The 57,671-nt window shown below is 31.5% G+C and carries 49 protein-coding genes and 1 other RNA gene (2 of these 50 cut by a window edge); 35 read left to right on the top strand and 15 right to left on the bottom strand.

Annotated features, from left to right (window positions below):
• The 5 genes in view from dnaG to ybeY are tightly spaced (at most 29 nt apart) and all read right to left on the bottom strand, a layout consistent with a single transcriptional unit that may run on beyond the window.
• A protein-coding gene (gene dnaG / locus OF376_RS02290) for a DNA primase (RefSeq protein ID WP_263821907.1) crosses the window boundary here: on the bottom strand, nucleotides 1–761 show its 5' portion. It extends 1,060 nt beyond the left edge of the window; the window shows 761 of its 1,821 coding nt (coding positions 1–761); the start codon lies at nucleotides 759–761; the stop codon falls past the left edge of the window.
• Nucleotides 754–2,166 (bottom strand): glycine--tRNA ligase, encoded by a 1,413-nt coding sequence (locus OF376_RS02285; RefSeq protein ID WP_263821906.1) that lies wholly within the window; start codon nucleotides 2,164–2,166, stop codon nucleotides 754–756. The genes dnaG and OF376_RS02285 overlap by 8 nt, the downstream gene beginning before the upstream one ends.
• An 11-nt stretch (nucleotides 2,167–2,177) precedes the next feature.
• Complete coding sequence (gene recO, locus OF376_RS02280) at nucleotides 2,178–2,879, bottom strand: DNA repair protein RecO (protein ID WP_263821905.1); 702 nt, start codon at nucleotides 2,877–2,879, stop codon at nucleotides 2,178–2,180.
• Nucleotides 2,880–2,908: 29 nt separating this feature from the next.
• The gene (gene era, locus OF376_RS02275) at nucleotides 2,909–3,823 is read right to left on the bottom strand and encodes a GTPase Era (protein ID WP_263821904.1); all 915 of its coding nucleotides are present in this window, start codon (nucleotides 3,821–3,823) and stop codon (nucleotides 2,909–2,911) included.
• A complete protein-coding gene (ybeY, locus tag OF376_RS02270) occupies nucleotides 3,816–4,259 on the bottom strand; it encodes an rRNA maturation RNase YbeY (RefSeq protein WP_263821903.1) in 444 nt (147 codons plus the stop codon). The genes era and ybeY overlap by 8 nt, the downstream gene beginning before the upstream one ends.
• A 151-nt stretch (nucleotides 4,260–4,410) precedes the next feature.
• Between ybeY and OF376_RS02265 the strand changes: the two genes are divergently transcribed.
• Nucleotides 4,411–7,377: a hypothetical protein gene (locus tag OF376_RS02265; RefSeq protein ID WP_263821902.1), complete on the top strand. Its 2,967-nt coding sequence runs from the start codon at nucleotides 4,411–4,413 to the stop codon at nucleotides 7,375–7,377.
• Nucleotides 7,378–7,392: 15 nt separating this feature from the next.
• The gene (locus OF376_RS02260) at nucleotides 7,393–7,914 is read left to right on the top strand and encodes an adenine phosphoribosyltransferase (protein WP_334307584.1); all 522 of its coding nucleotides are present in this window, start codon (nucleotides 7,393–7,395) and stop codon (nucleotides 7,912–7,914) included.
• Nucleotides 7,915–7,969: 55 nt separating this feature from the next.
• Here the strand turns inward: OF376_RS02260 and hemW are convergent, their stop codons facing one another.
• Both hemW and OF376_RS02250 read right to left on the bottom strand, forming a co-directional pair.
• Nucleotides 7,970–9,046, bottom strand: a complete 1,077-nt coding sequence (hemW, locus tag OF376_RS02255) for a radical SAM family heme chaperone HemW (protein WP_263821900.1) — start codon at nucleotides 9,044–9,046, stop codon at nucleotides 7,970–7,972.
• Nucleotides 9,047–9,052: 6 nt separating this feature from the next.
• A complete protein-coding gene (locus OF376_RS02250) occupies nucleotides 9,053–9,268 on the bottom strand; it encodes a hypothetical protein (RefSeq protein ID WP_263821899.1) in 216 nt (71 codons plus the stop codon).
• Between the two features lie 80 nt (nucleotides 9,269–9,348).
• Here OF376_RS02250 and OF376_RS02245 point away from each other — a divergent pair, with 80 nt between their 5' ends.
• The 7 genes from OF376_RS02245 (at nucleotide 9,349) to OF376_RS02215 (ending at nucleotide 16,852) form a co-directional block, all read left to right on the top strand.
• Complete coding sequence (locus OF376_RS02245) at nucleotides 9,349–9,930, top strand: hypothetical protein (RefSeq protein WP_263821898.1); 582 nt, start codon at nucleotides 9,349–9,351, stop codon at nucleotides 9,928–9,930.
• Between the two features lie 99 nt (nucleotides 9,931–10,029).
• On the top strand, nucleotides 10,030–10,203 hold the full coding sequence (gene rpsU / locus OF376_RS02240; RefSeq protein ID WP_263817975.1) for a 30S ribosomal protein S21: 174 nt from the start codon (nucleotides 10,030–10,032) through the stop codon (nucleotides 10,201–10,203).
• A 60-nt stretch (nucleotides 10,204–10,263) separates the two neighbouring features.
• Nucleotides 10,264–11,928: an arginine--tRNA ligase gene (gene argS, locus OF376_RS02235; RefSeq protein ID WP_263821897.1), complete on the top strand. Its 1,665-nt coding sequence runs from the start codon at nucleotides 10,264–10,266 to the stop codon at nucleotides 11,926–11,928.
• Between the two features lie 3 nt (nucleotides 11,929–11,931).
• Nucleotides 11,932–13,200, top strand: a complete 1,269-nt coding sequence (locus tag OF376_RS02230; protein WP_263821896.1) for a phosphoglycerate kinase — start codon at nucleotides 11,932–11,934, stop codon at nucleotides 13,198–13,200.
• A 14-nt stretch (nucleotides 13,201–13,214) separates the two neighbouring features.
• Nucleotides 13,215–14,309 carry a M42 family metallopeptidase gene (locus OF376_RS02225; protein WP_263821895.1) on the top strand — a complete coding sequence of 365 codons (1,095 nt, stop codon included), beginning with the start codon at nucleotides 13,215–13,217 and terminating at the stop codon, nucleotides 14,307–14,309.
• A gap of 178 nt (nucleotides 14,310–14,487) precedes the next feature.
• Entirely contained in the window at nucleotides 14,488–15,348 is an 861-nt protein-coding gene (locus OF376_RS02220; protein WP_263821894.1) for an ABC transporter ATP-binding protein, read from the top strand.
• Nucleotides 15,349–15,358: 10 nt separating this feature from the next.
• Nucleotides 15,359–16,852, top strand: a complete 1,494-nt coding sequence (locus OF376_RS02215) for an ABC transporter permease (RefSeq protein WP_263821893.1) — start codon at nucleotides 15,359–15,361, stop codon at nucleotides 16,850–16,852.
• Between the two features lie 32 nt (nucleotides 16,853–16,884).
• On the opposite strand, the gene tsaB is transcribed toward OF376_RS02215, so the two are convergent.
• From tsaB to OF376_RS02195, 4 genes are read right to left on the bottom strand one after another with little or no spacing between them, the layout of a single operon-like run.
• Nucleotides 16,885–17,451, bottom strand: coding sequence for a tRNA (adenosine(37)-N6)-threonylcarbamoyltransferase complex dimerization subunit type 1 TsaB (tsaB, locus tag OF376_RS02210; RefSeq protein ID WP_263821892.1), 567 nt, complete (start codon nucleotides 17,449–17,451; stop codon nucleotides 16,885–16,887).
• Nucleotides 17,438–18,364, bottom strand: coding sequence for an RluA family pseudouridine synthase (locus tag OF376_RS02205; protein WP_263821891.1), 927 nt, complete (start codon nucleotides 18,362–18,364; stop codon nucleotides 17,438–17,440). Before OF376_RS02205 ends, tsaB begins: the two co-directional genes overlap by 14 nt.
• Nucleotides 18,345–19,193, bottom strand: a complete 849-nt coding sequence (locus tag OF376_RS02200) for a lipoprotein signal peptidase (RefSeq protein WP_263821890.1) — start codon at nucleotides 19,191–19,193, stop codon at nucleotides 18,345–18,347. Before OF376_RS02200 ends, OF376_RS02205 begins: the two co-directional genes overlap by 20 nt.
• A 1-nt stretch (nucleotide 19,194) precedes the next feature.
• Nucleotides 19,195–19,740 carry an inorganic diphosphatase gene (locus tag OF376_RS02195; RefSeq protein ID WP_263821889.1) on the bottom strand — a complete coding sequence of 182 codons (546 nt, stop codon included), beginning with the start codon at nucleotides 19,738–19,740 and terminating at the stop codon, nucleotides 19,195–19,197.
• Between the two features lie 99 nt (nucleotides 19,741–19,839).
• Between OF376_RS02195 and OF376_RS02190 the strand changes: the two genes are divergently transcribed.
• Genes OF376_RS02190 through glpK form a run of 6 tightly spaced genes read left to right on the top strand, consistent with a single transcriptional unit; the run spans nucleotide 19,840 to nucleotide 28,822 of the window.
• The gene (locus OF376_RS02190; RefSeq protein WP_263821888.1) at nucleotides 19,840–20,196 is read left to right on the top strand and encodes a hypothetical protein; all 357 of its coding nucleotides are present in this window, start codon (nucleotides 19,840–19,842) and stop codon (nucleotides 20,194–20,196) included.
• A 3-nt stretch (nucleotides 20,197–20,199) separates the two neighbouring features.
• The gene (locus OF376_RS02185) at nucleotides 20,200–25,353 is read left to right on the top strand and encodes an ABC transporter permease (protein WP_263821887.1); all 5,154 of its coding nucleotides are present in this window, start codon (nucleotides 20,200–20,202) and stop codon (nucleotides 25,351–25,353) included.
• Between the two features lie 2 nt (nucleotides 25,354–25,355).
• On the top strand, nucleotides 25,356–26,225 hold the full coding sequence (locus OF376_RS02180; protein ID WP_263821886.1) for a tRNA 2-thiocytidine biosynthesis TtcA family protein: 870 nt from the start codon (nucleotides 25,356–25,358) through the stop codon (nucleotides 26,223–26,225).
• Nucleotides 26,226–26,242: 17 nt separating this feature from the next.
• Nucleotides 26,243–26,728: a nucleoside 2-deoxyribosyltransferase gene (locus tag OF376_RS02175; protein WP_263821885.1), complete on the top strand. Its 486-nt coding sequence runs from the start codon at nucleotides 26,243–26,245 to the stop codon at nucleotides 26,726–26,728.
• Nucleotides 26,721–27,305, top strand: a complete 585-nt coding sequence (locus OF376_RS02170; protein WP_263821884.1) for a hypothetical protein — start codon at nucleotides 26,721–26,723, stop codon at nucleotides 27,303–27,305. Before OF376_RS02175 ends, OF376_RS02170 begins: the two co-directional genes overlap by 8 nt.
• A gap of 5 nt (nucleotides 27,306–27,310) precedes the next feature.
• Nucleotides 27,311–28,822, top strand: coding sequence for a glycerol kinase GlpK (glpK, locus tag OF376_RS02165; protein WP_263821883.1), 1,512 nt, complete (start codon nucleotides 27,311–27,313; stop codon nucleotides 28,820–28,822).
• A gap of 75 nt (nucleotides 28,823–28,897) precedes the next feature.
• Here glpK and ssrA read toward each other — a convergent pair.
• From ssrA to OF376_RS02150, 3 genes are all read right to left on the bottom strand, one after another.
• Nucleotides 28,898–29,309, bottom strand: a transfer-messenger RNA (tmRNA) gene (gene ssrA, locus OF376_RS02160).
• A 284-nt stretch (nucleotides 29,310–29,593) separates the two neighbouring features.
• Nucleotides 29,594–30,262: a ribulose-phosphate 3-epimerase gene (locus tag OF376_RS02155; RefSeq protein WP_263821882.1), complete on the bottom strand. Its 669-nt coding sequence runs from the start codon at nucleotides 30,260–30,262 to the stop codon at nucleotides 29,594–29,596.
• Nucleotides 30,263–30,267: 5 nt separating this feature from the next.
• A complete protein-coding gene (locus OF376_RS02150) occupies nucleotides 30,268–33,555 on the bottom strand; it encodes a DUF3713 domain-containing protein (RefSeq protein ID WP_263821881.1) in 3,288 nt (1,095 codons plus the stop codon).
• A 127-nt stretch (nucleotides 33,556–33,682) separates the two neighbouring features.
• Here OF376_RS02150 and sufC point away from each other — a divergent pair, with 127 nt between their 5' ends.
• From sufC to tuf, 18 genes are all read left to right on the top strand, one after another.
• A complete protein-coding gene (gene sufC / locus OF376_RS02145; protein ID WP_263821880.1) occupies nucleotides 33,683–34,498 on the top strand; it encodes a Fe-S cluster assembly ATPase SufC in 816 nt (271 codons plus the stop codon).
• A complete protein-coding gene (locus tag OF376_RS02140) occupies nucleotides 34,485–35,096 on the top strand; it encodes a SufD family Fe-S cluster assembly protein (RefSeq protein ID WP_263821879.1) in 612 nt (203 codons plus the stop codon). The genes sufC and OF376_RS02140 overlap by 14 nt, the downstream gene beginning before the upstream one ends.
• Nucleotides 35,096–36,307 (top strand): cysteine desulfurase, encoded by a 1,212-nt coding sequence (locus OF376_RS02135; RefSeq protein WP_263821878.1) that lies wholly within the window; start codon nucleotides 35,096–35,098, stop codon nucleotides 36,305–36,307. Before OF376_RS02140 ends, OF376_RS02135 begins: the two co-directional genes overlap by 1 nt.
• Entirely contained in the window at nucleotides 36,294–36,740 is a 447-nt protein-coding gene (locus OF376_RS02130; protein ID WP_263821877.1) for an iron-sulfur cluster assembly scaffold protein, read from the top strand. The genes OF376_RS02135 and OF376_RS02130 overlap by 14 nt, the downstream gene beginning before the upstream one ends.
• Nucleotides 36,730–38,127: a Fe-S cluster assembly protein SufB gene (gene sufB, locus OF376_RS02125; RefSeq protein WP_263821876.1), complete on the top strand. Its 1,398-nt coding sequence runs from the start codon at nucleotides 36,730–36,732 to the stop codon at nucleotides 38,125–38,127. Before OF376_RS02130 ends, sufB begins: the two co-directional genes overlap by 11 nt.
• A gap of 1 nt (nucleotide 38,128) precedes the next feature.
• Nucleotides 38,129–39,547: a proline--tRNA ligase gene (gene proS / locus OF376_RS02120; protein ID WP_263821875.1), complete on the top strand. Its 1,419-nt coding sequence runs from the start codon at nucleotides 38,129–38,131 to the stop codon at nucleotides 39,545–39,547.
• Between the two features lie 57 nt (nucleotides 39,548–39,604).
• On the top strand, nucleotides 39,605–40,540 hold the full coding sequence (locus tag OF376_RS02115) for a hypothetical protein (RefSeq protein ID WP_263821874.1): 936 nt from the start codon (nucleotides 39,605–39,607) through the stop codon (nucleotides 40,538–40,540).
• A gap of 57 nt (nucleotides 40,541–40,597) precedes the next feature.
• The gene (locus tag OF376_RS02110; RefSeq protein ID WP_263821873.1) at nucleotides 40,598–41,923 is read left to right on the top strand and encodes a thymidine phosphorylase; all 1,326 of its coding nucleotides are present in this window, start codon (nucleotides 40,598–40,600) and stop codon (nucleotides 41,921–41,923) included.
• Nucleotides 41,911–44,613, top strand: coding sequence for an alanine--tRNA ligase (gene alaS, locus OF376_RS02105; RefSeq protein WP_263821872.1), 2,703 nt, complete (start codon nucleotides 41,911–41,913; stop codon nucleotides 44,611–44,613). Before OF376_RS02110 ends, alaS begins: the two co-directional genes overlap by 13 nt.
• Entirely contained in the window at nucleotides 44,606–45,034 is a 429-nt protein-coding gene (ruvX, locus tag OF376_RS02100) for a Holliday junction resolvase RuvX (RefSeq protein WP_263821871.1), read from the top strand. The genes alaS and ruvX overlap by 8 nt, the downstream gene beginning before the upstream one ends.
• Nucleotides 45,035–45,089: 55 nt before the next feature.
• Complete coding sequence (locus OF376_RS02095) at nucleotides 45,090–46,922, top strand: hypothetical protein (RefSeq protein WP_263821870.1); 1,833 nt, start codon at nucleotides 45,090–45,092, stop codon at nucleotides 46,920–46,922.
• A 109-nt stretch (nucleotides 46,923–47,031) separates the two neighbouring features.
• The gene (locus OF376_RS02090; RefSeq protein ID WP_263821869.1) at nucleotides 47,032–49,986 is read left to right on the top strand and encodes an AAA family ATPase; all 2,955 of its coding nucleotides are present in this window, start codon (nucleotides 47,032–47,034) and stop codon (nucleotides 49,984–49,986) included.
• Between the two features lie 2 nt (nucleotides 49,987–49,988).
• Nucleotides 49,989–51,050 (top strand): signal recognition particle-docking protein FtsY, encoded by a 1,062-nt coding sequence (gene ftsY, locus OF376_RS02085; RefSeq protein ID WP_263821868.1) that lies wholly within the window; start codon nucleotides 49,989–49,991, stop codon nucleotides 51,048–51,050.
• Nucleotides 51,037–51,345: a YlxM family DNA-binding protein gene (gene ylxM / locus OF376_RS02080; RefSeq protein ID WP_263821867.1), complete on the top strand. Its 309-nt coding sequence runs from the start codon at nucleotides 51,037–51,039 to the stop codon at nucleotides 51,343–51,345. Before ftsY ends, ylxM begins: the two co-directional genes overlap by 14 nt.
• 119 nt (nucleotides 51,346–51,464) lie before the next feature.
• A complete protein-coding gene (rpsL, locus tag OF376_RS02075; protein ID WP_263817942.1) occupies nucleotides 51,465–51,887 on the top strand; it encodes a 30S ribosomal protein S12 in 423 nt (140 codons plus the stop codon).
• A 24-nt stretch (nucleotides 51,888–51,911) separates the two neighbouring features.
• Nucleotides 51,912–52,379: a 30S ribosomal protein S7 gene (gene rpsG / locus OF376_RS02070; RefSeq protein WP_263821866.1), complete on the top strand. Its 468-nt coding sequence runs from the start codon at nucleotides 51,912–51,914 to the stop codon at nucleotides 52,377–52,379.
• Nucleotides 52,380–52,405: 26 nt separating this feature from the next.
• Nucleotides 52,406–54,475: an elongation factor G gene (gene fusA / locus OF376_RS02065; protein ID WP_263821865.1), complete on the top strand. Its 2,070-nt coding sequence runs from the start codon at nucleotides 52,406–52,408 to the stop codon at nucleotides 54,473–54,475.
• Between the two features lie 104 nt (nucleotides 54,476–54,579).
• The gene (tuf, locus tag OF376_RS02060; RefSeq protein WP_263821864.1) at nucleotides 54,580–55,761 is read left to right on the top strand and encodes an elongation factor Tu; all 1,182 of its coding nucleotides are present in this window, start codon (nucleotides 54,580–54,582) and stop codon (nucleotides 55,759–55,761) included.
• Between the two features lie 98 nt (nucleotides 55,762–55,859).
• Here the strand turns inward: tuf and OF376_RS02055 are convergent, their stop codons facing one another.
• Complete coding sequence (locus tag OF376_RS02055) at nucleotides 55,860–56,108, bottom strand: DUF2188 domain-containing protein (protein WP_263821863.1); 249 nt, start codon at nucleotides 56,106–56,108, stop codon at nucleotides 55,860–55,862.
• A 262-nt stretch (nucleotides 56,109–56,370) separates the two neighbouring features.
• On the opposite strand from OF376_RS02055, the gene OF376_RS02050 reads away from it, so the two are divergent.
• The gene (locus OF376_RS02050; protein ID WP_263821862.1) at nucleotides 56,371–56,514 is read left to right on the top strand and encodes a hypothetical protein; all 144 of its coding nucleotides are present in this window, start codon (nucleotides 56,371–56,373) and stop codon (nucleotides 56,512–56,514) included.
• Between the two features lie 71 nt (nucleotides 56,515–56,585).
• On the top strand, nucleotides 56,586–57,671 hold the 5' portion of the coding sequence (locus OF376_RS02045) for a hypothetical protein (RefSeq protein ID WP_263821861.1). It continues 120 nt past the right edge of the window; the window shows 1,086 of its 1,206 coding nt (coding positions 1–1,086); its start codon is at nucleotides 56,586–56,588; its stop codon lies off the right edge, out of view.

The raw sequence follows: 57,671 nt of genomic DNA, 5'->3' as shown, positions 1-57,671 counted from the left end.
AAATTGTATAGTGTTTGTTTTTTGAAAAAAACTTTTGATTCGCGTGTGTTCATGTATTTACTTGTTTGCTTGTTATCTAAAGCGCGCCCACTAAAACCAATGACGTTGTTTTTAACATCGGTAATAGGGAAAATGATGCGATCAAAAAAGTAATCACGATACTCGGCTTGTTCATCCAAATTTAAGATAGAGGCGTTCTCTAAATTCTTTCAACTAAAAAAAGGATTTTCATTAACTAAATTTGGTTGAACTTTTTTTAGAACCTGAGTCAAAAGATTATGCTTAGGAGCATAACCTAGACGAAAAAGCTCAATCATTGAAGGTTCAATTTTACGGTCGATTAATATTTGTTTGACATTTTGGCATTTAGCATCATTTAATCACATTTGGAAATAAGTCAAAACTTGTGTATTTAAATAATTCGTATCGGTGATTAATTGTTCGTACGGCGATTGTTTTCTTAAGTTTTTTAACAAACTGGGATCTAAGTTGTGATCGTGGACAATTTTCACAGCTGCTTCTTGGTAAGAAATATTATTTTTTTCAGCTACAAATTTGATTCCATCGCCTGCTTGATTGCATGCGAAGCATTTAAATATTTGTTTTTGGTCATTTATAGATAACGATGGTTTAGTATCATTATGAAATGGACAAATAGCAATATAATTACTACCCTTTTTAACGATATTAATATATTGCTTAATGATGTCTGATATTTTTACCTGCGCTCTAATGCTGTTAAATAAATTAATATTACTCACGGTTAAAATTAATGTGTCCTTGTTTTGATAAAAAGGCAGGTAATTCCTCTAATGTAATTCGTTTTTGTTGCATTGAATTACGTTCACGAATAGTGAATGATGTAATTTCTTGATTTTCATTAAAACTGTCAAAGTCAATTGTTAAACAGTAAACAGTTCCGATAGCATCTTGTCGACGGTATCGCTTACCAATTGACCCAGCTGCATCAAAAGTCATAACAATATCCTGATTTAGTAATTTTTGATAAAAGTCAAATGCTTGTTCTTTAAATTTATTTGATAAAGGTAAGATAGCAACTTTATATGGAGCTAATTCATATGGCAAGTTAAAGACGATACGCTCTTCATCATCAGCTAACGGTTCAATTAATAAATGATTTGTGGCAATAGCGTAAAATAAACGTTCTACCCCAACAGATGGTTCAACAACGTGCGGAAGAAATTTTTCTTTAGTAGTTTCATCTAAATAAGTTAAATCTTTTTTAGATAATTGCATATGTTGATTTAAATCATAATCACCACGATATGCTAAACCATATAATTCTTGGAAACCAAATAAAAACTCATATTCAAAGTCAATTGTTTTAGCAGAGTAGTGAGCTAATTCTTCAGCTGAATGTTCGTGTTTACGGATTTTATTAGCATCTAGATTGCACTCGGTAGTTAATCAATTATAAATTTTATTTTCGTATTGTTCAAATACATCATAAGCTGTATTTGCGTATAAGAAATACTCAATTTCCATTTGTTCAAATTCACGAGTTCTAAAAATGAAGTTACCTGGAGTAATTTCGTTTCTAAAAGATTTCCCAATTTGAGCTACTCCAAATGGTAAGTGTAAACGCATTGCCCGTTGGATGTTTTTGAAATTAACAAAGATTCCTTGAGCGGTTTCGGGACGTAAATAAACGATGTTTTTATTATCATCAATTACACCCATATTTGTTTTAAACATTAAATTGAAATAACGAACGTCCGTTCAAGTTTGTTGTTTACAATTTTCACATTTAACCGCAAATTTAACTAAGGCTTTTTGAATATCTTCATTACTTGTTTTTTCATTAATTAAATCACTACCAGCAATTTGATTAATCATTTTATCTGCACGATAACGTGTTTGGCAGTTTTTACAATCAATCAAGGGATCACTAAAATTATCTAAATGTCCACTAGCTTGTCAAACTAATGGGTTGTTAATGATGGCTGAATCTAAACCATAAACATCTGGTGTTCGGTTGACAAAGTGTTTTCATCATAGATTTTTTAAATTGTTTTTTAACATTACACCCAAGGGACCATAATCCCAAGCGTTTGCTAATCCATTATAAATTTCAGAGTTAGCAAAAACAAAACCAGTTTGTTTTAAATGATTAACAATATCTTCTGCTTTTTTAAAACGTTGCATATTAAGCTCCTTTATTTTTGAGTGAAGTTTTTTAAATAATCGATATAGGGAATGTAAATCCCCAGCTTGTTGGCTAATATATGATTAATGTACTTCATTAAATTAATCGCGTCTTTTTGTGGAATTACTATTTTTTTATTAAATACATCCATGCTATTTAGTATATAAAAATATTTAATTAATGCATGAGATAAAATGAAATGCGGTTCATTCTGGAAGCAGTTTGCACAAATTAATCCTAAATGAGCCTGATCAAAGGTTAAAATTTTTTTATCATTTTGACAATGAATGCAATTGTCAAAGTGAAATAATAAGCCCTCGCGTTTTGCAAATTGTATCATGGTATATAAAGCTAAAACGTATGGGTCAACATCTTGAATAACTCATGCGAGTATTTCTTGATAGAAAAGAAAAGTTTGGACATCTGTTTCTTGCAAACTACTAATTAAATAATTGAGAACCAGTAGGGTAAAATGATCTTCGTAGGTATAATCCACTCGATGAACAGCAACTACTTTTTTTAGCTTACCGAGTTTATTAGGGATTGTCGAGTGAAAAAATTCAAATTCTAAATAATTACCGAAGAATAAACTACGAGCATTTTTTGACGTAATACGTTTAACTCCTGGGGCATACATTACAAATAGGTTGCCGTGTTCGTTTAAGAACGTAAGAATTTGATCAAAGTAATTAAAGTCTGTTTTTTTGATCAAATAACCACGTGTGACAACTAACCCCATCTTTAAGATTTTTTATTTTTATATCCCAGAGAGTTTAGTGTTGCAAAAGAGTTTCGTCAGTTTTTTTCTACTTTTACAAATAAATGTAATTGAATACACGCATCATAAATACTACTGATTTTCTTGACACTGCTGACACGAATATTTTTAATCATTGATCCACCTTTACCAATAATAATTGGTTTGTGTGATTCTTTCTCAACAATTAAACTGGCAGTAATTTTTCATATTTGTTGATCAGGTTGGTATTCTTCGTTTTCAATTTGCACACCAACACCGTGAGGAACTTCTTTATCTAATAAAATTAAACATTGTTCACGAATGATTTCGCTAATAAGAAATAAATCATCTTGTTTATATTGTTGACCAAATCATTCATTAATAGGGGAAGGCGTGATATGCGATTTAATTAGTTGAATTAATTTGTCGATATTAATTTTGTGTAAAGCACTAATTTGGATGGTATCAATAAAACTAATCATTTGTTTTAGGTTATTGATACGTTCATCAATGATATTTTGTTCATTAGCTGTTTCTGCTTTATTAACCACTAAGATAATTTTTTTGTTACGTAGACTTTGTAATAATTCAACAATTTCATGATCTTCTGCACTTAATGGTCGTGACATATCAGTTAAAAATAAAATGAATTCAGCTTTTTCGTAAGCCTGTTTAATTTCTTGGTTTAAAAACTCATCTAATTTATAATGGGGATTTAAATATCCGGGCGTGTCGGTAAAGATAAATTTACTATCCTCATCTTCATAGACCACACTAATGGCATTTCTTGTTGTCTGGGGTTTAGCAGTGACGATACTACTTCATGAATTTGTTAATTCGTTCATTAATGATGATTTACCCACATTGGGCTTACCAATAATGACAATATTGGCATACTTTATTTCTGTTTTACTCATGGCGTGTTATTCCTAATTTATTTAATATTTCTTCTTGTAAACCAAACATAACTTTTTCATCCTCAACATTTAAGTGATCATAACCTAATAAGTGCAAGATACCGTGGGTGATTAAAAAACATAATTCACGTTCGAATGAGTGTTGATAAGTAATAGCTTGGCGTTGAGTTTGAGGGATACAAACATAGACCTCTCCCAAAATGGGGCTAAAATGACTAGGATCACTTTCCAGCGAAACAACATCGGTTATGCTATCTTTTTCACGGTAATTAAAATTAATTTCGCGAATCTCATCATCGTCCACAAAAAAAAGTTCGAAAATACGATCCTTTGGTAATTTTAAGTGTACTTCGATAGTTTCGATTAGCTCTTTAATTAATGGTTCATATTTTGTTTGGTTAAATTCGTTGCTTTGATTATATAGACTATAAATCATGCGGCCCCTTTTTTCAATTTTTCGTTTTTCTTTTATATAATTATAATAAACATAATCCGGTATATACCGAAAAAAGACAAATAAACTATAATGTTTATAATATAATTATGATTTATAGTGCCATAAAAACATGTTTAGAGGAATGATTATTTTGAAAGCCAAACAATTAATAAAAAATAATTCACGAATGAATAAAAAAGCATTGCTATGAAGTGGAATTGGATTAGTTGCTGTCGGAAGTATAGCAGGCGTTGCAGCTGGTAGTGTTTATGTGCAAGAACATTTAAAGTCAAGTAATGGATTAGATGAAAAATTCGTTACCCAAACTCAATGGTTCGCACCAGCTACAACTAATCATGCTTCAAATCAACAAAAACACATTGCACAATTATCTAAATTAGATTTACATTTATTAAATGTGCAAAGTCAAACAGATGGCAATGTTATTAATTATTTTTATGATTATAGTTTAAATGGTACATACGCGGATTTAGACTACCGAAATATCAAAAAACAAGATGACAAGGTAGCTGCGAAATTAGCTTTATTGCGAACATTTAGCACATCAAATCGGTTGGAATTACAAAATATTTCGGGTTTATTAGGATCAACCATTCATAAAACAACCAAACTAAATGATCAACAGTTCGATGAGCAAGATTTTTTAGTTTTAAACCAAAACGAAGATCAATTAAGATTGCAAAACAACCGTGCAACAAATTCTTTGGAATTAAAAATTAAGGTTCCAACAAAAGATAACCAGGATTTTAGTTTAGAAACTTTTGATGCTCAATTCAAAAATGTAGCGGGTGATGCGAAAACGATTGAAAGTCGTGATGAATTAATTCAAAATTTATCAAAAGATCCAAAGAAATTAAGTAAACCAGAAAATATTTGATTATTGTGAGCTAATCGTGATGGTTTAATAATGAAATTAAACTCACTAGCTTTATTAGCTTATGCTCATGAACAAAAAAATATTGTTGATCAACAAACATGAGATATCATCGATGCGCAATATCAAGCTGTAGCAAGTAATGATGCCGAACGTCAATATATGAGTTTTGTTGTGGGTTCAAAAAAATCAATTAGTGATTTCTTGATTGATGATCAAACTTTAACATACAAAAAAGCGGTGCAAGAAGATAAATTATTAACTTTACTGCAAACTTTTTATAGTTCGCAATATTATGCGCCAAGCTACAATCAATTCGATTTTAATCAACCGCAAGGTCCAGCTAGTTTAAAAGACCAAGAAATGTTTTATTCATGAAATTTAAAACAACTTTCTTTAATTAGTCCTTATGTAATTAGTATTGATTATGCGTCATTCTTTCATTATTTTAAAGCTGATAAACAAAATCAATACCATACAAGTGAGTTTGTAATTAGCCAAAAAGCTAACCAACGAGGCAATAGCTACTTTAACAATTTAGTTAATTTTAAAAAATATTTCCAAGATGCTTATACATATAGTGATTTATTAAGTGCCAACAACTCTTTAATTACCCAAAAAGAATACGCGCAAGCGTTTGTTAAATACGTAGACCGAGCAAGTCATTTACAAACAGTACAAAGTCATAAATTAATGACTCAATTAACAAACCGCCAAAGTATTTTAATTGGTTTAAGTGTAATTATTCTTTTAATTGGTATTATTGTAAGTGTTTTATATAAACTAGCAGGTGTATTAAACGCTTTACTAATGTTCTTTAGTTATGTTTTAGCTTTAGTTTTCTTAGTTAAATTTAATACAGGCTTTAGTGCTGAAACTTATGCTGCGCTTTTTGTTTTTAATGTTTTAAACTTATTTGGATTAATGCAACTAAACAAGGGAATGCAATATTTCTTACAACAAGGGTATTCATATAAAAACGCTTTTATTAAGAGCTTAAATGAACAGTGGATTAAATACTTTTATTTATACATGTTGATTTTATTTAGTGGAATGGTCTTTATGTTTTTTAATGACCATACGAACCAAGCTTTTGGTACGAACATCATGATTCTTTTATTTGCGTACTTTTTAATGACCTTCATTATCTTCCTTGGCACATCGTATTTATTAGCTCTAGCTTGCGCTGAAAAACCAAACTGCCATTTATACAGAGAATATCTAGCGCACGCATATTTAATTAACCAACAACAATTCGGGAAATTTGCACCTCAAACAAATCCTCGTTTACAAGCATTCATTGCCCACATGCATCATAAGGGATACTTAATTGGTACATTAATTTTTATTGGTTTAATTATTATTGTGGGTATGTTAGTTTTAGGGTTAACTAGTCGTGCGCATGATTTCTTTACAAATAGTTTAGTTTATGGATATATTGATCAGCCAGTTCAAGAAAATGAGATTAATAGTAATTTATATCCATCAGTTATTGAAACACAATTAATTAATACAACAACCCAAATTACTTTTGACACTCACCACACAAGCTATATCAACGATTTAGATCAGATTTCAGCACACCACCACTTAGTGTTGCGTTTACAAAACACAGCTTTCTGATTACAAAATGCACGCATGAGCATTTATAGTTATTTAATTATTTTTGTCATCGCTTTATGTTGAGGAATGATTTGATTACGAATTACTTCAGCACTGGTGATTTTCATAACGGTGTTTGTCTTTATGGCAGCAGCCATTGGTTTAGTGTATGTTGTACAAATTCCAATTAATGAGTATAGTCTAATTGGTTTTAACACTTTCTTCATCTTGTTGTTATTATTCATCTTCGTGTATCTTGGCCAAATTCGTATGCGAATTAATAACAAACAAATTTATCCAAAACGTACATTAAAAAGCCTTTTAACACAAGCAAGTGTTGAGAATTGAGTGGCTTATAATATAATTTATTACGTGATGCTTGCATCACTATTAATACTAATGTTCTTTCTTCCTGTTGATTTAATTATGATGAACTTAATCGTGTTTGTTACTTTAGCTTTAATGTATCCTATTTTAGCGAACGTAATGCTTAAACTGAATATGGCAACAATTTTATTAGCCCAAAAAATTCGGTTAAAAACATTAAATAGCCACCATAACCACCAATTCGGTTATGATAAATATGATGAACAAGAAATATTGAATATTAACAAATTCTAGGAGTTTAAAATGAGTATGCCCAAAATTGAATATGTAAAATCTTTAATTAAAGATGTCCCTGACTTTCCTAAAGAAGGAATTATTTTTAAAGATATTACACCAATCTTTATGCATCCACAAGCTATGCAGGATGTAATTGACGCGTTTGCCGAATACGTTGATAAACTAAATGTCGATGTCATTGTCGGAGCAGAATCACGAGGATTCTTATTTGGTTTACCTTTAGCTATGCAAATGAAAAAACCGTTTGTACTAGTTCGTAAACCTAATAAATTACCACGTGAACACTATACACAAGAATATGAATTAGAATACGGCAGTTCATGTTTAGAAATGCACAAAGACGCGATTCAACCAAACCAACGTGTATTAATTGTTGATGATTTATTAGCTACTGGTGGAACCGTTCATGCTATTGAAGAGTTAGTAAAAAAAGCACAAGGTCAAGTTGTGGGTTCAGTTTATTTAATTGAACTGACATTCTTAGATGGTCACAAAAAACTATCTGCACCAACTTTCTCATTAATTAAATATTAATATTAATATTAATGATGGCAATATAAAAACAGGGTTTAACCCTGTTTTTTTGTTTTTATATAATGGGTAAAATGGTTAGGTTTAATAAGTCTAAACTTTTAGCATATAACCGGTTATCTTTAATATCATAGTGATCGAGTTGATCGCGAAAATACATGAAAGCGTTATAGTATTTTGGATTATTCAAATCTAAACCTTCAGCTAAACGCAACCCCATTATAAGGATCTGTTGGTAATAATCATGGTCACTAAGGCGCTTACTTTCCAGAGTTGGTTGATTAATTCGCCCATTAAATTGATAATAATATTGGTTTTCAAAACCATGAGCACCATAACCTAAGGCCATTCAGTCTTTGGTTTGTCAATAAGCCAGATTGTGTTGGCATTTATATTTTTCATCAATGACTCAATTACTAACTTCATAACGATGAAATTGGGCTGTTTGAAATTTTTGCTCAATGTATTCAAGTTGGTCAGCTTCTTTATCAGGATCAATTGTACACCCTAAACGTTTTAACAAACTATTAGATTTAATTTCTAAGGCATAAAAAGATACGTGGGGAATGTTATGTTGTTTTAAAAAGATAAAAACATCATCAATGTCTTGAAAAGTCATGTTTTCTAAATTGTAAATAAAATCACAAGAAATATTGCTGATTTGATTAGCTTGTAATAAACGAATGGCCGCACTGACATCTTCAATGGTATGGATACGATTGACTTGTTTTAATATGGCATTATTTGTTGATTGTACACCAAGACTGATACGATTAACTTTGTATTTTTTAAAAATATCAATTTGTTCCTGATTAATTAAATCAGGATTACATTCAATGCTAAATTCACACTCGTCGTGAGCATAAGGAGCCAAAGCTTTTAAAAGTGTTGTTAGCTCGTTATTAGTTAGACAATTAGGAGTCCCTCCACCCAGAAAAATTGTTTTGAATTGCTTGGGCTGGCAATGGTCTTGTAATTGTTTTTGCATATCGATTAAATAATCATCAACTATAAATTGTGTTAGGGGTGTTTTTAAAATACGTTTAAAATCACAATATGTACAGATGTGATTGCAAAAAGGGACATGCACATACAGATGTTCGGTTGTTTTTGCAAAAATCGGAATTGGTTGCATAGAATTTTAGAAAAGTGCTCCAGTTTGTAAATGAACAACAAGAGCCACTAGGAGGGTAATGCATAAGCAACAACCCACAATTAAACTTAAAACAATAATCATTTTTTGTCATCAACGTAAGCTTTGACGTTTACGTTTGATTTTGTTCTCATGATTTTGCAAATCAAGCAAAATATCATCGGTAGCGATTTCGTCGCTGACAAATTTATCATTATGTTTCATATCTATCTTTCCTATATGTTTGTTTTTAACTCATTATATTATTATATAATAATTACTATTAAGAAATATAAGAGGTTTATATGTCAAAAAATACTGATGTGAAATCAATGGGTAATAAAAAAGTATTATCTAAATGATTTTATAAAGAAAATTACAAGATTGATCGAGCAATGAACATACTCGTAGTTGCTTTTGCTTTTGCGTGTTTTGCATGCGCTTTAATCGGCGCGTGAAACCCAGAAGCCTCAAAATGAATTATTGGTTTCGGAGCATTCATTATGTTTGCTGCAACCATTACTGTTCTTGTTTTAAGAACAATTAAAAGAATGAATATTCATAAATGAACCAGAAAAGAAATTATTTGACAATCAGTCATGTATAGTTTCTGAGCATTTGCTTTATTTGGTTTATTGTTTGGTTTAATCGTTGCAGCTGTACGTTATGATCATGTTGTTTTTATTAAAGAATTATTAGGAAAACAAAAAGCAGGTTTCATTCCATTAACTGGTCTTTCAGGCCAACCTGGATTCGAAGCTTATTTAGCAGGTTTATGAATTATGGTCATCGGGATTGGTGCTGCTATGTTTGTAAGCGTTTTCTATAATATGGCTCACCCTGTATTAAAAGAAAGTGAACAAGTTAATATCACTAAAAATAAATAATTAAATATTTATTAAATAGACTAATTAAATAATAAAGTTTAGTTAAATTATTATATAATTATAATATTGTTACAATTTTAATAGAAATGTAGGTGAATTATGTCAAGAGGAGTTAACGTTGTTGAAGGCGATTTAGAAAAAGCTCTTAAGAAATTTAAACGTATTTCGAACGAAACTAAAAAAGATTCTAAACGTCATGAATACCATTTAAGACCAGGCCTACGTAAAAAAGAAAAAATTAAAGAGGCAAACAAATACCGTTCTAAGTATTAGAATCCATTCAACTCTTGCCGCAGGTATGAGTTGATTTTTTTTATATTTATAGGAGTTTATATGATTATTGGAAAAATTAAAAAGATAATTGATTTTGCTTTAAGCAAACTTGGTGTACACGACCATACTTACATTATTGATAAAACAAGTAAAATTAACCATGGTGATTTTTATACAAATGTTGCTTTAACTTTAAGCAAACAACTTAAGCGCAAACCGATGGATATTGCGACAGAAATTGTTGATTTGTTAAATGCAGAAGATAACATGTTAAAAACAAATTTTTTAGACGTTCAAATTAGTGTTCCAGGATTTATTAATTTTTTTATTAAATCAGATGATCATGACGACCTATTAAATTTAATTAACAAGCAAAAAAACGAATTCCCTATTTTTGCTAAAGAAAACAAAAAATATCTAGTGGAATATGTTTCAGCTAATCCCACAGGTTTATTACACATCGGGCATGCAGCTAATGCTGTCTATGGTGATTTAATTTGTGCGTTGTTAAAGAAATGTGGTTATGATGTTGTTAGTGAATACTATGTGAATGATGCTGGTAACCAAATCGATAAACTAGCAAGTAGTGTGCTTGTACGTTACTTGCAAAGTTATGATCAAACCATCGAATTAATCGATGATGCATATCATGGTCAAGAAATTTTTAGTGCTGCTCAAGCGTTGCGTGAACAATTTGCAGACAAATTTACGAATTTAACTTTAGATGATACCTTTACGATTGTAGATCACAATCAAGCTGAAATTATTAAACAATTCTGTGTGGACTATTTCTTATCTGAAATTAAAAAAGATTTATTATCAATGCACACCGAAATTCAACATTACACATCAGAAAAAGCAATTCGTCAAACAAATTTAATTACTGAAACCTTAGGTAAACTAAAAAACCATACTTATGAACAAGACCAAGCTTTATGATTAAGAACAACTGATTTTGGTGATGATAAAGACCGTGTGTTAATTAAATCTAATGGGGCTATGACTTATTTCTTACCAGACATCGCGTACCATTATTATAAATTGCAAACCCACAAACCCGATGTGATGATTAATTTATTTGGAACTGACCATTTAGGTTATATTACACGTTTAAAAGCTGGTGTTAGTTGTTTTGGTTTTGACCCAGATAATTTGATTATTCTAACTTCTCAAATTATGAAGTTAACAAAAAATAATGAAGAATTTAAGTTATCGAAACGTTCTGGACAATCATTAACCATTCGTGACTTAATTGAAGTAATTGGTGCTAATGCTTTACGTTGATTCTTAGGATCATCATCTATTAATACACACGTTGTAATTGATGTTGATGTTGCCTTAGCTAAAGATAATAACAACCCATTATTTTATGTTCAATATGCACATGCACGATGCTTTTCTTTATTAAATAAAAACCGTGATATCCCGTGCGTCATTCAGACCGATCTTTTAAGTAACGAAAAAGAACGTGCACTTTTAGATCAACTACACTACTTCAAAAAAACCATTAGTGTTGCTACACAAACATTCAGCATGCATAAAATTGCTAATTACTTGTATGAACTAGCAAATTTATTACATAATTATTATGCAAATATTAAAATTATTGACCGCGATAATCTAACTTTAACCGGTACGCGTCTAGGTTTAATTCACGCAGTCAAACAAGTGTTAAAAAACGGCTTAGCTTTATTAAAAATTCCAGCCGACAATGAGATGTACTAGTTTATGGCTAATTATCATAAAAAGAAAATCATTAGTGATATAGATGTTAATCACAAAACAGTGTTGTTACATCTAGATCTTGATGTACCCTTAAAAAATGGGAAGATTATAAATGACCGTAAAATCAAAGCGGCAATGGCGACTATTTTTTATTTACTGCGGCGTAATTGCAAGGTCATCATTTTATCGCATTTAGGGAATGTGAAGAGTTTAAATGATAAGATCAGTAATAAATATAGTTTAAAAATAGTTCACGAAGCTTTAGAAAAAAGATTACACAAACACGCAAACAGAGTTATGTTTAGCGAAGAAAACTATGGTGAGGCAGTAATTCGTTTAACGAATACATTAGAACCAAAAGATGTGTTATTACTTGAAAATACTAAATATTGTGATATTGCCACTACAGGAGAGTATGTCGGTTTCCAAACACGTGGCGATTTGAATTTAGGTGCTTTTTGAGCCTCTCTAGCAGATATTTTTGTTGAGGATGCTTTCTCAGTTGTACATAAGAAATACGCTTCGAATTACGGTGTGGCTATGAACTCTAAAGAAAGTGCTATTGGATTTTTAATTTCTAGTGAACTAAATCACTTAGACTTAGCCTTAGAGAATCCTAAACGCCCATATTTAGCGCTTATCGGTGGAAATTATGTAGCTGATAAAATGGGAGCGATTGAAGTCTTATGTGAACGAGCTGATCGTGTAGTGATTGGTGGAGCTTTAGTTTTTAGCTTCTTGTATGCAAAAGGTTATGATGTTGGTTTAAACCACGTTGAGCGGGATTATTTAGATGAAATCGGGGAATTACTAGAAGAATATGAACACAAAATCTTACTAGTTTATGATTTCTTATGTAACAATGAAAAATCGGATACACCGCCGATTTATTTAAAAATTGATGAAGGTATTAAAGGTTTTTACGGATTAGATGTAGGAAAACGTTCACTGAGTTTAATTGAACGAGAAATTCGTAAAGCCAAAACCGTTTTATGAAATGGTTCTTTTGGTTTAATTGAAAACATTCAACATTACGCTAAGGGAACTATTCAGATATTAAAAACAATTAGTAAATACTCACAACACGGTTTATATAGTATTATTAGTGATAATAAGACATCAACCATCGCAGAATATTTAGGTTTAGACAGTTATTTAAACTTTATATCAAGTGGTGGCTCAGCCTCATTAGCTTACATTCAGGATACTGATTTATATGGCTTAGCAGGAATTGACAATTATGTACGCCGCGCTAATGAAGAAAATGATTAACAAAGGAGAATACAATGAAATTTACAGATAAAAAAATAATTAAAAATAAATGTAAGGATTACATGCAAATTTATGGCATGTCTCGTTATGAAGAAAAAGTTGTTGACTATTTAAAAGCTAGTGTACAAAACACTGGTTTAGAATACCAACGTGATGCTTTAGGTTCAATTGTTTACCACAAACCAACAAAACAAGCTAATGCCCCTAAAGTTTTAATTGATGCCCACATGGACGAAGTTGGTTATGTGGTTAGCGAAATTACAGATGAAGGGATGTTATTAATCTCAGCTATGGGTGGAATTTGACCAAACGTTGTTATTGGTACACCAGTAAAACTAGTTGTTAAAGATAACGCCATGATTAACGGGGTTGTTGGACATACATCAATCCACATTCTAGAAGCTGATAAACGTAAAGCAGCTTATGAAGCTAATGATTTATATGTTGATGCTGGTTTCAAAAACAAACAAGAAGCACTTGACATGGGAATTAAAGCAGGAAGTCTAGTTTATTTAGCTAATACAGACATTGACTTTGTTAATGATGATTTAGTAGTTGGTAAAGCTGTGGACAACCGTGTTAGTTGTGCTGTCATTGATTTATTAATTAATGAATTAGCTAAAAAAGAATTAGCTGTTGATGCTTACTTCTCATTAACTGCTCAAGAAGAAGTGGGAACACGTGGAGCAAAGACAACTGTTAGTTTAATTAATCCTGATGTAGCGATTATTTTAGATACAACAGCGAGTCATGATACATATAAAGCAATTAAAGGAACAACACGCCTGGGTGAAGGTATTGCCTTTAGAATTAAAGATAGCGAAACATTAGCTAACCCACGTTTACTAGCTTATTTTGAAGAATTAGCTAGCCAAAAAAACATTCCATGTTACCGTTATGTAGCTAAGGGTGGGGGAACAAATGCTGCTGAAATGCAATACAGCCCGGCAGGTGGAAGCATTATTTTAGGTTTATCAATTCCTCAAAGATACTTACACGCACCAATTGGTGTTTCTGATGTTAAAGATATCCAAGCAGCTGCGAACTTAATTTACGAATTCTTAGTTAACTTTAACGCACAAAAATTCAGCGAAATTCGTTACAATTAATTTTTTAAAAAACAGTCTACCCGACTGTTTTTTGTTTTTTATTAATCATCTTGGCTAGCTTTTTAGGTATTATAATGTTGAAAATTCGCAAAAAAGATTATCGGTGCATTTTTTCGCTAAATCAATTTATTAATAACATATAATTTTATTATGTTTAAAAGAATGCATAGGTAACAATATGGCAATCAAAAGATTCTTACGAAACACAAATGAGGACGAACCAATTAGTCCAGTAATCCAGAATTTAGTCGATCAATTAAAGGAACGGGAAAACAAGATTAAAAATCACCCCGTTATCCCTGTTCGCGAATATGAGGGTTATCAAAAAATTATTGAAATTAAAAATTTAGATAAAGAGTTCAAGGTCAAGAAAAATAAGTTTAAAGCCGTGAATAATTTAAGTTTGAATTTTTATAAAGGCTTAAACACAGCCTTATTAGGTTCCAATGGTGCTGGAAAAACCACAACAGTAGAAATGGTAGTGGGAATTTCCAAACCAACAGCGGGGCATATTAATTATTTATTCCCAGGCATTGTGAACAATAAAATGGATGCTTCGAAGATTGGTATTCAATTCCAAGATTCTTCTTATCCTCAAGGTTTAACAGTCCAAGATGTTGTTGATACAATGAACCGCATCTATGGATCTAAAACAACCGGTAAGGAATTAGAATATTTAATTAAAGTTTTTGGTATTGATGAATTTTATTCTAACAAAGCTGCTTCGTTATCAGGTGGTCAACACCAACGTTTAAACGCCCTTTTAGCCATTATTAATAAACCGGAATTAATTATTTTAGACGAGTTAAGTACAGGGTTAGATTTAAAAATCAAAACCCGATTAATTCACTTTATCAAGGATTATGCTAAAGAAATTAATTCGACCGTTTTAATTATTTCACACGATATTCGTGAAATTGAGTTATTAGTTGACCGGATTATTATTATGAGCAAAGGGAAAGTTGTTTATGATAAAACTAAACAAGAGACAATCGAATTATTTGGTAGTCTAGAAAAATGTTTAGACGAATATATTTAGAGGTAAAAGTATGTTATTAACATTTGATAAAAAGCCGAAAAACAAAGAAGCCAGCGGCACTTTTGCCGGAATTATTCAGATTATTAACAAGCATTTCTGAAAGGCTTTTGTGGGACCATTCTTTGCGTTTGGTTATCCTGTTGTTTTTACATTAATTTTAGGAACCATTTTTAATTATGAAATGATTCTTGGGGCCACATTCTCCATTGGTCCACTAGCGATTGCTTGTATCGCTTTACCAACAGCGCTGTTTGAATTTAAAAAATCGACACTGTTAAAACGGATTGGAGCGACTAATATTAAGCCGATTAATTTCTTATTATTTACAGCTTCATACTACTTCATAATTATGATTTTTTCAGGATTATGAACTGCTTTAATTTCTTTGGTCATTTTTGGATCACGATACTTTCAAGTGGGGAAGGAACTTTATTCATTTACTTTAGGAGTGGGTGAAGATTTACAAAAAGTTATTGTTCGTTCGCCATCTTTAAAAGATTTATTTTCACGAATTCACTGACCAAGTTATATTTATAGCTTTATCGCTTTAACGATCGTCTCATTATCAGTTGGTTTATTTATTGTCTCAGTTTCCAAATCAATCTTAACTATTCAAGGTATTGGATCTACTTTACTGATCTTAACTATGTTCTTGTCAGGACAAGTGCTCCCATTAGCCCAAATTGTTAAAGTGGAAGCCATGTGGTATCTATCCTACCTAACACCATTTAAGTCCCCGATTATTCAAAACACAATGGCCTTTCAAGGGGTCACAGAGGCGAGCCAAAACTTTTTAGTAAATAGTGAATGAGTACCGTTTGAAAACAACTTATACTCACATGCTGAATACACTAAACTATTAACTTCTTTGGGTCAATATTTAAAAGTAGCACACTTAGATCCACAAAACCCTTTATTCCAACCAGAGGCCTTTGTAGGTGATATGTCAACTTTTAATGACCAACACCACAACGCCTTAGAATATGATAAATATAATATCTTTGATGTTAATAAAGTTTACCAAACTATTAACCCTTTGAATACTGCACAAACAGCCAATGATCACTTCAAAAATATTTTAGATATTTCAATTAAGACGAATTTGCGAACATTAATGGATACCAAGTCTACACCAGCGCAAATTGATGAAGCACAAGGTTTCTTATTAATGTTTGTCTGAGAGACACCTAAATCAAATAATCCACTAAACGTAGGTCAAGTCTTGAACCAAAACAACCAATACTTCCAAGAGATTAAAACAATTAATAGCGAAAGCGATTTCAACGAACTACACAAAATTTGATCTGAAAGAATTTTAGCAAATAAGTTCATACAAAAATATGCTAACGCTTATGTCCAATACACACCAGATGCTATCCCTGATTCAGCATTCATTAAGATTGGAACGAAAGCTGAAAACATCTTGAACTTCATTCTCCCATTTGTTTGATCAGCTGTTCTTTTAGGATTTGCTTCAAAATCATTCCGTTGAAATACACGTTAAAAAAAGAACCACTAATGGTTCTTTTTTTATGTCTATACAGGTTTTTTAACATAATTTAAATCTAACGCACTTCAATCAGTTTGTAGATCAAATAAGGCAAAAGGCAGGTTTTTTAAAAAGCTTTCATAATCAAATGTTTGCTCGTTGATTTCTAATAATTGAGAGTAGGGGATTTGCTCAATCGTTGCTGTTTTTTCGCTTTTTAAAATAACGTGATAAGTTTGATGATAATAAGCATATAATTTATCACCTTTAGCATCTAAAAAGACTAGGGCGTCTTTTTGGTTATAACTTAGCAGCTTTAAATGATCAGCTGTATATAAATCTACTTGATATAAAGCGTTTAGTGTTTTGGCGATAATGCCACTAACACGTAAGCCTGTAAAACTGCCTGGTCCATTGTTCATATAAATGGCTTGCAAATGATCAGTGATGCTTAGCTGATGCTTAGCTAGTAAATTAAAGATTAATTCATTGACTAGGTCGGTCAGATTATTTTTAGTTGGAACAATCAAATAATCAATTAGTTTTTGTTTTTCATATAAGCCGATAATGCAGTATGATGAACAAAGATCAATATATAAACTAACATTCTTCATATAAATGTTCCTTTAACTCCGCAATCTTAGTATTAAATTCTGTGGGTAAATCGGTTTGTAAAGTTAATAATTGATTAGTAATTGGATGCATAAATTCTAAAAAATATGCATGTAGATATTGTTCATAACTAGTAACTTTTTTCCGGTTTGAATACAGGGGATCGTTTAAAACGGGATGATTCATATATAAACAGTGAACACGAATTTGGTGTTTACGACCTGTGATAATTTGGACCTCAATTAGTGCTGAATTACGATATTGTTCAACAACCTTGAAAATACTAGTGGCATCCTTACTGTTTTTGGCATGCCCAGTTTGCATGCGTAAGCTATCATCATAACTATAACCAATCGGTTCGTTAATTTGAAAATGTAAATGTTGGTCATCAAAACGGTTGGCTACTAAAGCATAGTATTTTTTCACAACTGCACGATTCATAAACAGTGTTTGCATTTTGGTATATGTTGCTTGATCTTTAGCGAATAAGACTAAACCTGATGTATGTTTATCAATTCGGTGTACAAGATAAAAGTTCGGTGTTTGTAAATAATATTGTACAGCATTAACTAGTGTATCTTGTTCATTGAATTGCGAGGGATGTACTAGCATACCACTTGGTTTGTTGATGACCAAGAGCGATGCATCTTCATAAATAATTTCTAAGGGATAGTTATAATCAGCCTTGGTTTTAACGTTTTCAATAGTACTTAATTCTTGATAAGCAATGACATCTTGGTTATCGACCATGGTTTTAGCTTTAATTGGTTCATCGTTAATAGTAACCAAATTTGCTTCGATCATTGCTTTAATTTGTGTACGTGAATATTCAGTTTGCGAAGCTAAAAATTTATCAACACGAACAGGGGCTTCTAGATCGGTGACAACGATTTCGTTACTCTTCATCTGAATCATTTTCCTTCTTAGTTTTTTTGTGTTTATGATCATCTCTTTGATCTACAACATCTCAACCAAATGGATTTTTATCAACCGTTGTGATTTCTAAATCTTCATCTTTAGCTAATTGATCAGTGTCATTGTCTTCACGGTGTTCTTTAATTTTTGAATCTTTTCCTTCGTTTTTTGCTTTAACAAACGAAATAATCATTGTACTTAGTAGATATAAAATTAATAAACATACAAAAACAACGATGTAAACGTCAAATAAATTAATTATTGATTTGGCAAAAATTCAATAATCTACGACTCCGTATTTAATGTCATTTCCGCCACCAGTACCGGCATTTTTAAAGATTTCAGGATATAAATTTAACAGTTCTAATGGTTCGTCAATAGATCGGTCAATAACATTCCCCATTGTTGAAAAAACAATGAACATTAAGCAAATATAATAGGCGGGATTTGCTAAAGCGAAGATAGCCAAAAAGCCAATCACAATCGGAATCGATTGTACAAAAAAGACTAAGTGATGACTTTTTTGGGAAAGCTGTCCTAAACCTAACCCATTGTTAATCGTAAAATGAAATAAACCGCTAATTAGTTTTTGATCAGGTTGTAAAACAACATCTAAGTAATGTTGACGTAAAAGAAAACCTGATAAAAAAACAATTAAACTAATGACTACAAAGCTAATAATTTTATAAACAATTGTGTCAAGTCGGAAAAGTTTTTGTAAATATTTACGAAAACCAGTTGATTTAACTTTTTTTAATGACTTGTCAAACAACGTAATTTGTTTTAGCTTTTCATGTATTTTAATAAAAGGATTATTTGTTAAACGCATTTTAGTTAGTATATTTCTCAGGGTGTTTTGAACGCATTAATTGGACGAATTCAGCTTTATCCATATCCTTATATTCGTCCATCAAGGCTTTACATTCTTGATATTCATTAATCGCTCATTCTTGGTTTTCAAAACCATTGATTAAAACTGTTTTATTTTGAAGATTTTTGTAATTTTCAAAGAAATCTTTAATTTCTTTTAAAAGATGAGCTGGGACATCATCTAATGTTTGGATGTGGTTATAACGTGGATCGCAATCAATCACAGTGATTAATTTCGTATCTGTTTCTCCGCCATCAATCATTTTCATTGCTCCTAATAGACGAACTGGAACATTAATTCCTGGATTAAAAGCTTGGTCGGCTATAATTAAAGCATCTAATTCATCACCGTCGTAGTCTAACGCTTCGCGAATAAACCCATAATTTTGGGGGTATGAATTAGCTCCATACAAGATACGATCAACGTTGATTTCTTTCGTTACACGGTCGTACTCATATTTAATATTTGAATGTTTTGGAATTTCAATTGTGACATTTAGTTTCATAATTACCTCTTTTTCTGCTTTATAATATTATATTAAATATTATATTAATATCTTGTGTTTAATCGCAAACTTATATAACATGATTGAAAGTAGTTGTCTATGAAATCAACAAATAATTTTAAAAAACCGAAAAGCAAATTACAAATAGTGTTGGCCAAAGTTATTCGATACGATGACCAAGCTGTTTATTTGCAACTCAAAGATAATAGTTATGCCTATTGTTTAAAACATAATGTATCTGATTTTAAGCCGATTGATATCGCTAAAATTTTTGCAGAAAACAAATACTATAAATTTATGTATCTTTTTTATGATCACGAACGTAAGATGCCTGCATTAAATTACAAAATTATCCACCCGATATTAATCAAAAATAAGAAAAAGTCTTATCCAACATTGTCACATGACAGAAATCTTAAACAATTTTTAAATGAATTGTTGGCAAAGGAAGAATAACTTATGTTTTGAAGATTAATTAAAAACTTTTATGCCTATTTGTGAAAAAATAAAGGTTCATTTATTGGATTGGGGTCATTAATTTTTATTAGTGTTTTTGCTTTTTCACTATTGAAGAACACTTCAACAAGTTTGAAACAATCCTACAATAAATTAGTTGATGAACAAAAATTACACAATGTGGTTGTTAATGAATTTTATAATGATCAAAACAAGGATGCTGCTCAAAAAAAACTCGAAGCCCGTTTAAATGAATTAAAAACCTTTTATCAAACTAAAGGGATTGATTTAACTTACGAAAGAACGCGAGCATTAATAGTTAATGCGCCGCAACAAGATGTTAACTACCAATTATTACAATATAATAACAACCAAAGCCTAAACACTTTTGATGCCACAACAATTGATGTTTTAGATAAATATAATTTTGTTAGTTATGATTTAAATCAAATTTATTTATTAGCCCAAAATGACGTACAGGACTATATCGTAGCAGCGAAAGATAAGTATTTCAATGCTTCACTTTTTAGTGACGATGTTTCAACACTAAACGAGAATGAATTAAAAGCGCAAGTGATTAATGACCCTAAAACAGTTTATGAACAAACAGAAGCGGTTTTACAAGCTAAACAAGTTCCTTCTTATTTAGCTGTTTACCAAGCTTTCTTGCAAAACCAAGCATTTTTAAATGATACAAATAATATACATTTTATTTACCGATTGCGTTATGAAAATCACGCCAAAATTTTACGTGATCACTTAACGATTTGAAATTATTTATTACACGAACTGCCAGCTCAAATTAATAATGGCGAGGAAGGTTTAAATACTTTAAGAAATTCAATTATTGCATTAATTGATCAACAAGCTAACTTAGCTTCACCAGCTAAGAAGACGTGAAAAGACTTTGTAATTAATAAAAATAATGCTAACCCAAATGGCTTAATTTATCAAACTTACTATGATCGAATCAAGATTGATTCAGATTTTAAAAAAGAAACAAACGTTGTTGATTTGAACACGATGGCTGATTTACCCAATTCAATTGCTGCACGTCGTTTCATCTTGGCTCAATTAGTTTATGCGAAATGAGGGGACAACAATCAATTATATGCAGATTTTGTGCAAGCAAATGAATATGCTAAACAACATCCTGAATATGACCCTTTAGATTTAAAAACTTATCACAATGATCCAACTTTTACCGCTCAAACAGCACGTAAGGTTGCTACCCAATTCCTACTAATTCTCTATCCTTCTAAAAAAGGTATAGCATCAATGCAAGAAGTAAACGTGGTTGCTAAGGCTCACCGTATGAGTTTCTCATTTATTCCAGCCGGTGTCCCAATTCCAGCATATTTTGATATGCAAACATCATATCTAGCCGTATCTACACCCTTCTTTTTAAAACAACATAACAAGAAGGTTTATGATGCTAATCTTTATTTAGAAAACATAAGTAAAATCCATACCCAAGAAGCTTTTGAAAAATATTTCAATAGTATTAGTGATGAATTTAAGGTTTATGTAGACACAACACCTTATTTATTAATTAAAACAGGGCTAACACCGAACTACATGTTCCCGATTATTAATTTCTCATCTCTAATCCCAAACCCCGAAAAAGAAGCTTTAATATACGTCAACAACAATGGGTTTGAACGAACATTTGATGGCTTCCGTTCAAATCCCATTGAAAATAACTTATATATTCGTTTGAACACTAAAGACGAAGGTTTAATTAAACAGTTTACAACAGATTTAAATAAATGAATTGTTGCCAACGAAGTTATGAGCTGACCTTCACAAATTGATGCAGCTTATGTTGCTGAAGATACGAACAATAAAATAACACCAGCTCCTTTACGGTTAGTGTTTGTTCGAAAAATTACCACAACAATCCAAACCTTCTCTTCCCTAATTACTTTACTGATTTTAGCACTATCAATTTTTGTTATTGTTATTATCGTTAATCGTTTTATCTCACAAAACAAAATTACAATTGGAAACTTAATGGCCAACGGAGTTAATCGTTGAAAAATTATTGCAAGTTTTTTAACAGTAGGTATTATCCCTTGTTTATTTATGGGGATTATTGCTTTCGTTAGCGCACACTTTAGTCAATCATTTGCCATTGATCTTCTAAAAGATTATTGGATGGTGCCAACCCAAACAATAACATTTAATTTTGGGGAACTAATGACCGTTATTATAATTCCATTCTTAATTTTTGCGGGCATCGTAAGTTTAATGTTATGAAAATTAACAAACAAAAACGCAACAGATTTAATGAGTGGAATTGAAAGTAATAAAGTTTCTTGATTTGTTCGTTTATGAACAAGACATCCCGCACGTGAAAACATGGGATTCACGCGTTATGCCTTCATCTTATCCTTCTCATCACTATCGCGGGTAATTTTATTATCTTTAATGATAATGTTCTCTTTTGGTTTAATTTTATTTGTAACTAATACGAGAAGTAAAATAGTGGATTCGATGAATTCAAGTTTAACAACTAAACGTTACCGCTTTGCTATTGAATTTAACTCGCCAACTAAGCAATCTAGTCAGTTCCATAGTGTTTGATCAGACAAGCTAGGGGTTAATTTACGTATTCCTGATAATACTGAAGATTTAAACCAAAATTATGGTGTTTCAGATTATTCTAATGATGTGCGTATCTCACCGTTATTAAATAATTATCTTAACCTTAAATTATTTGGTGAGAAGGATGATATTCGGACTAAATACGATATTGGTTATCTAACAAATGCCTTCCAAATTAAACAATTTTTAGACTTTAATTTTGGTTTAGCTAACCAAATTACGAATCCATGAGAAATCACGCGATCTTTAATTCCTGAAAACTCATTATATATGGTTAATCGTCAATACGATTTATGAGCATCAACAAGTGTTAATGATCATAGTATTTTAAGTAATCAGTTCAAAGCAACAAACACTGATCAAGAGACAAAAAACCGACTGGCTAAATTAGCTTATGATGTTTTAAAAATTAAAGATTACCAAAGCTTAAAAATTGTTCGTAACAACAATGACTTAATGACTTATTTACGTGAGTTAATTAAACAAAGCCCACATCATCAATTTGACAAGACAAAAAATTATGTTTTTGATATTCGTTTACTTGATGATCAAATTAATTTCCAATATCTGCGTTTAGTTATTAGTTTTGATGAAAACAAGCAACAATGAACTACTAACCAATCATTTGAAATCAACGATACACATAGTGGATTAGCTTTAGCCCACGTTTATTACAAAGAAGACCAAGCAGAATTTAAATTAGAAAATGATTTAATTACTAACTTCCATTTCTTTGATGATTGATATTTTGATACCTACAGGAATGATCGCAAATTTGCTAATTTCCAAGTTTCTTTCAGTTCGTATTTACGTGCGCGGTTCTTAAAAGAAAATGAACAAGGATCATTTAAATACCAACAAAACTTTACATTACCGATTTTCAAAGCCTTTATAGCTAGTAAATATCTAAATCAAAAAATCGCTTTCACATTGTTTGATAAAGATAATGCAAAGAGTAATTTCGAATTGTTGGTAGACGATTGAAACGACTTGCAATTTGATACCAAAATAATTGATGAGCAACCAGTTTATTGCGTGAAAAATATTAAAACTAACGAGGAAATACATTTAACTAATCAAACGTATTATGTTCATTATGATATTGATTCGAAAAAAGCGACAAACCAAGCAGAAAACAATAACATTGCTAATAAAGTACACTTAGATTACATTCACTATGTCTTATTAACCCACCCTAACTGAAATCCATTATTCAAACAAAAATGAGGGGGAATTAGCTTTAATACCTTGGTTTTAGACCCATATAAAAATGAAAATGAAGAATACGATGAACCATTTGTTTATGTGGATGCTAATGTGACAAAAATTAATAGCAATTCAACCAATGAAAAACAAAAACAAAAGGCTATTAAGTTGATTGGTTTAGTTGATGATTCACATGCTGTATTATTGAGTCATAAAGAAACAAAAATTAACGATTTACTGTTTAACAATCAAGAAAAAGATGTGATTCCAGTCATCATTAATAATGTCTTTGCTAAATACTATAATTTAGGTATTGGGAATACATTAACGATTAAGATTAATAACCACACTGATCGTTTATCATCACATAAACAAAATCATACTGCGACTTTGAAGGTTGTCGCTATTAGTGATAATAATCAGGAATTACAAATTTACACTAATATTCATCAAGCTGCTCATTTATTAGATTTGCATGCTGATCCATATAGTTCAACACAAGCGAACAACACAATCTATCCGTTTAATGGTATTTTCACAAATAAAAAGAGCCCTGATATTTTAACGAACATCACGCCTATTTTCTCACTAAGTGGATTATATCCAGTACAAGAACGTTGAAGTAAATCTCAACAAAACATTAATTTAATTAACAATATCATTAATCCATCATCAGATGATTTAATGAAGGCAAATGATCCTCAACAAGCCCAATCATTAATTTATCACTCTCAAAAGCTGTTATTAAATGCTTTAGAAGACTTCCATGATATTGTTGAATTAAAAGATTACTTACGCCAATTCGGAGATGAACGTGCCCAAGCCGGACATGTTATTGACTTATTAGTTAAGAAATATGGTTACAGTACTTATCAAGCTTTAATCAGTAATGTGGAACCGGTCGATGTTATGTTTAACGTGTATCAGACAGCGAACAACACAATTAACAAAATCGAAATTACAATCATTTTCTTATTTATGTTAATTATCTTATTAACAATTATTTTAATGATTACAAACTCATTTAATGATTTATTAAAAATTGCACGTATGTTAAAGAACATGGGATATTCAAACCAAAAAAATGCGGTTTTATTCCTACTATCTTTCTTACCAGCCCTATTAATTGGAATCATTTTAGCAGTGCCATTTAGTATTGGTTTAATTGGCATGTTTAACCAAGCAATCTTTAATGCCTTTACAATCTTCATCCCAAGTGTCTTTGTCGTATGACATTTTGTGGTCATTATCTTGGCTTTAACGGTTATTTTCATTATTTTATGAGCAATTGCATATTATGCATTAAAAAAATCAGATGTTGCTAGTGCATCGAAGAGGGAATAATTATGCGTAAAATTATTGGTAATATTATCAAAGCTAACAAGATTTTTGATTTAATTCAAAATCATGACAAAATTTGTGTTGGTGTTTCAGGTGGTAAAGATTCGATGACTCTTTTATACGCCCTTGGAATCTTTAAAAAGATGATGAAGAAAAATTATAATTGGGATATTGAAGTCGTTGGAATCCATTTAAAAATGAATTTATGCCATATCGACTATGAACCGATTATTAACTTCTGAAAAGAGCAGGGAATTTACTTTCATATCGAAGAAACTAATATGGGGGAAATTCTACGGGCTAACATGCATAAAAATAAAATTCAATGTTCGTTATGCTCAAAATTAAAAAAAGCTATTTTAATCCAAACAGCTAAAAGATTAAATTGCAACAAAGTAGCTATGGGACACCACGCCGACGATGCGATTGAAACATTCTTTATGAATATGATTTATGAAGGCCGAATTGCTACTTTCAAACCATCAATGTTTATGGATAAAGAACAGATGATGTTTATTCGCCCACTAATTTTATGTCGTGAAAAAGATATTATTAGAGCAGCGAAAACAATTGATAATATGCCCGTTGTTCCGTGTGGATGCCCGATGGAAGGGTTTACTACTCGCGACGGCATGAAAGACTTTTTAAATCGGAATTTTTATCACGCTGATGATAAGAAATTACGCTTAGCTTATAATAACTTTATGGCCGCTCTAATGAATGGTAAAGAATTCAATTTATGATTTATGGACGAAGATAAAAAGGTGGCCGATTTAGACTTGCGATCATTAGCCGTGAATGATCATTGTGCAATTAAAAAAGCGGAAACAACAGGTTGTGATTGAACAGATGACCGATCTGATTATGATGATTAGAAAAAAAGGAGAACTTTATGGCACGAATTTATTTTGCCAATGCTTTATTTAGTGAAGCTGAATTAGATTTTAATAAGAAAGTTGTGGCCGCAATTCGCGAACAAACGAAATATAGTGTATATTTACCACAAGAAAACTTTGCTATTAACGATAAAACACAATGTGCTGATTCGTTAAAAATTTATGAAGCTGATAGAAATGAATTAGATCAATGTGATTTGTTAGTAGCTGTTTTAGATGGGCTAACAATTGATAATGGGGTATGTACGGAAATTGGTTATTTTGCTGCCTTAAAGAAACCGATTATTGGGTTATATACAGACTCACGTCGTATGTATAATTGAAATGATGAACAAGCTAAAACTCAATTATTAATGCAACCATGTGAATCACAATATGCTTATGTTAATTTGTTCGTTGTAGGAGCAATTAAGGCCAATGGCAGCATTGCTACAAATATTCCTGAATTAATTCAGAAGATTAATGCCCACAAACATGACTAACAAACAAAAAATAATTCTAAAGAGTCTTTTGGGATCATCTTTTTTCTTAATCACAGTTCCTTGTTTAGTTGCTTGTAGTCAGCAAAAAGAAGAGACTTTTGATGATTACAAAAAGAATATTTATAACTTTCAAGAACCAAAAGATATTCCATACGCAGTACAAAGCTATCAATATCCCTTGAATTTATCAAATATTTTAGGCAACACGTTAATCACTGAATTAACATTAGAAGCGTCATCAGTTGTTTTAGAATTCAAACTAATTAAATTCTACGAACCTATCGCCCAACAAATTTTCTCTCCCAATAAATCAATGGCTGATATTGCTTATTTACAAATGGATGTGCAAAATGAAAACACAGGCGAACAAATGACTTGAACAATTCCAGTAAAGGTTCCTGATTTAATCAAAGAACGTCATGTGTCTTATAGTTTGCCAACATTAGATGAGGCATCTGCGCAAACTGATACTTTTATATGAAAACAAGCACGTTTTTTGGATAGTGAATCGCAAATTATTTCCCAATCATTTGATTGTCTAGATAAACCGATTAGTATTAATCACTCACAAGGATAATAAATATGAAGTCAAACAAATATGTCATTGCTTTGGATCAAGGGACAACTTCGTGCCGGAGCGTCATTATTAATGCCCAGGGAAGTATTGAACACGTGGAAAAAAACCAAATTGTGCAAATCTTCCCCCAAACATCATGGGTTGAACAAGATGCTAATTTAATTTGAAACACCCAATTATCAACTTTATTAAGTGTTTGTGCACACGCCAATTTGCAGCCTGATCAAATTGCTTGTTTAGGGATTACTAATCAGCGGGAAACCATTGTTTGTTGAAATAAAAAGACAGGGATGCCACTATACAATGCTATTGTATGACAAGACCAACGAACAGCGGATGTTTGTCGTGCTTTAGAAGGTTATGCGCCAATAATTAAAGCTAAAACTGGCTTGGTTTTAAATGCATATTTTAGTGCTTCGAAAATTGCATGAATTTTAAAAAATGTTCCAGCAGCCCACGAAGCACTAAAAAATAATGACTTATTGTGTGGGACGATTGATAGTTGATTAATTTGAAAACTAACTAAAGGTAAAGTTCATGCAACTGATGTTTCAAATGCTTCAAGAACACTTTTATTTAATATTCATACATTACAATATGACCAAGAGTTATTAGATTTATTCGATATTCCTTTAGCAATTTTGCCTGAGGTGAAACCATCAGGTAGTTTGTTTGGTTATGTTGACCCAAGTTTATGAGGAGTTAATAATGATGTCCAAGTACCGATTACAGGGGTTTTAGGAGATCAACAAGCTAGCTTATTTGGTCACTTGTGTTTACAACCGGGGATGGTGAAAAATACATATGGTACCGGATGTTTTATGCTGGCGAATACAGGTCACCAGATAATTAATTCACAACATCATTTATTATCTACAGTTGCGTGACAAATAGAAAATGAACCCACTGTTTATGCTCTAGAGGGATCAGTTTTTATTGCTGGTGCAGCTATTGAATGGTTGAAAGACGGCTTACGTATTATATATAACGCTAAAGAGTGCGATTTTTACTCGAATTTAGTTAAAGACCAAGAAAATCCGGTTTATTTAGTGCCTTCATTTTATGGGTTAGGAGCCCCTTATTGGAACTCATATGCCAAAGGTGCCATCTTTGGATTAGATTTAGATACAAAACGAGAACACATTGTTTGAGCTTGTTTACAATCAATTGCTTATCAGACATCAGACTTATTAAAGGCGATGCAAGACGATTTAGCATTAGATTTTCAAGAAATTAAAGTTGATGGCGGGGTAAGTCAATCAACTTCGTTAATGCAATTTCAAAGTGATATTGTACAAAAAGTGATTCATGTACATAAAGAAATGGAAACTACTAGTTTAGGTGCGGGATATTTGGCTGGTTATGTTAATGGCTTTTTTGCCAATTTCGATCAATTGCAGGACCAAAAAAATGCTTACAATGAATATACACCGAACATGGATACATCAGTTGCTAAACACCATTTAAAAAAATGAAATCAAGCAATTCAAAGAGTTTTTGATTGATCAAAAGAATAGAAAAACCAAGAGCTAATACTCTTGGTTTTTTGGTCACAAATAACTGAATTGCACAGTTTAATACTATTTTCGTGATGGTGGAGATGAGGGGGTTCGAACCCCTTTCCGCAAAGCTTAATTAATAACTTCTACAGTTTAGTTTTATTTTAAAATACTAAAATAACGAAGTAATAAAACGAACTTATAATTATTTTAGAATTCATTATCGTACGACTTTTTTAAAGGAATAAATTAAAAACTTTAAAAAGCGCTGTTGTCAAATGAAGCTAGATTAATCACCAACAGTAATAATTAAAATAACTAACTAACAATTAATTAAAAAGCGTAAGCTAATTGTTGGTTGTTAGCAGAAGCCATTGCTAAGTGAGCAAATGAAACTTCTTGTTTGTTTGTTTGTTTAGCGTTTATAAAAAACCTCACAGCTATAAGGGGCATACCCCACTGCCGTTAAAAACGAATTCTTCACGTCGAATCCAAGTTCATCCCCGTTTAAATATTATAATATAGTTTTTATCAAACCAATAACCTTTTAGAAGATTATATGTTTTTGTTAGCATTTTAGGTAACTTACGATGTTTAACTATGTTCTTATAATCATAGTTAAGTCTAAGATGTTCTAACAAAAAATGGCGTTGGTTGCAAATATGGTTATTGCCGATGTTGTTTTAAGCTTCATCATATGGCATTAGTTCAATTAAAGATTAATCAAGCAACCTAAAAAATGATGATAAATAATTAATAAAAAAACACCAGCAATTCAATGTGGTGTTTTTATTTTGGTCGAACTAATGTTTTAAATGTTTTTTGAACTTCAGCTAATTGATCAATTTTTTTAACTAAGAAGGAACCAGAGACATAATAGTCGATTTGGTTTTTGTATTTGTCGATTATATCTAAGGTAATTCCGCCATCAATTTCGATTTCAAAGTTTAAGGCGTGTTGTTCTCGTAGATTGATTAATTCAACTAGACGATCATCTGTTTGTGCTAGGAAGGCTTGACCACCTTTACCAGGGACAACAGACATCAGCGTAACATAATCAACTTCTTTAAGTAAATATAAATAATCACTAATCTTTACATAAGGATGTAAAGCAATCCCGGCTTTAATCTGGTGTTTCTTAAGTGTTTGAATGCATACTAAATTAGTTTGTACATCTTGCATTTCAAAATGGAAAGATAAAGCCTGAATATTTTCGTGTAAATATAATTGGATGTAATTAACTGGATCAATGACCATTAAATGTACGTGAACTGCAATTTGGTTTTGGTTTAATAACTGCAAATCAGCGGGTGTAAATGCTTTATTAGCAACATATATTTGATCCATGACATCAAAATGACATCTGCGAAAACCATGAGTTTTAAATTGTTTAATTTGTTGTTTGCGTTCTTTTAGATCAGCGCTAAAAGCTAAAAGGGAGTAAAGGTATTGAGACATAATCATTATTTTTTAATAAATGGTTTCAAATCCGGCGTTCCTAGTCGTTGATCAAAAATTTCGAATTTATAATCATCTGGAATTTGACTGAAGACTTGGATACTTATAACTGGATCATTTAGCACAGCTAGTAAAGCTGTTTTAATTATTTGATCTTTACTTAGATGCATTAATTTTTCTGGAGCATCTTGTGTGAAATCTAAAGTTTGAATGTCTTGATAATTAATTTGACTAACAACTAAATTATAACGTTGATCAGGGTGGTCTTTGTTTTTGAATAAATTGCTTACCTTAGTATCATCTTGGTAGTAAATATAATCTAATTGCATTGGTGTAAATAATAAATCAGAATATTCATTGATAACATTAGTTAATCGAGTACGTAATTCATCGAACGTTAAATTTAATGATTGTTTTTGATTGTTTGAATCAATGAATTCTTTAGTTTGTTTGATAATAGAAACTAATAAATCATTCGTCTTTGTTGAGTAAAGTAAAGGTTTCAATTCGCTTGCAAGACTATAGAATTGGTTGTATGTATCAAAAGAATTAATTAAGGTAATTAATGCTTCTTTTGAACCATATTTATATAAAACACCTTTGTATTTTAATTTTGCATCTTCAACTAATGTAAAGGTTTGGTTGTTGTATAAATCAACACTCATAAATTCGGGTGCTAAAACTGTATGTTGGTTTTGTTTATTAACTAAACCTAAGAAACCGTGAATAACGTGGCCATTATTATCAGTTGTGTAATTAACAGTGTGATTACTTACGTTGAATGTTTGTTGTGCTAAGAAAGCTGGTTTGTTAACAATTTTATTTTCAACGATATCATAAACATCTTGTGTTTTAATGTTTAACGTATTAAATAAAGGGTGGTTAATTTGGTATGTATGACTTGTGTAGTCATCTAATAAATTAGTTCCAAAATTAGGTATTTTTTTAATGTCATCATTGGCTGAATAAGCAATAAATAATTGATTATCGTTTTGTTTTAATTGAGTATTTAGGTAGTCTTTAAACGGATCTAAAGTAATTTTTTGTTCTTTAATGCCTAGTAAACAAATAAATGTATAGATGTTTTTAATATCTAATGCGTTTAAATTGTAATTTAGTAATAATGATTGAATTTTATCGTTTAAAACATTTTTTTGCAAAGCATTATCATAAGCTTGCACATATAAACTTAATTGCAAGTGATCGTCTGCTGCATATGTGTTTTGAGCACTTATTAATTCCTTTTTTTGCTTAATAAACATGTTAATAGCATCATTGATTAAAGCTTGATCTTGAGTTGGTAAATAACTAAGAGTATTTAAATCAATAATATCCTTTAACAATTGAGCATATTGTTCACGCAGAATTAAATTTGTTAGATTTCCAGAATTATATCCGTTAGTGAAAACACTATTTACAACATAATCATTGAAAGTAATGTGTTGGGTTTTAGAAACGTTTGGGTTAATTAATTGTTGATCAAAAATTACTTTTTGAGCGACTTTATTAATTAATTCAAAAATCACTTGAGAATCTGCAGTTTCATGTAAATGATAAGTATTTAATAAATCTTCAATTATTTGATAATGGTGTTGATCATTTAAAGTTAGAGGTAAACCAACACTTAAACCATGATCAAAAATGCTATCAGCTAATAATGATGATTGATGTTCGTGATTATATGCATTAACTTGGTTATTGATAGCGTAAAATAATTTGTCATTATTGTCGGCTTGATTATATTTGAATCATAAATCAATTAGTTGTTTTAGATCACTATCAAATGGTTTTAAAGTTACTTGATTTTGGTCATCGGCGACTAAATTAGTTTTGAAAAGGAAGTCATGATCATCAAATTTTTGTGCATAATAATCGATTAATAATTGTTCTTTATGGGCTTTGAAGAAAGTTTTTAATAATGACATACCATTAATAGCGTTCGTATTAGCGATATCTTTTTTGTTATCAAACAATGCTGTTTGTTGTAGGAAACGAGTTTTTAGAGTTTGATAGAAATTTGCTTGGTTTTGAGCTTGTGATTTTAATGTTTCAAAATTATCTAGATGATAAATGACAACACCTGTAGCTGTTAGGTTTAAAGCATATAATTCATTGTTTTCGCGCACTATTAATTGATTTGTAATTTGTTGAGCATTTTCTAATTCCTTTTGGAATGCGGGTTGATTATTCAAAGTTAAAGGGTAAAAGAAATCGTTGAACCCAGGAATTTTTGTTGATGTTTTATTTATAAAATTGTCTAACAATGTAGGTTTAAAACCATCAACTAGCGGAATGTCTTGTTGAGAATCATGACCACCTAAACGATTGATAATGCTTAAGAGACTAAAAACTTCGTTAGTTTGCATACCCTTTTTATTAACTAAGTCTGTTAGTGTCACAGTATGTGATTTGATATTTTTCTTTGTTTCCTCATCGGTTTTTCAAGTACCATCTTTAACTGTTTTAATGAAGTTTTGATATTTTTTAAGTGTTGTATTATAAACATCTTCATCGTCAAAGAAAGGGAAAGATTGACTTGTTTTTTCTGGTAAATGTTTAAAGACTTCTTTGTTGTAAACATTTTGTCTTTTTATATCATCGTAAGTAAATTCGATTTTGTCGAAAGTCATTGGAACATCTTGTTTAATGAAAGCATCTAAAACAAAGTTCAGAAAATGTGCATAACCTTTCACATCGAGATCGTTACTGAAAAACTCCACAGGATTATTTTTGTCTAGAAATGGGGCCGCATCATTCGTTTTTACATTAACATACTCATTTTTATCGTTTTTAACAAATAATAAATCTTTATCATCAAAGATAGATTCATTTATTAAATCGTAAGCAAAATCGATTGCTTGATATTGCAATCAATTATCACGTGTTCCTCCAAAACTATTGAAAATAGCATTTTGAATGGCAATTTTTTCTTGCGAACCAAAACGTTCTTTAGCTGTTTTTTTAATACGTTCTAATTCACTAGTTTTGTTTTCAATAAACTGTTTGACACTACGGTTTCATTTAACGTTTTTATTATTAGCTACTCATTGATAAAGTTGAGTTTTTAAAGTTGCAGTTAAATATGTTTGTAGACCACTGCTTGTTTGCATCATTTTTGTTCAAGCATCTTTTGTTGCCAGACTTGATGTTAAATGTTGGCCATCTTTAATATCAATAGGTGTCGTAAAAGGGTGAGTAGGTTCTTTTTTAACACAAGATGCTAAAAGTGTTGAACAGCCAATTAGTCCGACTGCACCAATTAGAATAGGTAATATTTTTTTCTTTAGTTTCATAACAACTCCAAGACTTTTTTAAATATACTATAATTAAAAGGATAATCCATTTAATATAAATCAATATTTTAATAATTATACTAGAAAACAAACCTGTATTGGCGTTTGTTATAATAAAGGGGAAATTGTGCAATCAATTAAAATTCAAAATTTATCAGTTAGTATTGATAACGAATTAATTTTGCAAGATATTAATTTATCAATCAACAGAGGCGATATTATCGCTATTATGGGACCAAATGGTCACGGAAAAACAACATTATTTAAATCAATTATGAAACATTTTAGTTTAACTTACGAAAGTGGAGATATTTGATTTGATCAAACAAGTATTAACGATTGCGAAACACACGACATTGCTAATCGCAAGGTCTTTTTAGCCACACAAAACCCAATTGAGATTCCAGGGTTAATGATGCTAGATTTCTATCGTTCATTACTAACTAACTACAATCCTGATGCGAAAATGAATGTTTTAGAATTGTATTCAAAATTAAAAGACCGTATGCAAGATTTAGCTTTAGATGTTTCTTTATTGCAACGTTCATTTAATGATAATTTTAGTGGTGGAGAAAAGAAGAAAAACGAAATTTTACAATTAGCTGTTTTAGATCCGGATTTTATTTTCTTAGATGAAATCGATTCTGGTTTAGATATTGATGCATTACGCATGATTAGTAATATTTTGCAAGAACAACACAAAAAACAAAAAGCGATTTGTTATATTTCGCATAATAACGGATTATTAAACCTAATTCCGCCAACTAAAGTGATTTTAATAATTAATGGACGTATTGTTCAAACCGGAGATCTTGAATTAGCTGAAAAAATCCTACGCGAAGGATATGGATGAGTGGAAACAGAATTAGGCGTGCAAATGAAAAAAGAACAACCCATAAAACCAAGTAGTTTAAAATTAGGTGTTTGTGGTGCAAGAAAATAAAAAAGAGTTGATCATTATTAGTGATGATCAGCAATATGATTTACACGCACGCGAAAACACAGATTATTATGTGTTATCGCTAGATCCACTCTCACACACAACAAATATTAACCATTATTTATATGATCGTGTTGAATCAAAGGTGCATATTTTAGTATTAAACTTTGACCAATTTCAAAAACAAATTAATGTGCAAGCTCATTTAAATAATGACTTATCGGTAGCGACTAATTACGTGCAAGTCATTGGTTTTAATGATTCGCAAACTTCCATTTTTCTAAATGCTCATTTACATGCGAATTGTCATAACAACCAAGTAGCACAAACTATTAAAGCCACATTATTTAATAATGCACAAGTCAAGGGTCAACCGACTCTGACAATTGACTCTAACGATGTCAAGGCATCTCACGCTTATGAAGTGGGCAATGTTTCTGATGATGTTTTATTTTACTTAGCCTTAAAAGGTTTTAGTAAGCAAGAAGCTATTTACTTATTAGTCGGTGCTATCTTTAACCAAGTCTTAATGCATTTTGATGAAGAAGTACGCAATAAATATGCGCAATTAATTAAAAACACATTTGAGAGGGTTGCCTAATGAAAAACTATCGTCAATTTTTTCCATGATTTACTGCTAATCCTGAATATATTTATTTAGATTCGGCTGCAACATCGCTGAAACCACAAGGGATGATTGATGCAATCAATGATTATTATTTGCATCAATCATCAAATCCGCACAACAACGATTCTAACTTCACATACAAAGCTAATTTAATTGTTGAAAAAGCACGCGAATACGTTGCTCAATGATGAAAAACACCAAATATCAATAGCGTGATTTTTACAAGTGGGGCAACAGAGTCAACTAATACGGCTGCCTTCGGCATTCGTCATTTATTTAAAAAAGATGATGAAATTGTGTTAACTACTAGTGAACATGCTTCAAATTTACTTCCTTGGTATGCTTTACGTGAAGAAATTGGTGTCAAAATTATCTTTGCCAATGAAAAACATAAACTACCAAAAGTCTCAGACTTCGCTAAGGTATTAACACCACGTACAAAAGTGGTTGCCTTTGCATCTGGTGGTAACTTAGTGGGACATGTTTTGGATGAACAAGCTATTTGCGACATTGTAAAAAAATATAATCCAGAAATTTTTACTTTAGTTGACGCGACACAATCTCTACAACACCGGCCAATTGATTTAAGTACTAACAAAATTGATTTTTTAGTATGTTCTGCGCATAAGATTTTTGGACCAACAGGGATTGGAGCTTTATACATAGCACCGGATTTATTAACTGTTGTTAAACCATTAAAATATGGTGGAGGGATGAATACCTACATCGAAAAAGATCACTTTGGTATGTTTGATAATTTCATGCGTTTCGAGGGTGGTTCGCCCCATACAGCCGGAATTTATGGTTTTTATGCAGCTTTAAAATTTTTATTAACGATTGGCTATGACGCTATTCATGAACACGAAGAAGCCTTAATGGCATATGCTAAAGAACAATTAGCTACAGTTCCAGGAGTAACCTTATACTTACCAGAACATTATTCTGCGACTATATCCTTTAATTTTGAAGGCGTGTTTGCGCAGGACTTGGCTTATTATCTTGGAAAAAATAACATTATTTGTCGTGCGGGACTATCATGTGCGAAATTGATGAACGAAGTTTTAGAAACACACGCAGCTGTACGTGTTTCGTTTTACATTTATAACACGAAAGAGGATGTTGATGCTCTTGTTAGTGTTTTGAAAAAATATAAAAAAGGAGATGAATTAGATGGGCTCATTTAAAAATAAAGATCCACTGTTATTGCGTAATATTATTATGCAACACTACGAAAAACCAGATAACAGAATTAGTGACCCTTTAGGTGATGATTACTTACAATTTCGTAACCGGATTGAATCTTGTATTGATGATATAACTGTTTTCATGAAAATTAAGGACGATATTGTAACAGAAATTAAATTTTTAGGAACAGGGTGTGCTATTGCAACAGCTTCTACTGATATCATGTTGAATTGTTTAGTTAATAAACACCTTAATGATGTAAAAATAATTATTGCCGAATATGAAAAAATGCTTTTAAATCAGGAATATAATGAAGATTTATTAGATGAATTAATTGCTTTTTATAATGTTAAGAAACAACCCAATCGGATTCGTTGTGGTTTAAATGGTATTTTGGCTATAAAGGAATGTATTAAAACTTATGGGCAGTAATGAATTCAAAAAACAACCTTATTTATATGGTTTCAAAGATGACATAAATCCCGACTTTAAAACGCGTCCAGGTTTAGATAAAGAAATTATTGAACAGATTTCTAATAAAGTAAATGAACCTGAATGAATGCTTGAATATCGTTTACAAGCATATCAAGCTTTTTTAGAGTTAGAGAATCCAACTTGAGGGGTGGACTTATCATTCATTAATTTTGATGATTATATTTATTATGCAGGTTTTGGCGATGAAATTAAACGTTCTTGAAATGATGTTCCTAAAAAAATCAAGGATACATTTAAAGCGTTAAATATTCAAGAAGCTGAAGCAAAATTTCTAAATGGTGTACATACGCAATATGACTCATCTGTTGTGTATAGTTCTTTAATGGAAGAGTTAGAGCAAAAAGGTGTAATTTTTACAGATATTCATACTGCAGTACGTGAACATCCTGAATTAATTAAAAAGTACTTTGGACAACTTGTGCCCTTTAACAACAATAAATACGCAGCGTTAAACTCTGCTGTCTTTGCTGGTGGAACATTTATATATGTTCCTAAAAACACTCAAATTGACTTACCGTTGCAATCATATTTTCGTATTAACTCACAATCATTAGGACAATTTGAAAGAACATTGATAATTGTAGATGAAGACTCTTCTTTACATTACATTGAAGGGTGTACGGCGCCTATTTATCAAAAAGATAATTTACACGCTGCAGTTGTTGAAATTTTTGTTCACAAAAATAGTAAATGTCGTTATACAACAATTCAAAACTGAAGTGATAATGTTTTAAATTTAGTAACCAAACGAGCTTATGTATATGAGAACGCTAATATGACATGAATTGACGGGAATATTGGTTCACGGATTAATATGAAGTACCCAGCCTCTATTTTGGCTGAACCATATGCTTCAAGCGAATGTATTTCAATCGCTGTGGCTAAATCCAATGTTATTCAAGACGCTGGTGCAAAAATGATTCACAACGCTCCATATACTCGTAGTAAAATTATTTCGAAAGCCGTTGGATATGGTACAGGTGATTCACGTTATCGGGGATTAGTTAAAATAGGTCCACAAGCCCACAATAGTGTGGCTAAGGTTGAATGCGATACCTTATTATTAAATGAGACTGCACGGAGCGATACATTCCCATTAGAAATTGTGCAGAATAATTCATCATATTTAAATCATGAAGCAACAATTACCAAAATTAGTGCTGAACAATTATTTTATTTACAAACCAAAGGCTTTAGCATTGAAATAGCCGAACAATTAATTGTTTTTGGTTTCCTTAAAGAATTTAGTGATGAATTACCAATGGAATATGCAGCGGAATTAAACCGTTTATTAAAATTAGATATGACTGGAGCAATTGGATAAGATGAAATTAGAGAGAATAGTTAAACGAGATGAAGATTTTGCACAATGATATCAATCAATTGTGACTAACGCTAAATTAGCCATGTATACGAATGTTAAAGGTGCGATGATTTTCTTACCGAATGCATGAGCTATTTGAGAAAGTATTAGAACTACAATGGACCAAGTTTTTAAGCAATATAACGTGCGTAATTTGGCCATGCCAACCCTAATTCCGATGAGCGAATTTGAAAAAGAAAAGGACCATATCGAGGGTTTTGCTCCCGAACTTTATACTATTACTTGTATTGGTAATAAAGTGCTTGATGCGAACTATGTTGTGCGTCCGACAAGTGAGATTCTTTTTTGTCAATATTTTGCCAACGCTGTGAACTCTTATAAAGATTTACCGATTAAAGTTAATCAATGATGTTCTGTTATGCGTGCAGAAAAAACAACCAAACCCTTTTTAAGAAATTCAGAATTTCACTGACAAGAATTACACGCAGTTTTTGCTGATCAACCAACTTGTGAACAATTTGCTAGTGACATCATTGATGAATATGCCACTTTTGCTAAAGAGTTTTTATGTATACCTGTTTATAAAGGTCAAAAAACTCCGTGAGAACGTTTTGCTGGTGCTGAAATTACACATACAATTGAAGCTATGATGCAAGATGGCCAAGCTTTACAAGCCGGTACCTCACATTATCTAGGTACTTTATTTGCAAAAACATACAACATTAAATACCAAAATAATGATAACCAACAATTATATGCGCACCAAATGTCGGCTGGTGTTTCGACACGTTTAATCGGAGCATTGATTATGGTGCATGCAGATGATCAAGGTTTAATTTTACCACCACCAATTGCCCCTGTACAAATTGCAATTGCAGTGATTAATCATAAAGAACAACAAGATAAAATTGATGAACAAGTAGCCCTTTTAAAAACACAACTGAATAAGTATCGAGTTGAAATCGATGATTCAAATAAAGGTATTGGTTTTAAATTAGCTGAACAAGAAATCATCGGTACACCGATTGTGATTATTGTTGGTTTTAAAGATTTACAAAATCAACAAGTAACTGTTTATCGTCGTGACGACAAGACTAAACATTTAGTAAATCTTACTGATTTAATAACTTATGTTAATAGTTTATATGAAGAAATCAAAGTTAATATTTACAATAAAGCTCTAGCGCGTCAACAGGCTAACACTGTTCATGTCAACTCTGTTGAAGAATTAAAAAAAGCCATTGAAAATAAACAAATGGCTACATGTTATTTTGTCGGAACAGAAGAAGATGACAAGGCGATCAAAGCTCTTACTAATGCTTCAACACGTTGTATTCTGGAATTATCAGACGAAATGCATGAATGTTTTTATACGAAGAAAAAAACAAACAAACTAACCTTATTTGCCAGAGCTTATTAATTAATAATATAATATTAATATTGCAAACTATAGTTTGTTGATAAAAGGAGTAAACTTATGCACCCACAATTACAAAGATCTTTTCCAGTAGGTAAAACCCTATACGAAGGCGAAGTTAAAGAAATGTTGATTAAGAAATATTCTGACGAAAAAAATTCGGATATTAATAATAAATTTAAAATTTTAGATGAACGTGAATTTGTTTTAGCTAACATGGCTAAATATCAAAACAATGAAGGTTTATTATGTATGTCATCTTACGAATTCGCTATTGAGAAAGCACGTTTCTGCACTACTAAAGACACACTTAAACCGCAATTAGTAAAAATTGATATTGAAGACGAAAATTTTGACATGACAATGTTTGATGATGAACTATCAGTTGATTCATTACGTTTAGTAACGTTACCTGAAGCTCACCAAAATATTGACAAAATTGAAAATCTATACCCTGATGCTCACAACGAAACAAAAGCAGACAACGAAATGGCTTGATGATTAAAAGGTTCATTAAGTACATCTTGTACAACAGGATGTACTGATGAAGCGCCAGAACACAGCGTTAGTTCACAAGAACAAGACGTTCTAAAAAATTTAGAAGAACAAGAAACTTGCAAGAACACTTGTAAGGTGCAAGCGTCTGAAAACACAGATAATTTAGATACACTAATTAATAATTATCTAACTAAAGAAACACCTATTATCGACCCACGTGCTACGATTCTTGATGAACGTGCTAATTTACTAGAGAATATTAACAAATATCAATCAACAAAACCGGTTGTACTAGAAGAAAAATCGCTAACGCAATCGTTAAATAAAGAAGAACACCTTTCTAACCAATTTAAAAATAGCGAAGAGATTATCAGCGTTCTACAACCGCAAAATATTCAAACGCAAGAACCAGTTATTAATATATTAGAAAACGAATTCAAGGATTCGAAAAAAACTGCTAAAACTTGATACGTTTTTGAAACAAGCACTCGCAACTAATAAAAAGAAAACATAGATACTAACGTATCTATTTTTTACATTTATAAAGGAACAATTATGACATTTAATATTTTAGATTTAATTAACAAAAAACAACAAAACCAAGCCTTAACATACGATGAAATTCACTGACTATACCACCGTTTTGCTCAAGGTGAAATCCCAGATTACCAAATGGCCGCCTTTTTAATGGCCGTATATTTTAATAAATACAATGATGATGAAATGTACTACGCTACAAAAATTATGGTCGAATCAGGTAAAACAATTGATTTACGTGTGCCAAACGAAATTGTTGTGGACAAACATTCATCAGGTGGAGTAGGGGATAAAGTATCTTTAATTATGACTCCAATGCTTGTTGCCTTAGGATATTATGTAGGAAAAATGTCTGGGCGTGGATTAGCTCATACTGGGGGAACAGTTGACAAATTAGAATCAATTGGTATGAATGTAGATTTTGATTTAGCAACATATCAAGATCAATATAAAGCTAATAAATTTATTTTAACTGGACAAAGTAATGATGTTGCTGTGATTGACAAGTATATTTATGCTTTACGAGATGCCACAAGCACTGTTCATATCCTAGAATTAGCTGCTGCTTCAATTATGTCTAAGAAGTTTGCTTTATTAACTGATTATATTTTCTTAGATATTAAGACAGGAGATGGTTCTATTACTAACTCTTTTGAAGAAGCTAAAGTGCTTGCTAAAAAATGCTTATATTTAGCGAAACGATTTAATCGAGAAACAATTGTCCATATAACAAATATGAACCGGGTTTTAGGTCGAAGTGTAGGGAATGCGATTGAAGTACGTGAAGCAATGCGTTATTTACAAGGTGACTTTGCTTCGAAAGATTTATACGAATTAATCAACACTTTTTTAATTGATATTCTAGTAGAAACCAAAAAAGCTCAATCAGTAGCGAGTGCGCAAGCGATGATTGATGAAGTTATTGCTAATAAAAAAGCTTTCCATATTTTTGTGGATTGAGTTAAATGAATGCATGGTGATCACGCTGCTGTTTTAAATGAAACATTATTTAAACCAAAGTATGAAGTCATCGTTCAAGCGACAGCTAACGGTTATATCGGCTTTCAATCAACTCGTGAAATTGGTTTAGTAGCGGTTGATTTAAAAGCTGGTAGAAAAGAAAAAAACGAACAATTAGATTGACAAGCCGGAATTTATTTAGATAAAAAAGATAATGAATATGTTAAAGCTGGCGATGTGATTGCTCATTTATATGCGGATGCACCGATTGATGAAGCAATCGTACAACGCTTTGTTGCTAATGTGGTTTATTTAGCAAAACCAAGTAAAGAAGAACCAGCAATATTAGATATTTTACGTGTGGAGGATGTATGCTCAAATTAACAACCAATGAAATTCGTCAAAAATGAATTAATTTTTTTACGAAAAAACAACACTATTTTTTAGAACCCGTATCTTTAATTCCTAATAATGATCCGTCATTATTATGAATTAATTCGGGTGTAGCTACTTTAAAAGATTATTTCTCAGGAATTAAAAATCCACCATCACAAAGATTGGTGAATTCGCAAAAAGCAATTCGAACTAACGATATTTTTAACGTTGGTCATACAGCTCGTCACCATACTTTCTTTGAAATGTTAGGTAACTTTTCAATTGGTGATTACTTTAAAAAAGAAGCCATTGCATTCGCTTATGAATTTTTAATTCAAGAACTAGAAATGGACGTTAACCGTTTATGAATTACGGTTTTCAATGAGGATGAAGAAGCTTACCAAGCGTGAATTAATTTAGGTATTGACCCGAAACGAATTATTAAGGGTGATCGTGAACGTAACTTCTGAGATGTCGGTTCTGGACCATGTGGTCCATGTACTGAAATTTTCTTTGATCGTGGTGAAATTTATGACCCTGAAAATCAAGGGGAAAAGTTAATTTTAGAAGACTTAGAAAACGACCGTTATGTGGAAATTTGAAACATTGTTTTCTCACAATTTAACAATGATGGAAAAAATAACTATACAGAATTAAAACGAAAAAACATCGATACAGGAGCGGGATTAGAACGAATCGCTTGTGTCTTGCAAGATGTTCCGACTAACTTTGATGCTGATGGTTTTTATAATGTTATTTTAAAACTAAGTGCTTTAAGTAGTTTTAAATACTATATAAATAACTTCTTTGAACAAGATAAACAAGAACAATATGAAATAAACTTTGCTTACAAAGTAATTGTTGATCATATGCGTGCTAGTTTGTTTGCTATCGCTGATGGTGCTGTTCCAGCTAATAAAGATCGTGGTTATGTGTTGCGTCGTTTAATTCGTCGTGCCACTGTTTTTGCTTACAAATTAAATATTATTGATCATGATTGAATTAATGTAGTAATTGATGCGATTGTTAACGAAATGGGTAGTTTCTATGATTATTTAACTCCGCATGTTGTGCAAAAAGTTAAAACTATTTTAGAACAAGAAGTAAGCATTTTCAAGAAAACTTATGCCAAGGGTATTAAACTTTTTGATCAAGTTTTAGAAACTAAAAAATTAGATGCTAAAATGCTATTTAAAATGGTTGATACATACGGCTTTAATATCGAATTAATTAAGGAATTAGCAAAGAAAAAACAAATTAGTTTAGATATTGAAGGTTTTGAAAAATTATATAAAGAACACCAAGAAAAATCACAATCACAAAAACCAGCTAAAGCCATGGCTGTGCAAAATGAAGCTTTAATGAATATCGAAGTAGATTCGAAGTTCTTTTATGATACAGAAGTGATTGATGACGCTCAAGTTATCTATTTATTAGATGCTGATTTTAATGTTGTTAAAAAAGTTAATAAGCAAGACGCTTATGTCATTTTTGACAAAACTTGTTTCTATGCCACAGCAGGTGGGCAAGTTTCAGATACTGGTTATATAATTGCTAATGATGAAAAATTTGCTGTATATAATGTTTTCAAATCAAATAATATGTTAAACATTCACCAGGTTGAAAAAGCAACTTTACAAATTGGTGACAAGGTTGGTTTACACATTAATGCCCAAGACAGAGTCGATGTTATGCGTAACCACTCAGCTGAACACTTATTACACCACTCATTAAAGAAATTAATCAGTTTAGACATTCGTCAAGAAGGGGCCTCTAAGACTCCAGAACGTGCAACATTGGACTTTAATTATCACAAACAATTAACACCTGAACAATTGCAAATGATTGAAGCATATATGAATCAAATTATTAATGATGCTCATGAAACAAAAGAAATGTACATGAGCTTACAAGAAGCTAAGGATATGGGTGCATTAGCTTACTTTGGCGATTATTATAAAAAAATTAAAGGTAAGTTACGGGTAATTCAAATGGGTCCATCGATGGAATTATGTGGGGGAACACACGTTCACAACACTAAGGACATCGAAGCGATTAAAATTATTGACTTCAGTTCTAAGGGGTCAGGTTCATACCGAGTAACTATGATTAGTGGGCATAACAATATTTGCCAATACAACCAAGAACAACTAAAAAACATGGCTATGCAATTAGAAACATTATTAAAATCATATCCATGTACAAACCAATCATTAATCATGGCGGTAAATAATTTCATAGCAAATAAAGTGTATTCAAACGAATTGAAAGTAGAATTCGAAGAGTTATTAAATCAAGTAAATGATGACAAAATTGCTACACAAAAAAATGATCAAAAAAATCAACTAAACGAAATTAAAGAAGCATTTAAAGGTTTAGATCAAAAAGTTCGTAGTCTAAGTTTTCATGACCATGATAATAAAATTATCTTCAACGCTATTAATGAATTAATTAATGAAAACCAAACAAGTGTTTTTGTTTCATACAATTACGTGGGTGAAAAAATTCAAATTTTAATTGCGGCTAATCCTTTATTTGTCGAACGCAACCAAATCGATTTACGAGCTTTAGCAAAACAATTAAATACTATCCCTAATGTGAAAGCAGGGGGTAAAAATAATTTTATTCAAGGTGGATCATCAACAGCTGATGCAGCTGAACGATTAAACACGATGATTAGTACATTCTTAAATGCGTAAACTGGCAATAGACTTTGGGACAAAAGTTTGCGGATTTGCCATTAGTGACGAATTAGGAATTATTGCTAGTCCTTTATGTGACTTTGAATACGCCAATGACGACTATTCATTAATTTTGCAAAAAATTGATGAAATCCGACAAACTTATAAAGAAATCATTGATACGATTGTTTTAGGTTATCCGACAAATGCCTATGATGGTTCTAAAAACCCGCGTAGTTTATTAGTAGAAGCCTTTCATGAACAATTAGAAAATCATTTAAAGAATCAATCCATAAAGATTGTTCTAGTAGATGAACGTTTTAGTACACGCATCGCCACGCAACGTTTAAAGGATTTGCAAATCAAGGCAGCAAAACGTAAAAAAGTAAAAGATAAGATGGCAGCAGTAGTCATTTTAGAAAGTTTTTTAAATCATTAAAAAAATAAAACACGTAATCCACATATCTTTATACTATATGAGAGGGACGTTTATTATGTCATTAGATACCAATAAAATCAGTCAATTTATTGACGAACCAATAGAATACCAAAAACAAGCACAAACCAATTTAGAAGAATCATTAAAAAAGATCGTTTATTCGAAAATTGCTGGTCAAGAAGCGAAGGTGGACAAAGTCCATGCTTATAAGCAAGAAATCAATGAAAAATCAGCACAATTATTACATTATAAGAAGACCAACAGAATTGTTGGGCGAAAAGTAGCTAATGTTGTTATCATCATTTCGATGTTCATTATCATTGGATTATTTTTTATTAAATTTTTAATTAATAACAAAAAAGCCATTCAAAAATATAACGTAATCGAACAAGATACATTAAAAGAAATTGCCGTCTTAAATCACGAGAAAAATACGAAGATTTTAGAGGTTATTAGCCGCGTGCGTCCTTATGAAACATTGAAGGAGCAATTGGCCTCTTTAGGATTATATCTATATGGATCTGATCGTTTCTATAATTTAGATTGAACGCAATTACGTGAATTAGAACACCGTTTAGTTGGCTATAAGAACGGGATTCATATTAAATTTAAATCAACCGATTCATATTTAGTTAACGCTTTATTCTTTCGCTATGAAATCGTACGTACGACAAATTCAATTACCGTTTCGAAATATAACTTCTTTGCTAAGCAATACGAACAACGTACTTTGCAAGCTATTCATGAGGAACCAACCCCACGGGTTTATGCGCGAGGTTTTTACATCCAAAACACCAACTTCGAACCAACACTGAATTTTACTTTAGCTAAAAACAAAACTAAGGTAAAAAAAGATGCTATCTTATTAAACCATGATTTTATGAAAACATTCGGGATTGGTGCAAGTAAAACAAATTTAGAAACAGATACTAAATTAACCCAATATTTTACATCACTAGCCCAAGAACGTTATGTAACTTATGATAGACAAAATGCACACATACCAGTGTTACATAAAAATGGTAAAAATTTATTAATCGAGGATAGTAGCATTTGCAATTTAAGTTTAACAAATGCTGCGAGCAATAAACCTTTATCAGCCTTTAGTGACTTAGTTGCATCATTGAACGAACAAAGTGAAGTTGAACATATTTTAGATCAATTAATAAGTCAACAAAAACCAGTAATCAGTAATTATATCAATCATCTAACTTTCACAAATCTATCACCAGTTGTCAGTCGGGAATGATATGAAGCTGGAAAAGCTTATAAAATGATGGCCATTTATGATTTTGCTCAATTTTATGACAACGAAACGACTTTAGATGACTTTAATTTAGTTAATAAATTGTTAAACAAGCAATTATTATATTTTGAAAATACATGTGAAGTTATTCCATTTGGAGAAATCGTACATAAAGACCAACAATTCGGTGTACAACAAGCCATGATTGAACTAACATCTTATCATAAAATTGATTGTATAGATAATGTATATGTCGATGGTAACATTGTTCCCGTTCCATACGTTAAATACGACCCATACCAAATCCCTTTCTTTGTGATGTATATTAAAAAACACAAACGTGAACGGGACTACTTCTTATATAACGCTTTAGAAAAAGGCTTTTCATTTTTATTAGATGAAGGCTTAAATGAATATATGGATTATTTCCACGAACCAGAACAAACAGACAACCAAGCAATGGTCAATGTTCTTTTAAAAGAGTTAAGAAACCAACTTAATTATTTAGGAATTAGTCATAATGATGTGATTGCCTTAGTCGATGATGATGGTTATTTCTTAATCTTTAATCCGTGCGTGATTGAACAAATCGAACCACACTATCAATGATTTGCTTCTTGATTACGTAAAATTAGTTTATAAAAGAAAACAAACAAGAAACCAATTGGTTTCTTTTTTTGTTTATAATGTAATGTATAAATAACTTTAGTTTATAATATATAAAATATGGCCATTTTCAAAAGGAGCTATAATGATATTTTTAAAACGTTTCGAAGCGCAAGGATTTAAATCTTTTGCTAAATATACTCAAACTATTTTAGATCACCCGATTACAGGGATTATTGGACCTAACGGTTCAGGAAAATCAAATATAATTGATGCCCTAAAATGAGTTTTAGGTGAACATTCTAAATCAGCCATAAGAGCAGATAAACACTCTTTAGCTTTTTTAGGAAATGACTTAGTTCAAAAAGCTAATTTTATTCGTGTAAGTTTATACTTCAATAATGTAAATCAAATTTTGTATACAGATTTAAATGAAGTGAAAATTACCAAATTTTATGATCTGAAAAAAGACGACGTAATCTATTATATTAATGATGAAGTTGTGAAATTTAAAGACATCCAAGATATGTTTTTAGACAGTGGATTATTAAAGGGTAGTTTAGGAATTATTTCGCAAGGAAAAGTTTCATGATTTGCTGATGCTAAACCAATTGAACGACGAAAAATGTTTGATGAGGCAGCAGGGATTGGGAAATATTTTAAACGTAAAAAAGAAGCCGAAGCCAACCTTGTTAAATCACAGACAGATTTAGATCGTTTAAATGACAACTTGTATAGTATGAAAAAAGATCTAAACACTTATAACAAACAAAAAGAGGAATTTTTACGTTATACAGCAGTTCAAAAAGAATTAGAAAAAATCGAACTAAATCTTTATGCTAAAAGTTTAGATCACAATTACAAATATAAAAAAGAGCTAACAGACAAGATGCGTAGCATCGATGAATCAATTAGTATTCTTAAACCAGAAATCGATACATTGCATGAAAAGCAAAATAAAAACAGCCAACGCTTCCAAGCATTGCAAGAACAATTAGTACTTGAAGAAAATGCTAAGAATAAACTATATGATCAATTAATGGATGTTAACCGTCGTTTAACAGAACACAAAGCCTTTTTAAAAGCGCAAGGTAGCAACGACCAAGTAGCGCCTCAAGAACGTTATGATAATTTATTAACTTTAAAAAACGAGAACGAAAAAGAAACGTTGCAATATGAAAAATTAGTTGCAGATAAAGAAGTTGAAATCGAAAAAAACCGTCAACAACTAAAAGAACAAAAACAAGCAATGGCGAGTTTATTTGAAATAACAAATAATTTATCTACGCAAAAAAAACAATTGCAATACCAAATTAATGATTTACGAGAAACGATTAATCGTGAATTAGCACGCGAACGTGGAACTAATGCGATTATCAATGCCAAGGATTTTATTCCAGGTGTTCACAGTACTGTTTTACAAGCTATTCAAACTGATCCTGAACACGAATTAGCTATTAACACAGCACTAAGTAAAAACGTTTACAACATTATTGTTCAAAATAATCAAGTTGCTCAAACGTGTGTGGAATATTTGCAAAAAAATAAGGCAGGGCAAGCAGTTTTCTTACCATTAGAAAATTTAAAAGCTAAGAGTATTCGTCCGGAATTTTATGATGCTGTACAAACATTAAAAGGTTTTGTTGGCGTAGCTAATGAGTTAGTTAAAATTAAACCATCATACCAAATGGCTGTTGATTACTTATTAGGTAATATTTTAATTGCTCAAAATTTAAGCGACGCTTTAGTTATTTCTGAAACTACTTACAAAAATTACAAGGTCATCACCCTTGATGGTCAAGTCGTGTTTGCAGGTGGTGCTATTATGGGTGGGGATGTAACTTATAATAAGAAAACAAGCTTAAACTTAGATGAAAAAATTAATGGATTAGAAAAAGAATTCGAAGCCATTATCTTGGAATTGAATGAAAAACAAGCAATGTTAAAAGAAAATCAATACCAAGTTAGTTTATTTGATTCGCGTACTAATGAATTATATGATGATTTATCTAAATTAAAAGGTCACGCACAATCATTAAATTATGATCACAAAAATTTAATTTTAGAATTAGAAAAACTAGCGAATGTGCATACTACCATAGAAGCTCGTGAAAAACAAATCAGTGTAATTAGTGAAGAATATGAAGCAATTAACCAAAGTTTTTTAACTAAAATGGGAGTTGTGCGAAATTTACAAACTGAAATTGATTCATTAGGTAAATTTATTCAGCAAGAAGTACAAAGCCGAGAAGGCAAATACCAAAACTTTAATAATCTATTAACGCAACAAAATAAGTATCAAGCAGAAATTGCAACAATTGCTCAATTGATTCTAAAATACGAAACAATTATTATCGAAGACTACCAATATACTGTTGAAAAAGTCTTTGAAGAATATTTACATATGCCATTTGAATACACAGACAAACAGGCTTTAGAATTAATTAGTCAATTAAAGATTCAAAAAAGTCAATTTAAATCAATTAACTTTAATGTCTTGAATGAGTACGAAACAAAATTAAAAGAATATGAAGCTTTAGAACAAGAAGTTAATACCTGCTTACAAGCAGTGGATGTTATTAAAACAAGTATTAAAACACTAGATCAACAAGCTAAAAATGATTTTAAAAAAGTGCTTAAAGAAGTTAATGCAATGATTCCGCAAATCTTTGAATACTTCTTTGCTCAAGGAACGTGTCAGATTTTATTAGAAGACGACCAAAATGTTTTGGAAAGTGGAATTGAAATTATTGCTAACCCAATGAACAAAAAGAATGTCGCCTTACACCAGTTAAGTGGGGGAGAAAAAACTTTAGTTGTTTTAGTTATTTTATTTGCTTTACTAAAAGTAGCTAAATTCCCGTTAGTTATTTTAGACGAAGCTGAAGCTGCCTTAGACGAAATTAATGTGGACAAATTCGCTCACATGATTCAACGTTTTGGTGGGGACACACAATTCTTAATCATTACCCACCGTCAAGGGACAATGCGTAATTGTGGGGTATTGATTGGAACAACAATGCACAAAGACAACGTTTCCATGTTAACTAAAATTAATTTAGATAACGAAATGTATGTTTTTGAAGAAAAGGATAATTAATTATGGGTTTCTTTAAAAATTTATTTACCAAGATTTTTAAACGTAAAAATAAAAATGAAGAAGTCATTGAGAACATTAAAGAAAAAAATGAAGATCAACGGATTTTGAAGTTAGAGGATGATTCCTTAGATAAATTTAATTCTGGTTTAAAAAAATCTGCCAACGCACTCGATCATGCGATCAATGAATTAACAGCAAGTTTTGTGACTGTTGACGAAGAATGATATGAAAGTTTGGAAGAAGTTTTAATTTCTTATGATATCGGATATGTAGCGACAAGCAAAATTATCCAATCAATTCGTGAAGAAATCAGTTATCAAAACATTAAAGATCCGGAACTAATTAAAGCGATTATTATTGATAAACTTTTCCTTTACTATATTCAAGATACAAATATTGATGTTGATTTACAACTTTATAATGCTCAAACAAATGTTGTTTTAGTGGTGGGTGTTAATGGGGTCGGTAAAACTACATCTATTGCTAAGATTGCTTATAAGTTTGCTCACGAAAATAAAAAAGTATTATTGGTTGCAGCAGATACCTTTAGAGCTGGGGCCATTGAACAATTAAAAGTGTGAGCCGATCGTTTAAATGTTGATATCGAATTACCATTAAAGCCTAACCAAGACCCAGCTTCAGTCATTTATAGTGGTTTAAAAAAAGGTTACGATGAAAATTATGATTTAGTAATTTGCGATACATCAGGACGTTTACAAAATAAATTAAATTTAATGAATGAATTGAAAAAAATTTATGATGTAATTCATAAATTTGATGTTGACGCACCTCACGAAACTTTAATGGTCATTGATGCTACACAAGGTCAATCAGGAATCAACCAAGCGAAAGCATTTTATGAAACTGCTCGTGTAAGTGGAATCATCCTCACAAAAATGGATTCAACAAGTCGCGGGGGAATTGTTTTAGCAATTAAAGATGCTTTTAACATTCCTGTGAAACTAATTGGTTTAGGTGAGGGTCTAGCTGATCTAAAAGTTTTTGATTTAGAAATGTATGTAGACTCAATGGTTCAAGGAATTAAGTTCAGTGAACAAAATTAATGAACGGGTTTATTTAATCAGTTTATTTGGTTTTTATAAAAACTTATTAACTGATAAACAACAAACCTATTTTCAAAAGCATTATTATGCTGATTGGTCTTTAAACGAGATCGCTGATGAATTCCATGTCAGTAAAAACGCAGTTTATGATAGTTTGCAAAAAATTTACAAACTATTGCATAAATACGAAATGCTTTTACATTTGCATGAAAAACAAACAGGACGCATGCAGCTATATGATCGTTTAGAAAACGAAGAATTAAAAAAAGAATTTTTACGAATTGAAGAATTATAACTTGCCTTTTTTAGTCAAACATGCTATACTTAAATAGTGTTTTGACTTTTTTATTATTGTAAAAAATGATACACACGGACAAGTTGTTATAAAAAAATTTTAAGGAAAGGAATATTTAAATGCCTACAATTGCACAATTAATTCGCAATAAGAGAACGCCTAAGACTAAGAAATCAAAGTCTCCAGCGCTTCAATTTACATACAACTCACTAACTAAACAAACAAATAACTACCACTCACCATTTAAAAACGGTGTGTGTACTCGGGTGGGTACAATGACTCCCAAAAAACCTAACTCGGCGTTACGTAAATATGCTAAGGTTCGTTTAAGTAACGGTTACGAAGTCCTTGCTTATATTCCCGGTGAAGGCCACAACTTACAAGAACATAGTGTTGTAAGTATTCGTGGAGGACGTGTAAAAGACTTACCAGGGGTACGTTACCACATTGTTCGTGGAACAAACGATGCTTCAGGTGTTGAAAAACGTCGTCAACAACGTTCTAAATACGGGGCAAAACGTCCTAAGCCAGCAGCTAAATAGTTAAGATTAATAAGGAGAAAAAGAATGAGAAAATTAAAACCACAAAAACGATTTGTTTTGGCTGACCCAGTTTACAATTCTCGTCTAGTTACTAAATTAATTAATTCAGTAATGTATGATGGTAAAAAAGGTTTAGCGCAATCAATTATTTATTCAGCTTTTGAATTAATTGAAAAGAAAACAAATAAACCAGCTCTTGATGTCTTTAATAAAGCCATTGAAAATGTGATGCCAGCGATCGAATTAAAAGTTCGTCGTGTTGGTGGATCAAACTTCCAAGTGCCAACTGAAGTTACCCCAGAACGTAAACAAACTTTAGGTTTACGTTGATTAACTCAATTTGCTCGTTTACGTCATGAACACTCAATGATTGAAAAATTAGCAAATGAAATTATTGACGCATCTAACAACTCAGGTGCTTCTATTAAGAAAAAAGAAGATACACATAAAATGGCAGAAGCAAATAAAGCTTTCGCTCACTTACGTTGATAAAAAAACTTTTAAGGAAATAAATTTATATGTACACTAAAGATTTAAACAAATTCCGTAACTTCGGGATTATGGCCCATATTGATGCAGGTAAAACAACGACTTCTGAACGTATTTTATTCCATACTGGACGTAACCACAAAATTGGTGAAACTCACGATGGGGCTGCAACTATGGACTGAATGGCACAAGAAAAAGAACGGGGTATTACAATTACTGCGGCTGCAACTTATGCTCAATGAAAAGATTATGAACTAAACTTAATCGATACACCCGGACACGTGGACTTTACTGTTGAAGTAGAACGTTCATTACGTGTTTTAGACGGAGCTGTAGCTGTACTTGATGGACAAAATGGTGTGGAACCACAAACTGAAACAGTTTGACGTCAAGCTACAAAATATAACGTACCACGTATTGTTTTCGTTAACAAAATGGACAAAACTGGTGCAGACTTCTACTACTCAATCGATACAATTAAAAACCGTTTAGGGGTAAAAGCAACTGCTATCCAAATTCCAATGGGAGCTGAAGCTGATTTCGTTGGAAACATCGATTTAGTAGAAATGAAGGCTTATTTCTATGATGGAGAAGCTAACGAAGATTACGAAATCAAAGATATTCCACAAGAATATTTAGAAAAAGCACAAGCAATGCGTGCACAAATGATTGATGACGTTGCTGTATTCGATGACGAAATCATGGAAAAATATTTATCAGGTGAAGAATTAACAAACGAAGATATTAAAAAATGTATTCGTAAAGGGGTTATCACAACTGAATTATATCCAGTATTATGTGGAACTGCTTTCAAAAACAAAGGTGTTAAAAAATTATTAGACGCTGTTGTTGATTACTTACCTTCACCACTTGATGTTCCACCAATCCACGGTGTGAACGAAGTTGGTCAAGATGTTTACAAACACAATGACCCGACAGAAGATTTTGCTGCTTTAGCTTTTAAAGTGGCAACTGACCCTTTCGTTGGTCGTTTAACATATATCCGTGTGTATGCTGGTAAAATTGACAAAGGTACTTACGTTTACAACGTTACTAAAGGGAAAAAAGAAAGAATTTCTCGTTTAGTTAAAATGCACTCTAACAACCGTACAGAAATTGATACAATTGGTGCGGGTGACATCTGTGCTGTTATTGGTTTCAAAGAAACAGCTACAGGGGACTCAGTGTGTGATGAAAAGAACAAAATTGTTCTAGAACAAATGGTATTCGCAGAACCAGTAATTTCACTTTCTGTTGAACCAAAAACAAAAGCTGACCAAGAAAAAATGAGTTTAGCTTTATCTAAATTAGCTGAAGAAGACCCAACATTCAAAACGTTTACAAACGAAGAAACAGGGCAAACAATTATTGCTGGGATGGGTGAACTTCACCTTGATGTTCTAGTTGACCGTATGCGTCGTGAATTCAACGTACAAGTTAACGTTGGGGCACCACAAGTATCTTACCGTGAAACATTAACTGTTGAAGGTAATGCAGAAGGTAAATATATTAAACAATCAGGTGGACGTGGGCAATATGGTCACGTTTGAATTAAATTCGAACCTAACCACGATAAAGGTTTTGAATTCGTGGACAACATTGTTGGTGGTAAGATTCCTAAGGAATACATCAAGGAAATTGAAAACGGATTAGTTGAAGCATTAGTTTCGGGTCCATTAGCTGGATACCAAACAATTGATGTTAAGGCAACTGTTTATGATGGTTCTTACCATGATGTCGACTCATCTGGTATGGCTTATAAAATTGCTGCGTCATTGGCTTTCAAAGAAGCAGCAAAAATCTGTAAACCAGTATTATTAGAACCAATTATGTCAGTAGACGTAACTACACCAGACGAATACTTCGGAACTGTCATGGGTGACATTTCTAAACGTCGGGGAGTTATTGAAGGACAAGAAACACGTGGAAACGCACAAGCGATTAAAGCAAAAGTTCCACTATCTGAAATGTTCGGATATGCGACGGATTTACGTTCAAACACACAAGGTCGTGCAACATATGTAATGCAATTTAGCCACTATGCTGAAGCACCAAAAAGTGTCACAAACGAAATTGTTGAAGCACGAGCAAAAAAATAATCATAAGATTAATAAAAACATATTTATATTTTGCTATAATTAATTAGTAAAATTATAATTTAAAAATCAAATTAAACATTAAAACTTAATTAAGGAGAAATATAATGGCAATTGGAAAATTTGAAAGATCTAAACCCCATGTTAACATTGGGACTATTGGTCACGTTGACCATGGTAAAACAACTTTAACTGCTGCAATTAGTACTGTGCTAGCAAAAAAAGGGCAAGCAACTGCTCAAAGTTATGCAGATGTTGATAAAACACCTGAAGAAAGAGAACGTGGTATTACAATTAACGCGTCTCATATTGAATATGAAACAGCGACTCGTCACTACGCACACGTTGACTGTCCAGGACACGCTGACTACGTTAAAAACATGATTACAGGGGCTGCTCAAATGGATGGAGCAATCTTAGTTATTGCTGCTTCTGATGGGGTTATGGCTCAAACTAAAGAACATATCTTACTTGCTCGTCAAGTTGGTGTTCCTAAAATTGTTGTTTTCTTAAACAAATGTGACTTCATGCAAGATACTGAAATGCAAGATCTTGTAGAAATGGAAGTACGTGAATTATTAACTAAATATGGATTCGACGGAGATAACACTCCAGTTATTCGTGGTTCAGGTCTTAAAGCACTTGAAGGTGACCCAGTTTGAGAAGCAAAAGTTGACGAATTAATGGATGCTGTGGATACTTGAATCCCATTACCATTACGTGAAACTGATAAACCATTCTTATTAGCTATCGAAGACGTATTCACAATTTCAGGACGTGGTACAGTTGTTACTGGACGTGTTGAACGTGGTACTCTTAAAGTTGGCGACGAAGTTGAAATCGTTGGTATTCGTGACACTCAAAAAACTGTTGTTACAGGTATTGAAATGTTCCGTAAATCATTAGACCAAGCTGAAGCTGGAGATAATGCTGGTATTTTATTACGTGGTACTAAAAAAGAAGATGTACAACGTGGTCAAGTATTAGTTAAACCAGGTTCTATTAAACCTCACAGCAAATTCACTGCTAAGGTTTATATTCTTAAAAAAGAAGAAGGTGGACGTCATACTCCAATCGTTGGTGGATACCGTCCTCAATTCTACTTCCGTACAACAGATATTACTGGAGAAATTAAATTACCTGCAGGAACTGAATTAGTAATGCCAGGTGATGACGTGGAAATGGAAGTTGAATTAATTCACCCAATCGCGATTGAAGATGGATCTAAATTCTCAATTCGTGAAGGTGGTAAAACAGTTGGACACGGTTCAGTTATTAAAGCTAACTAATCAAACCTATTACTACTAAACAAAAAACCAAACTGTTGTTTGGTTTTTTTATTACTAAGGGAAATGAAGATGAAAAAAATAACCCATTAGGTTATTTTTTACTTCATATCACGATAGTTACGCACTTCTTGGAAGGAACCATCTTTCTTTTGAATATAGACAACAGCATCTTGATTACGACCTAGGGTCTTAACATAATCAATGGCATCTTTCTTTAATAAGAAAACACGTGTTGGACGTACTCCGCCCTTCTTCATGATTTTTCATCCCTTATCTTGGTAAGGAGAAAGATAATATATGTTTTTATCTATTTTTTTAGTTGTTTCGATTTGTTCATTGGCCTTCATAAAAGCATCTCTCTTTTTTGTTTATCTCACTATTATTATATGATATAAAGAAATTTTTGCTTTTTATTCTGCTTGTTTTCAGTGTTTTAAAAACCCTTTTTTAATTAAAATGTTAGCAATTGAACTAATTGATTGATAAAAAAAGTGCTTTTTGTTTATTTTTTTAAAATATTAGGAAAGTTAAAGGTGCGAAAAATAAAAAAATTTACATTTCAAGCTTATATTATTATAATTTAAATATAGTTTAAGGAAGGTAATGTCTATGCTTTTTAATACGATGTATCACCGGATTATAAGTAATGCTTGCTGTATAGCAAACATTTTTGCCTTCGCCAACAATATTATTATGTACCGTTTTACGAAGACCATGCATGGCGCATGACGCATGAATCAAGCCAAGCGCTAATTTTTTAAAACCCCATAATAATGAAAAGCATAATTGCTAAATTAATTTAGTAATTAATAAATATACATACTATGAAAAAATTTAACTTTAAAAACAAAAGTTTTTGAAAAAAACTTTTAATCTTTACACCAATAATTATTAGCACCCCTGCAATTGCTGCAGCATGTCGTTGTGAATGTCAAAACGGCCCAGAAATTAATAATAATTTGTTCAAAACTACCCAAGTCACTGTGAGAGAACAGGACTTTACTAACCAATTTTATAATTCCCAAAGTGATACAATTAATAATCAATGACAACAGGAATCTCAGGATTTAATACTTTCGTTACGTCAATTTGCTGAACGAGTGTTTTTGCGTAGCTACTATTTATACTATATCCATAATTTCGCGCTCTTAAATAACGCCCAAGTGTCATATGAATTACTACCTCTTCAGGTTAGTATTAAGGCCAATGATAATCAAACATATGATTTACGTATTCATATTCAATCTAAAGTGCAAGCGATTAGTGATCAACAGTTAAAGAAAATCAACGAACTGTTAAGTCCAAATAATCTGTATTTTGAAACCGCGCAAGCAGCCCTTGACCATTTCAATCAAAAATTAAAAATGGATTGTGCTTATAATCAAACAAGCATTTACACCGCTTATGCTAAAGAGGTGAATCAACCAGTAATTAAACAAGCTTATAGTTTGAATGGTGGAACCTTTGATAGAATTGTTTATAAATCAGATTATGATTCTAAAGATCTAAAAGTAAAAAGAAAAATTACGCATGTTAATTCATTAACTCTTGATTTGAATACACCTGTTTTTCAACCAGCGGGCGATTTAGAGAAATTTTATCTAAAGCCGCTGCCATTATTTAAATATCACAAATACGACATTCATAAAATTCCATTTGTTGATCTTAAAAATCAATTACGGGTAATTCAAAATAGCTTTAATCATGATAAACCTCAAGAAAAAGAAAATAAAGACATTCGATATTTAGAATACGAAAACGAATTCTTCCAAATCCCCTATTTCTTAAAGTATCCGCAAACGCCAAAACCAGATGATCTTTCTGTTTATCCTGAATACATTTGAAAACAAATTACAAAGGAATGAAAATCTTTCAATAATTTTGAAAGTGCTAATTATGAAACATTATTT

It is taken from the genome of Ureaplasma miroungigenitalium (assembly GCF_025780085.1).
In the GTDB taxonomy this organism is placed as follows: Bacteria; Bacillota_I; Bacilli_A; order Mycoplasmatales; family Mycoplasmoidaceae; genus Ureaplasma; species Ureaplasma miroungigenitalium.
This window is presented reverse-complemented; position numbering and strand designations above follow the sequence as displayed.